The following is a 57,671-nucleotide window of genomic DNA, read 5'->3' as shown; positions in this document are numbered from 1 at the left end:
ACTGACTAAGCCACTGTCTAACATCACATTCACTGCCATATCCGGTTGTACTTGATTTAAATAAAACTCATCAAGGCGGACAACCAACTTGTATTCATTCGGAATGTCAATTTGGCCTAACCGTGCCCCTTTACTCTTTGACTCACCGATTTCAACATCCAGCTCACTCAAGTAACCCGATACCGGCGCTTTGATCAGTAGGTTTTCGAGATTTTGACGGGCAAATTGCAAGTTCTTCTGTAACATCTCAGCACTGTCTTCTAGCTGTTCTACTTGCACTTTACGAATTGAATTTTCCTGCGCTTGGCGCTCTAACGTCAGCTCCTTTCGGGCCTTGTAATACTGTAAATCGTCTTCGATTTCAGACAATCTGTCGGTTGCCAGCACACCTTTTTCAACGAGTGGCCTGGATTGCTTATAACGACGTTCCAAATGGCTAATTTGTAAGTCAATTTCCAGCAAGTCACGGCGTAAATTAAGGCGACTGGTTTCCATGGTCATTTGGGTGTTTCTTAGGAAGTTAAGCTGCTCTGTTACTTGTGCTTCGCGACTCATCACGTCTAGCTGTAAACTGGTATTGCTCAGTCTCACTAATGGCTGACCCGCTTCAACAAACTCACCCTGCTCCACCAAGCGCTCTTCCACTTGACCACCGGCGATGGTATCTAAGTAAATCGTGGTTTTTGGTACGACTTGACCACGTAAGCTTAGTGCGTCCACAAACGCCCCCTTGCTTACGGTACTCACCGTAAGGCTACTCAGTGCGAGATTTTGACTACGACCTGAAGAGGCAGTGTTATTGAATGCCAGTGCCGCTGCTGCAATGCTCAGTAATACACCACCTGCCACCGCTTTCTTAAGATGTTTTTGTAATCCTGAACGCTCTATTTTCTTATCCATAATCACGCCTCTTGTTGTTAGTCGGTTAAATCGTTTTATCGAATATGTATGACTAATATCAAGCACCGTGCCAAGCTTAATTTTATTAGCAATTACAAAATGTTAGGCATTTAGCATTATATTCTAAGAATAATAAGTGTCCGGAAATAGAACACATCAAAAATAACAAAGTGTCCATAAATGAACACTTTTCGTAGACGAGATCTAAACGATTGCGGTACGCTAAAAGAAAAATAAAGCGATCAGGATATGAAGCAGGAAGGCACCATATTAATTGTCGACGACAACAGCGATATATTAATTGCAGCAAAGCTTTTGCTAAAAAAGCATTACCAAACCATCATCACCACAGATAACCCCTTTGATATAGAAGCGCAGATTACATCGCAGCAAATAGATGTGATCTTGCTCGACATGAACTTCAGCCAAGATGCTATTAGTGGCAAAGAGGGCTTCTATTGGTTAAAGAAAATTGTCGAGCAAGACCCAAGCATCGTGGTGTTGTTAATGACCGCCTATGGTGACATTCAGCTTGCCGTTGACGCGATAAAAGCAGGCGCCGCCGACTTTATCGCTAAGCCTTGGCAAAACGACCAACTACTCGGTGCGGTTGCCGCCGCATTTGCGCATGCCAAAGACAAACAACAGGTTGGTAAGCTCACTCGTCAGACGCAAGGGTTAAATCAGGCACTCAATCAATCCAGTGGTAGCCATCAATTTGCTTTTTTAGGCCAAAGCTCGGCCATGCAAAAGGTATTTAGTACCATCGAACGCGCGGCACTCACCGATGCCAACATTTTGATCACCGGCGAAAGTGGCACGGGCAAAGAGCTTGCCGCCCACGCCATTCATCAGGCGAGTATGCGTCGCGACAATACCTTTATCAGCCTAGACATGGGTGCTATCTCCGAAAATTTGTTTGAAAGCGAATTGTTTGGTCATAAAAAAGGGGCGTTTACCGATGCGAAAAGCGATAAGGTCGGTCGCTTTGAACTCGCACACGAGGGGAGCTTGTTTTTGGACGAATTGGGCAACCTGCCGATGGGCCAACAAACAACGCTACTTGCAGCGCTACAAAATCGACAAGTCACTCCTGTAGGCGGCAATAAGCCTATTTCAGTGGACATACGCCTTATCTGTGCCACCAACGATAATCTGCAACAAGCGGTTGATGAAGGTCGTTTTAGGCAAGATTTATTATATCGGATCAATACCATAGAGATCCGTCTGCCACCGCTTCGCGAGCGTGTCGATGATATTCCACTGCTCGTAAACTACTACCTTGAACACTTTTGCCACAAGTATAAAAGGCAGCTTGAGGTAAATAGCAGCGACATGCAATGTCTACAAACCTACCCGTGGCCCGGTAATGTCAGAGAGCTCGCACATGCTATCGAACGTGCGGTGATCTTAAGTGAAACCGAGTTTTTGGATATCAGTACCGTGATTGGCACTAATCCCACGGCGGCACAAGCAAGTATGGAAGATACCTCGGACACCAATACACTCACTTTTGAAGGCACTTTCAACCTTGAAGAAATTGAACAACATACGGTGCGTGCAGCGCTCAAGCATTATCAAGGCAATGTCTCAAACGCAGCCAAAGCGCTCGGGTTAACCCGAGGGGCAATGTATCGTCGCTTAGAAAAGTACGATTTGTAGGAAGAAAAGAAATGACACGCGTTGCTCACCATCCCATCCTTGTTTTTTTCTTTACTATCATTGGTCTAGTAATTTCCAGTGGGCTCTCGCTATATTTGTATATACAAGGTGGCTTTTCGGCAACTTGGCTGTTGATCACCCTTATTACCATCACGTTTATTTCAACCTTATACTTTCAATTTAACAAGCAAAACAAGCACATGGGTTTTGTACTTAAGTCTTTAGCCAATGGCGATAGCTCCTTGGGACTAAGCCAACATCACCCAATGCGGCAACACTTAGAAGAGATCAAAACGCGGATCCAAAGCGCGCGGTTGAGCGCCGAGCAGCAAGCTCACTTTTTACAAACCTTGCTAGTGCATATCGACTTAGCGGTTTTGGTGTTCGACAGCGAAGGGAAGGTTATTGAATCAAACCCAGCGGTAACCCGCCTACTCGGTAAACCCATTAATCAAAGTCAAGACTTAGACCATCTTGCACCTTTGGTTAATGAATGCGATAAGAGCTTGAAAACGATAGCAAATTGGCAATATGGTGAGCAACAAGATAACTTGTCTATACAAATAACGTCAGCGCAGATCCAAGGGCAAATTCGTAAAATTGTCACCTTACAATCCATTCGTGATGCATTACAAAACAAAGAGCAGCAAGCCTATAAACGCCTCACCAAAGTGCTTACGCACGAGGTAGCTAACTCTATTACACCTCTGTCATCCATTGCACAAACCTGTGGGGGACTCTTGCCCGACACATTGAGTTTTGACGATGAAGAAGATAAACAAGACCTCGCCTTAGCGTTGCAAACACTGGCAAAACGCACTGAGTATCTGGGCGCTTTTATCGCCCGTTTTAGAACGGTGAGTAATTTACCCAGCCCAGCGCTGCAACCTGCCCAGCTTGCGCCGCTGGTAGAGGGCATCTATCAGTTACATCAACAAAGCTGTCATCAAGCGAACATAGACTTACAGCTTGATGTTAGCCACTCCCAACTGGTGATGTTAGACACGGCTCAAATTGAGCAAGTACTTATTAACTTAACCAAAAATGCCATAGAAGCGGTGCAGCAGCGCAATGCCGAAGATCAGCGAAACACCCGCCAAGTGGTATTAAAGACCGGAGCCAATAACGCAGGCCAGCACTATATAGAAATAAGCGATAATGGGCCCGGCATTGCCGAACATGTAGTCGACATGATTTTCGTGCCGTTTTTTACCACTAAACAACAAGGCTCGGGGATCGGCTTAAGCCTCTCGAGACAAATTATGATTAATCATGGCGGCGACTTAATTTATCTTAAGCGCGAGCAAGGCGCATGCTTCAGATGCGTATTTGGTTAACTCACTTGAGCTTTGCTTAAGGGCTTATCTTTAGTTAAAGGCAAATAAGACTACAGGCTAGGTCTAGCTTTGAGGATTTGTGAACTTATAAAAAGTCGGTAAACTAGAAGTATCTAATTTAGGGAAAAGTTCGTGCACACCGTATACAAACCTATTCTTACTATTACTGGAGTTGGCTGGACTGCCGTCATCATATTTTTAACCGCAATCGACTTGCTGCACGATTGGGTTGAGATAGAAAGTGAGCGGCTGAATAACCCTATCTGGTGGGCCTTGCAGGAATGGGGGCTTTGGTATATTTACACACCTATACTCTTCTTATGGCTAAATAAACTCAGCCAACAGAATGAGGTATGTTGGCGCAATTACCTCGTTTGCTGCTCGGTTTTATTCGTGCTGAGCATGTCTATACAAGCTGGATTCGACTATCTCGTTTATCGCGATGATATTCCCTATACCTTGTATTATTTTGCGCCATTACACCCGCTGGTGATCTACGTATGCTTTATGATTTGGCACAAGTTTATCCGTATTGAAAGCAACGAAGAAAACAATAGCACCGCGATAAATCAACGTTTGCTTGTGGATTTAGGCAGCGATAAGTCATTTGTACAGATCAAAGACATAGTGCATATAGTGGCTGCTAAAAACTATGTTGAAATTCACACCGAGTCGCACCAATACCTCAAGCGAGCAACCCTATCTCAGTTTGAAGCCATGCTGCCAACCGATATGTTTGTGCGCACCCACCGCTCTTATTTGGTTAACTTGACCTATGTTGAACGTATCATCACCAAAGCATCTGGCAATGCCATCATCAAGTTATCAACGGGCGCGCAAATTGGCTTGAGTAAAGGTTACAAGAAAGCACTAAAGTCACGCTTCGATACACTTTCTCAGGCCGCATAACACCAGCGGGCAACGTGAACCCGCTTACGGTTTCCCGTCGATCCGTCCCATAGAACCACCTTACGTACCTAATAATTTGTTTTATCTGCTTTTTTATTTTTAATAGCGCAATGGAGAGCTTTTTATTCAAAGAGGAACAATGACGCGATTTCATCCCTCCACGGCGGCCTATTACGCTTTAATGAGCGTCATAAGTAGCGGCGTTTACGCCAATATGGATAACGCTAAACCGAGTGTTTATGCTGGAAGTTCACTGCAACAGTTTGCAGCACAAGATGCACTTACAGCCATCGAGCGCTTACCGTCATTCACACTCATAGAACGAAGTGGTGAGCGCGGCCTCGGAGGCAGTTCTGCCAATATTTTATTAAATGGCATGGAGATCCGCGTAAAGTCTGGATCGGTCTCGAAGTATTTAAAACAACTTCCCGTTGACCAAATCGTTGCGCTAGAAGTGTACCTAAGTCACCACCCATTCCCTTCACTTAAGCAATATAATCAAGTTGTTAACATCATTCGTGATGAAAAAACCAATGCCTATAATTGGCAGCTAGGCAGTGCAATAAATGCCAGTGCCTCCACTGGCATAACAGCAATGGCGGGATTTGCATTACCTATAGAGCAATGGACACATAGCGGTCATATTCAAGTTCAAGATGAGCCGTATAAAAGCACCAGCCAAGGTCAGCTGTTCGCATCTAGTAATACTCTCGAAGAAAAGAGCGAAGAAACATTTAAAGAGCAAAGTGAGCGAATAACGCTCTCACTTACCAGCCACAAAACCATACAGGATGGTGCCCTAACGCTCAATGTTCAGGCTGTAAAAGACAACTTGCAATCGCAATACGAATGGCTGTACCGCACGCCAACTTCATCCAGCGATGTTGAATCTGCGTTTTCGCAAGAGCGCGATAAAACAAACACTAGCGAAATGTCTATCGATAGGCAGTGGCAAGGTCAGCGCTGGAGCACACAGCTTACAGGCTACTACTCAAAACAAAAGAATGAGTTACATATGCTTGATGGTCTCTCTGCGCAACTTTCAACACCGAGCTTTACACAGTATAAGCGTACTGACGAGCGAGTAATTCGCCTGATGGTAAACGACGCGGTCTCGGAGTACGGTCTTGAGGCCAGTATCAATCGCGTAAATGCCAACACACTATTGCCCGAGGAGCAGTTACACAGCACGATAAAAGAGCTAAGTTTTGAGCCCTTTGCTGCTTTTACTTGGTCGCTTTCACCGAAATGGCGGTTATACAGCAAACTGGCAGCCGAGCAGGCAACACTTTCGACCAATAGTAGTAAGAGTGAAGATATTCAGCATCTCATCGCCAAGCCGTTGGTGCGATTAAATTATGACGCGACAAAACACATTCAGCTTACGGCCACCTTAAAACATGAAGTGGAACAGCTCGATTTTTCACTTTTTTTACCAGAGCTCAACGCAGGATTTGGCCGCTTACAGTTTGGCAACCTAGAAATAGAGCCAATGCAGTACACTGAACTTGCGCTGCAAATTGATATTGAAGAAGGTGAAAGATGGCGTTTTAACGTTAAACCTTTTTATCAGTGGCAAAAAGATGTGCATGAATATCAGCAAGATAATCGAGGTGAAAGCATAGTTGCAAATGCCGGGGATGCCGCGCTTTGGGGGCTAGATGGTGCAGTTAATCTAGACTTATCAAGCTGGATCAACAACAGTCAGCTCAATCTTGATTATAGTTATCGAGACGCATCATACCGTGACGCGCTCACAGGAAAACGTGCGATTAATGGGACTGTTCCACATAGGGCTAGCGTGCAATTTCGACAAAGCTTTAATCGCTTTTCTTGGAGCGCAGAGATTTCCAGTGGGGATAGTTATCGCGAATATTATCCCGACGAGCAATTTATTGAAGCAGGCTCATTGCAATTGACTTTGCAAGCGCAGCTTCAAGTAAGCCAGCAAGTTAAGCTCAATCTAGAAGCTTCGCCACTCACGTCTAGATACGAATATCGACGCTTGTACTACAACACCTCACGGGCAGATAGCGTAAGCGCCGTGGAAACGATTCGTGAACGTGTACCACCTGAGTTTGCGTTCACGCTAAGCGGAAGTTGGTAGGCCGATACTAATTGTGCCTACCGACTTTAGTGTCCTGACTAGGGCCTGTTTATCTTTCAAGTTTGTTTTTGCAGCAGTTTGATTGGTATTTATACAAGGCAGAGCCGGCGTAGCATAGTTATTCTATGTGAGTCAGGCGATAACACAGTAGAAATGCCAATCAAGCGCTGCCTTTTGGGTTCACCTGAGTGCGCTTTGTTCATTGTTGATCAACTTTTGCCTAGATTACTAGGCGGCAAGTCGAGTGTCGCGACTAAAACACACTCAGGAGAACAAAAGTCAAACAGCAAAGGTCAACAGGCCCTAATATCGCTCTAAATGATTGAGAATATGTGGAAAAATATCTACATCAGCCTGACGCCCAAAGATACAATCTATGTGCGCGTAATTGGGGATCACCTTACGCGTAAACTGAGCATCACCAAAAGCAAGACAAAGGCGTTCATAGGTTTTTTTCGTGCTCTCAGGTAAATAGCATTCGTTATCTGCCCCGCTAATAAATAGCGTCGGCACGTTTAATCGGTTGATGTGTGGCATGTAAACGTCCTTGCCATCTGCATCAACCAGTTTTCCTGCGCGACAAATTGCAGCAAGGTGCTCTAGGGTTTGAATATTGGCTTCGGCAAATAGTTCATCAATATGCTCATGCAGCAAATCGGTTAACTGATCATGACGGTATAAGGAGGCGTACATAAAGGTCACGCGATGGCAGCTGTCATTGTTGCATCGCCCCTGTGCTTCAGCGAGCGCGTACAAGCCTAACGCCTTATCATACAAAGAGGCAAGCCCATTGCTCTGCTGTGGTACTCGCGCCGTTAGCGAGTCTACGCCCAGCCTTTCTAAAAATGAGGGGAGGTGTAAACCTGTTTTCATTTTTGTTGCCATCGGTACCACGACGTCCGCCGCAATTTGTGATGCAACAACACTGCGAACCCCTGAAAGGCCGCGAAGCATAGACATAAAGAAGGTCGTAGCACCATAACAATGCACCACCGCCTGAATACTATCTGCTCCCGTGATGGTTCGGATCTTGTTCACTGCAGCAGGGTAATCGTATTTCGCTACCTGATCGCCATTTGATTGCTTTGCGGCAGCAGGCAACAAAATACTGACTCGATAATCCAATAGCCACACGTCATATTGGTTAGCGACTAGGTACTCGACTAAGTTGGTATCAATCATGTCGGTGGAAAAGATACTCGAAGCAACTCCCAGACCATGCACTAACATAACTGGGCCCTTGTCACCGCCACGATAACGAGTCAGCGATAGCTGCACATGATCAGCTGTATCAAACAAGTATATTTCAGGTGTTGGAGCCCTTAGCGGCCGCTTTTTGCGCACCAATTCACCACTGTGCGTTTTTTCTTGGTAAAAAATACTGCCGTAACTTTGATATAGTGTGCCCGCAAAAAATTGCCCAAAGCGCGCGATGGCTTTTAAGCGAGCCGCTTTACTCTCGGCATGACTTACACGAATAGTGGCAAGCTGCGTCACAAAATCAATCGGCGCTATTTTCATAATACCGTGACCACATACGGCCCCTTGAGTATCTTCTCCTTCATGAATATCAACAAATAAGGTTGTAGTATCATCCCAAAGATCGAGAGAGTGAGGGTCGTCTTTGATTAACTTAAAGGCATTAAAGAAGTACTGCTTGCCATCCTCCGCCGTTAAATTCATTTTATAGATCATCTTCCGAGTATTTGGAGGAAAGGCCTGACGCTCAAACAAACGAAACTCACCATTGCGAACGGTCAGTGGTTTATCAGAAAGCAGATTGCACTCAACGCGACCCGAAATATGCGCTTTATGTTGTGGGTCGGTCAACATCACCTCTAGATCCGTCGAGGTGACCGTCAATACAAACGACAGCGTTTGGTTTGTTTCTTGACCCTGCTGATAGGCAGCCAAGTAGGTTTGTAAAGAGGTAATGCTTGGCTCTACCACGCGGCTAAAATAGCCCTGCATGCGCTCTGTAAACGCCAACCCTGTTGTAGTCGGCTCAGCGCTACGGGAGCGGCTTGATGGCAATTGATAGTCAATTTGCCAATCATGGTCCTTGGCGATAAGTGCACAGCAGCGCTCCGTCAATGCACTTATCGTAAGCAGCGGATTGACCGCAAGCGACGTTGGAATGATGGCACCATCTGACACATAGAGCGAGTCGTAGCAGGCATCACTCTCTCCTGTAAACACTTGCCCTTTATGATTCACCACCCCTTCGGAACCCGTCTCAGCAAGCCGACAGCCACCTAAAGGATGAACTGTAACCAAGCGATTATTCAACCACGGTGACCAAATTGGGTTTTTAACATAGGTGCCACCGAGCGCCGCTGTCGCTTGAAGCAGCTTTTCACTCGCATGATGAAAATTAGGCTGAGATCCTAACTCTGGCCAACGGATGTTCAACTTGTCTTGCTCTAAAGTTATGACACCTTGGCTATCGTCATGGCTCATTACTAAGTAGGTCTGAGTATGTTTTACCGCACCATGATAAGCGCCTCGCCATTGGCTTTGCCATACTCTCGCTTGCTCCTCCAAAGCGTCATAAAAACCATGATCCGTGTCGAGCCCAACTACACCCGCAGCACTTGCAAGCGCAGTTGGTAACACTCCCGCCATGGCGCCGGGTAAACTTCCCTCTTCAATAATCATTTGTTGCGCGCGTTCGCTCGCTTCACGAAGATCGATTGCACTAGTGATACAAGGCCCTGTAGGCGCTTTGTCTTCAGGCTCTAGGTTACCAACCCCAACACCATCAATTTCGCTGTCGCAGTTATAGCCAAAACCCAACATATCGCCATTACCAGTAAAATGCTGACCAAGTTGCGAAGAGATAGCCAAACCGCGACTTTGGCTACGCAATAAAATTTCATTACTGCCCAGCGTGCCTGCAGCCAAAATCACAAGATCCGCCTCAACAAATAACGGTTCAGCAGAAAAGCACTCTGCGCCGGTTCCCATGTCTTGGTAAAACACCCGCCAACCAGAGTCGATTTTCTCAAGGTAGCGCACACTGGCCTGGCAATAAATTTCTGCGCCATGATTCCAAGCATCCGGTAAGTAGTTCATTCGAGTGGTATTTTTGGCATTGAAATTACAACCAGACACACAGTCTCCGCAGTTATTACATGCTTGCTGCTCAACACCCACATGGTTGATGCCACCTTCTGGGGTCGCAAAACATACATTGATTGGTACTTTATTAAAGGGGGCTTCTAATGCATTTGCCGACTGCTGGTGAGCCTTAAGTTTATTCAAAGTTGGGTAATGTTCAGGGTATAAGGCAGGCTTCAGCATCTCTCGAGCCCGCGAGAATCCCTCTTCCAACAAACCATCCTCATCATCTCGGATCGCGTGTGGCCATACTGGATCTCTCAGTACTGCATCTACTGGGGACAAAGCAACATTGGCATTGATAAGAGAGGTACCACCTAAGCCACAACCGACGACGACATTCTGTTCACGGTGCATATGAATATCAAATAATCCCAAATGAGAGCCCTTGTGCCCTGTTTGGCTATTAAACTGCAACTCACCAGCGGCCTCCAACTCGGTATCCGGAAATTCTCCCGTTAAAAACTCGCGCCCTCGCTCAAGTAGGCAGACTGATTTTCCGGCTCTCGCCATGCGTGACGCAGCGATAGAGCCACCATAACCACTACCAATAACAAGTACATCGTAATGCGGCTGAATTGCCGCCAGAGGTGAAGAAATTGGTTTCATTTGCTTGATTCCCTCTTCTTATTTTCGCTCACCACCTTGACCGTGGCGATGCTATCCGTGAAGTATCCTCCATCGGAGGCATACTGACCCTAGCAATAAGAGTAGAGCATTTATTGCACAATGGTGCAGTACACTGGTTAAATAATCCGGAGGATCAGCGGCAACAATAACAAACACCCCACCCCCCAAAGAATTTTATTGTTTGTCAGCAAGGCTGCGCGATACCCCATCATCAACCCAAGGGAGCCCAGCTTTGGCACCAGCCAAAACAACAATCCAGAAAATAGCAGTGTTCCTGTGATCACCAACAGGCTCTCAGGCACACCACCGAGTTGATAACGGCTCAGCCAGAGCGCCAAGGCAATAATCACGCTTTGATGCCAGAGATAAATGGGAAACACCGCTTTATTGAGCCCCGTAAGCAGTGGATGAGGACGGTTAAGATAACGCGCCGCTAATGCTAATATCAACAACACTGCGCACACACGCTGTAACACCAACACAAGACTCCCACCCCAAGTAATGAAGGTAGTGCGCGTGTCTTGCTGCAACCAGTAAAAGTGATATAAAAGCAAAATAATCATGGCGTTGACTGCACAAACCCACAGCAGCACTTTACCTTGTCGAGCAAGCCAAGCCCAAAACCGATTATGCTTAGCAAGCAGATAACCTGCGAGCAGAAAAACAAACCCCTGAAATTCTCTTTTGCTATCACCTTCTAATGCCAACTGAGCCCAGAGTAAGCTTGCAAAAGCCAGCACGCTTAGTAGATAAGTTAACCAGCGCAAAGTGATACAATGCCGGAGCATTACTTGAAGCTTAGAATTAAAGACGATATGCAGTACAGCAAGGAGCAAAGTAAAACGCCATAATTCTCGCAAATACCACAAGTGATTGACATCGACATGGGGCCAAATACCGCTTTGATATTGACTAAATAAAGGGCTGTTAAAATCAATAAACTGTTTGTAAAAATCAACATACCCGAGCGTTAATCCAGCATTTTTCTGCATTTCTGCGTACAGTTGCACTGGCACAACAACCCATATGCTAAATAATAGTGGGAGCAATAACAAAGGAGTACGAAAGAGCATGGCTGTGCATGCTCCTTGTTTATCAAAAATATATCTAAGCGCAACTCCCGAGATAAACCAGATAAGCAACATACGCCATGGTGAGATCACTAACATCAGATATTCTAGCCAAACCGAAGTATAAGCACTTTTGTAGTGAAAACCCCAGTTAGGTACATATAACATAGCGGTGTGATAAAAAATGAGTATTGTAAATGCAATAACACGCAGCCAGTCTAGCTCTACTCGCCGATTTAAATGATCCATGTTATTTTCTTTTTGAAAGTAAACTTACCCCTACAGTGCGCCAATACAGCGTACAAACAAACGAAATTTGCTTAAATAACAATAGCTAGGGATAAACCGTGGAATAGAGGGATAAAATAAGTGACCGCTTTGCGTCCAGTTGCTAGAGTAAAAGAAAAACTCAAACCATGATGTTTTCACGTACCTTTATTCAGCAATACCACCCTTTGATGGCAATGGCATTACTCGCCCTCTTTCTGGCGATTAATAACACCTTAAATGCCATTACTCTGATCATGGATGCCAAGCGAGATGCGCTGCTAGATTTTGCGCTGTGGGAACCTTTCGTGTGGGAATATACCAGTGCAGCTGCCAGTCTAGCCTTAATTCCTGTCATATCTTGGTATTTAAACGCATTTCCTTGGCAGTGGCATAAACCTGTTAACGTCGCTTTTAGCTTTTTTATGGCCTCACTGTTATTTTGTTTTGGCCATGTTGGCATCATGGTGTTATTACGTGAAACGATTTATTTTAGTTTGCAACTAGATTACAACTTTCACCTTTCTTGGTTTGAACTTATCTATGAATATCAAAAAGATGCATGGAGTTTGGTGTTCTTTATTGCACTCATAAAAGGTTATCAATTTAGTGTCTCCCATATGCTTGGTGAAGCATCTCCGATAAAACAAGAAAGCGATGAAGGTGAAACACTCCACAAACCTATTCATCACTTATTGGTACGTAAGCTTGGTAAAGAATTTATCGTTAAAGTTGAAGAGGTTGAGTGGTTACAGTCGTCTGGAAATTACGTCAATCTACACGTAAATGGCCGCATTTATCCGCTACGCTCAACGCTTGCTACTTTATGTCAGCGCTTAGACCCCGTTGGCTTCGTGCGTATTCATCGCTCTTTTGCTATTAATGTGTCTAAAGTGGTGAGTATTACGCCGCTCGCCAGCGGTGACAGTGAAATCGCATTGCAAAGTGGGAAAGTATTAACGCTCTCGCGAACCTATAAAACACAATTTAAGCACCAACTAGGCCTTGAATAAATGGGCAATACACGATCAGTGAGCAATCGCGTGTTATTGCGTTAATCCCATTAATCAATGATAAATGCTGTAACGCTAAAGTTCATTTTGTATCCATTTCATCGCTCTACACTACACAGCCGCAACAGGTAAGGTGCCTATTTTTGCATTTGCACCGAATTTATATACAATCTTATGCGGTTCAGATGCCTCATTGGACTGCATAATAAAAGGATAATAAAAAAGGCTCTATGAAAAACCTCATCACTCCATTACTCGCAGCAATCCTGCTCCTAAATGGCTGTAGCCAAATACAGCAACCTCAACAGGATGAACCAACGCCAGATAACTCCGTGCAAACTGGTGTAAATAAGCCAAGAGAAACAGTTAAAAACGAAGCTAAAACGGTGGTTAAAACACCATATGATCCGCTCGCAACTGATGATTTATGGCTCCGCATTAAAGATCAGCTCAGCTTTGCCGATTCCGACGATAAGCGTGTAAAACAACGGATTGATTGGTATCTCAGGCATCCAAACTATATGGATACCATCAGTGAACGTGCAGCGCCGCTACTTTATTACTTAGTAGAAGAAGTCGAAAAGCGCGATATGCCAATAGAGCTTGCATTGATGCCGCTAATTGAAAGCGACTTTAATACCCAAGCCTACTCTCACAAGCATGCTTCGGGTTTGTGGCAACTCACACCGCTGATTGCAAAACATTATGATGCCAAGATCAACGCTTGGTATGACGGCCGCCAAGATATCGTAGACTCGACCCGTGTCGCATTGGACTTTTTGCAATACCTCCACAAACGTTTTGATGGTGATTGGTATCATGCCATTGCCGCCTATAACACAGGTGAAGGTAGAGTGCTTGCAGCCATTGAACGAAATAAAAAAGCAGGTAAACCAACTGACTTTTTCCATTTGAAGCTACCGCGCCAAACAAGTCACTACGTACCAAAGCTACTTGCGGCATCACAACTGCTAAAGCATGACTTAATGAAGTTTCCTAAGATCCCTAATCGTTCGTTAATCAGCGTTATTAAACTCGAACAACAAGCTATTTTATCTGATCTTAAAGGTTGGAAAGAAGTCGAGGTATTAAATCCAGGCTATGCACGTTTTCCTGCATTACTCGGCGGCCCTGAGCATATTGTCATCCCTACAGCGCGCGTGTCAGAGTGGCAAACCATGCTCACACACTTACCAAAAATGCCCGCGGATACATGGCAACATTATACTATTCGACGTGGAGACTCTCTTAGCACCATTGCAAAGCGCTACTCGCTAACTGTCGCCGAATTAAAAGCCTTTAATCAATTAAAGAGTGACCGTATTCGTGCAGGAAAAAAGCTAATTTTGCCCATTTTGGCAGACAAACAACTGGACTATCAGATCAAACACGGCGATAGTTTATGGCGCATTGCGAAACAATTTAATGTCAGTGTCGCTAAGCTAAAGCAATGGAATCAGCTTTCGACAGATAGACTGAAAATTGGCGATACGTTACTCGTATTTCTGTCGCCCTAGGGCGTAATATCAGTTGGATAAATATGTCAGAACATAATAATAACTCACACTCTGAAGATTTGACCGAAGAGAAACGCACTGAGCGCCTAAACCCATCTCCACATAATTCAAGACAAGCGAGAGGGACATTTAAACTCTCTCGCTCTAAAATGAACACCATTTTAGCCCTGTGTGCGATGTTTATTTCCGCAGCGTCGTTTTACGCCACCTACCTGCAAGCAAAGGCTGCTCAGGAGCAGGTTTCCGCAGCCGAAAAGCAGCTAAAAACTGAAACCTGGCCATGGCTACAATTCAGCTATAGCAACTTTGATTTAGACTCCACTCAAGCAACGATTAGAGTCGATATTCGCAATTCAGGAACCGGACCTGCCATAATCCACTACATTAAGTACGAGTTTGATGGCGAAAATTACTTTGATGTTACCGAACTGATGGACGCTTGTTGTAACCTTAACGCCTATCAAGCAGCGCTTAGTGATGCTCAAGACGAAGAATCAAATATCAATTATCTAAAAAAGTTTGGTTGGTATGTTTCCAGTGCACCACAGAAGATATTGCTGGCAGATGGCGACACCTTCAACATTTTCACCATGCCAAAAAGCAATTTTAATCGCGGGTTATGGGATAAAATCGATGCCCACAAATCAGTTTTTAAGGCAGAGGCCTGCTACTGTTCTATACTAAAACAGTGCTATACCACGAACGAAAAAGCAGTGATCACTGAGGTACCTAGTTGTTCAACGACACCGATAAATTCTACCAAAGAGTAATACAGCACTTATTGCAATTTGAGGGTGAGGTACTGCACTTGTACTTAGATGTGAATGCCAATCCGACGATTGGTGTTGGTTTTCATATGCAAAGTGTTGAACAATTTTGCCAATTACCGATGCGAGATAGACGTTCCAAACGCTCTGCCACCCTACAACAAAAGCGCGATGAATACCGTAATATTAAGGGCAAACCCAGCGGCTATAAAGCTTCTTGGTATGCGCAATATACCGAGCTTACCTTGCCACCAAAGGCATCTAAAAAATACCTTGTAGAGCAAATCAAAGAGTTTGAACAGTACCTCATTCATTTTCTCGCCAAACAAGAAACTGGCAGCATCCCTTATCAGCTATTACCAACACCCGCTAAGATTGCGCTGTTGGATATGGCTTATAACCTTGGTACCAGTAAGTTATTTTTGGCCTTTCCTAATTTAATTAAAGCCGTCAGCGCACAAGATTGGCACAACGCAAGTAAAGAGTGTAGCCGTCTACATATTAGCCCAGCACGAAACGAAGCCACCAAAAAGCTATTCCTCAAGTGCGAGAAATACAAACGCTATCAACTGACTTGGTTTGAAACTTTGGTTAAAAAGCTAAAGCGTTGGCTACATAGCTAACAAACAATTATAACGATTGGCAAACTGAGTTGTTATCCCTCTATAACATATAAACATAATGCACTAATATTATTGAATAAATTTTATTTTCTTGGTTTTTGAACTTGTGAGTTTTTATGCTAACTTGACCAAGTCGCATCTAGGATATGTTGGTTTATTGAGTGAGTCTCTGGCGAATACGGATGGCAGTCATAACTACACCTCTTGTATTTCCAGCAAGACCTCTCTGTCATGACGCTCTAGTCGCTACAGATACAGTTATAGTCTGGTAACAGACCAAGTTAATGGCGCTGGATTTGTAGCTGCCTTTCTAGTTGGCGCAGCTTTGGGTGGATTAGCGAAGAAGCTTTACAATAAATACGCTTCACCTATCGGTCAGCTCCGTGTTCTGGATCTGACCTACTTAGTAGGACACGAAATCATGTTTGAGTTTATTGAGTCTCTGTTACCTGTGTTTTTCGTTTTTATTTACGTAGTACTTCAAGAGAGATGGAAGGAAAAGTGCGACTTACCTTTAAAACAGCATATTTTAATTGTGCTCGCAAAGATAACAATATGCCTAGTTTCTGTTGTGTCATTGGTGTTTATTTTTGGCAGTTGGCTTGGTGCTAGTGAAATACAAATGCTACCAATTGTTGCTATCGGATTCGGCTGCGCCTATGGATTAGCCTGTTATCTACTCGAACCCTTTTACTCTAAGAAAAGCTAAGGCCTGCTACAAACGGGCATAACAGGGGATGTATCAAACATTAGTTCTCAATAAAGCTTTGAAGAATATAGGAACTAAACTGAATGAAGTACATTGCATTATTACTATTATTAGCAACTAACCTCTCGTTATATCTTTATAACGGCGTGCCAAATTATATCTTTGTCTTGCTATTTAGCTGTTTACTTAGCAGTACACTCTATTCTATTTGGAAAAAGCATTCAAAATAGACATTTCAGCTCAAGAAGAAAGACGCTATTGGCTCATAAATCAGGCCATTTTCATTGCGGTGAGAGTGGTATAAGTAGAACTTCTTTACCATCAGCGAGAAAGGCGTAATGGGCTTCGTAACACTAGGTTCTGGCTTACAATTTCGAAATAGCGTGATATGTGGTGAGAATGGATGCGGGTTGTGATAGAGGTCGCATTTTTCTCCAAAAGCACGCAATGGATTGGCTAAATCAAGCAAAGCTTGTGGTTTGTGTTCGGGCTTTAAGTAAAAAATGCCATTGTGCTGCCAGTAGCCATAGTCACCAAAGGTGAGTGTAAATTTAGGCACCGATAGAGCACTCGCAAAATCACAAAGCTCAGCTACTTGTGACTCCTCCACCATAGCAAGAAACGCCAGTGTAAGATGCCAATTATTCGGCTGAGTATTGGCTTTACTCGCGCTCACACTATCCACCAGCCATTGGCCAATATGCGCTCGAGTGTCGTCATCCATGCCAATACCAAAAAATAATCGTTTTTGCATCTTACACCTATATTGATAATCTAAGGTTTAACTAACCGCTTACCTACTAAAGTTAGCATAACCCCAGCGGAGAGACACAATAAGCCAATAAATTGCAGCCAGGCGTTTTCTACACGCTCACTAAATTTAGGGCCTTGAAAACGATAATGCCTTCTACCATCGGTTACTGATTCGGTATAAGCGCTCCCTTTATAGTCTGAAAAAAATACCGTTTTTTTATCTAAACGTTTCGCCATGGCAAGCTTAACTTGCTCCACAAATTCAATATCGCTATTCCTACTATGAGGGACAAGGAGAAAGCGCCATTTTCTATATAGTTCGACGGGTTCACCAGCTTGCAATACCCCCTGAGATTCATATTCAAACAGTTTTTCACTAAAAAATATCTGTTTGTAGCCACTCCAAAATAACCCAACACCGAGAGACACTAGCAAAATAGCTAATATCGCAAGTTGCTTATATTGCTTTTGTTTTGATTGTTGATGCTGCTTATACCAATACTCTATATCTGGAATTTGGCTTAATTCTTCACGCTTCCCTTGTGTTGAAAGGGTTTGCATACACTCATCTAAGGATAAATTCAGCGCCGTTAGTAACTTTCTAAATACCTCGTTAGAAGGCACGGATTTGTCGTTTTCTAGTTTAGATAAATAGCTTTGCTCAACACACATTTGCTCCGCTAACTGGGGTTGGCTCAAGCCTTTTTGTGTACGGATCTGTTTTATAAAGTGTCCTAGTGTCATCACGGTCATCCTCGTTTATTGTTGTTGCGACCCGGCACATTCTTGGCAATTCCTTGATAAATACCAAGTTGAATATTTAGGAATAAGCATGAATATCATAGCATTACGAAATATTCACGGTTTGAATTGAAGTTTTGATTAAAAAGCGCATAAACAGGCTCACGTCCAGATCAATACAATGCCTTTTGGTGCAGCCGTGCACGAAACTCACTGGGCGTACACGCCTTCAACGCTTGAAAACGACGATTAAAATTAGAAATATTATTAAAACCACATTGATCCGATATCACACTAATGGGAGAGGCAGAGCTAATTAATAGTTTACAGGCCTTGGCAATACGCAGCTGATTGATAAATTCCGTCACAGTACGCTCCGTACGCTTTTTAAAGAAACGGTGAAAGTGATTGGTGCTCATGTGCACTTGTTGTGCAAGCTCATCGGCGCTTAATTTGTCGGTGTAATTATCATAGATATAGGCAATAACCCGGTCGAACTTGTCTTTCGCGGGATCATGGCGGGCGTCAAAGCGAAAGCCGTTACTGGCTAAATGTTGATAGTTCGATGTCGTCATCCGCGTTAACATTTCGAGCAAAAGCACAAAGCGCATTAACGGCTCGGCATCCGCGATTTGCTCAAACCACTTTTTCGCTTGCCGTGCGACTTCCACAGGAAATTTGACGCCTCGGCGCGCTGCATTTAACAATTCAGATAAGCCATGTAATTCAGGATGCTGAGCCACTAAAGATTCCAACCAGTGCGCAGGTATTTGTGCAACATGGACAACGTGAGCGGAGTGATCCGGATTCGGTTTTGACTGCCAAGTATGTGGTAAGTCAGGGCCTAGGATAACCAAATCTAAGTCTTCGTAAGGGGCGATATGATCACCCACGTGACATACACCGACACTGTTGAGCGTCAAACAGATCTCATATTCCGGATGATAGTGCCAATTAAAGGGAATTTCGGGCAATTGATACAGGCAATAACGCCATGAACATCCAGGAGATGGTAGTACTTTCTCGTACATCGCGCGCATAGCAATTTCCTTTTACATTAATAAACTTATTTAAAATCGACATGTTATAAACTTTAAAACAACTACTCGTTACACCTCGTTGCATATCATGCAAATTCAATCACCAACCAATATTAATCTATCGAAATATAGCGACAGCCTGAAGTGCAGTGAAGTATTTTTGTCAAATTACGCTCATTTAAGCGTGAAAAGTATCATTAGTAGATAGAAATATACCGCTTAAAAAACACCCAAGGCGATACCCTAGCTTCTGCCAACAACAAATAGGAACAATGGGCAGAACAATGAAAACAACTAAGTTGAAGCAATTTAAATTGAATAAACTTGCCGCCATCGTGACAGCAAGTACCTTATCACCCCTTTTACTCACCGCTGCACCATCAGCATTAGCCGAAGAACAAAGCGCAACTGAAAAAGTCGAAGTAATTGAAGTAAGAGGCATTCGCCGCTCGCTTGAAGCTTCAATGAACACCAAGCGCTTTGCAGATGGTATTGTTGATGCTATCACCTCGGAAGATATTGGTAAGTTTCCCGACAAAAACATTGGTGATGCGCTACAGCGTATTTCAGGGGTCACGGTCGACCGTAAATATGGTGAAGTAAGTGGTGTTACTATCCGTGGTACCGCGCCCGAGCAATCGCGCATTCTATTAAATGGCCAATCCGTTGCCAGTACCGATTGGTATGATTTAGGTCCATCGACACGTACTTTTAACATGGAGCTGTTATCAGCAGAGCAAGTTTCGGCAGTGAACGTCTACAAAACGCCTGAAGCAAACCTTGAAGAAGGTGCGCTGGGTGGTACAGTGAATCTTGTCACGCGTAAACCACTGGACTTAGATGCACACACTTACATGGTGTCGGCAGAAATGGGCCGCTCTACCTTGTATGATGAAAATGACTTAAGCGGATCGTTTTTAGGTAGTTGGAAGAGTGACGATGAAAAATTTGGTGTGCTCGCAGCATATTCTGTTGAGAACCTGACTTCAGGCCGTCACGTTATTGAGTCCATTGGTGGCTACTATGAATATTTTGCGGCGGATCAAGATACGGGACAAGCATCTACAGTGGGCGCTTGGGCAATCGGCTCACAAGCATTTAGAGCTGAGCGCGAGCGCACCAGCGCGCAACTCACGGCGCAATTTGCGCCAAGCGATAACACCGAGTTTACAGTAGACTACTTTCGCTTTGAGTTTGACAATCCACATGTAAACCATAACTTCCTTACCGTAAGTGCCCGTGGTGCAGGTGCTGTTGATGTACAAAACAACGCAGCGGGCGGTACGCAGCGTGCGCGTATTTTGCCAGCTTACGCGAACATTATATACAACCCTACTGTTCGTAACGCCGTAAATATGGAAGTCGATGTCTTAAACTTCAGTGGTAAATACGTCGGTGATACTTTCGAGGTAAGCGGTGTTATTGGTCGATCTACATCTGATGGAGGTACACAGTTTGGTTCCTCAAGTTGGTGGATCCCAGCAACGGATGAAGGTGACAAAATTGGCGATCCAGCCTTCCCTAATGGTCAAAATAGTACTGATGGTGGCTTTACTTACGATGCCACAGGCCCTTATCAAATTTGGTTTGATTCGTTAGACCCAACCGATGCCTCACAGCTCAAATTTGCTCATGAATCAAACTTCCAAACTACGGTTCAAGAGCATGAAGTAAGTTATGCACAAGCCGATATCAAGTGGATGTTAGAACACGATTACTTCAAGAACATCAAAGCGGGTGTGAAAGTAAACAAAAACGAATTTTCACGTATCGCACTCCAAAGAAACCCAGCGGATGTTGTTGGTTTTGTCCCTGATGGTAATAGCTTAGCTAACTGGAGTGATGGTATTTTTACCAATCTTCATTCGCAAACGGGCGGACATATTCTTAATTCATACGCCAAGCTCGATGAAGATAAGTGGTGGGATTTTATCACTGGCAAGTATGAGGCGGGTGAATTAATCGAGCAGCAAGATTTTGGTAAAACCTACAATGTCGAAGAAGATATGCTCGCTATCTATGTGCAAAGTGACTTCAGCGGTGAAAACTTCCGCGGTAATATCGGCTTACGCTATGTGGATACAGAACAGCAGTCCAGCGGCTATGTTGATAACACGGTTTTCGATGAAACGGTTGACTACGACAACTGGCTACCGAGCATCAACTTCGCTTATGACTACAGCGACGATATTATCATCCGTGCGGCCGCCTCTAGCGTTATGTCTCGAGTTAACTACAACGACTTAAAACCAGGCCTAGCGATCGATGCCAACTTTGGTTCTGCCTCCGGTGGTAACCCGAACCTTAAACCTTATGAAGCAGATCAAGCAGATATTGGCGTTGAATATTACTTTACCGAAGCTTCCTTGCTCTCAGCAGCCGTTTTTGTGAAGAAAATTGACAACGTTGTCTTTTCTACCGAAGCGATTGAATATGTAGACGGATGCGGTACCGACCCTTCTAAGTATGATCAATGCCGAGTCACACGCCCACGTAGTAACGGAGACGGTGACGTAACAGGGATAGAACTGCAGCTTCAACATAGCTTTGATAATGGCTTTGGCTTTATTACTAACTACACCTACGTGGATAGTGAAACCACCACACCAGATAATGCAAAAGAAATGGTGCCGGGAGTATCTGAAAACTCATTTAACGGCTCGCTATTTTTCGAAAACGAGCAGTTCAGTGCACGTATCGCTTATAACTGGCGTAGTGAATGGATTGGCGTCGGTGCAGCACAAGCGGTGCGCAACGATAGCTACCAACAATGGGATGCATCTTTGGTGTGGCATGCAATGGAAAATCTGGATGTCAGCTTAGAGGGTGTAAACCTGACCAATGAGGTTATTCAATCTTACGACACCAACTACAACTTAACGCAGAACACCATTGAATTTGGTACGCGTTATTACCTTGGCGTCAGCTATAAGTTCTAACCTCGGAGCCCCAGTCGCTTGCGGCTGGGGTCATTTGCCTATGAAAACTCATTTGCCTATGAAAACTCATTTGCCTATGAAAACAATACAGTCACTCACCATCCTTGGTGGCGGTACCGCCGGTTGGATGTGCGCAGCCTACCTTGCTAAGCATCAACCCAATTTATCGGTCACGGTGATTGAGTCATCGAGTATTGGCAGAATTGGCGTTGGCGAAGGCTCAACGCCACATTTGCAGCTTTTTATGCAAAGCCTTGGTGTGAAAGAGCGCGATTGGATGCCCGCATGCCAAGCAAGCTATAAAACCGGGATCTATTTTGATAACTGGAATGGCGACAATGGCGGCTATTTCCATCCCTTCTTCTCTGAAATGGATGTAAAAACAGCGGAAGTCTACTTTGTCAACGCCAATGCCAGACGTCGTGGTAGCGAATATATAGATAAACCCGAACATTACTTCTTAGCTGCAGTGCTGGCCGACAAGCAACAAGCACCTCTGCCACAGCGTCCATTACCAAGGGCGCTTGAATACGGCTATCACTTTGATGCGCAAAAACTTGCGGATTGGTTAAGGGCATTTAGCCTAGCGCGAGGCGTAAAGCATATTCAAAGTACGGTGAGTAGCGTACAGCATCATGCCAAAGAAATTATTGCACTGACACTTGAGTCGGGTGAGCAGGTGAAAAGCGATTTTTACGTCGATGCCTCAGGGTTTAACGCCCTGCTGATAGAGAAAACGCTCGAAGTACCCTTTATTTCCTTTGCAGATCAGTTACTCAATGATTCTGCTGTCGCGATTGCCGGCGCTAAAATAAACCCGCTACCTTCAAGCACTTCTGCTATCGCGATGCCGTGCGGCTGGCGCTGGCAGATCCCGCTACAAGGCAGAACCGGATATGGTTACGTGTACAGCAGCGCACATACCACTCCCGAAGAGGCTGAGGCTCAACTGCGTCAAGCCGCGCAACTCGATAAAGGACAAGCCAAACATCTCACCATGAAAGTGGGCATGATGGCGCGCAGTATTGAAGGCAATGTGTTTGCTATTGGCCTCGCGCAGAGCTTTATTGAACCACTCGAAGCCACCGCGCTGATGGTCACAGGTTATAGCATTGAGTTATTGAATAAGCTGCTTTCGCAACAGCTCGAGACACTAGCCATCAATCAACAACTGTCGGATCTGGTGCTCGGTATTAAAGAGTATGTACTGGCACATTACGCCACCAGCAAGCGCGCAGATTCACCGTATTGGCAAGATGCAAAAGTCGCGGCACTGAGCTTAAACGAGCTCGATGAGCTGCTCACACACTGGCGTAGCGGTGGTGATTTTGATGCTTGGCTCAACCAACACAGGATGCACTCTCCCTATATTCGTCCCAGTTGGTATTGCTTACTTGGCGGCATGGATCATCGCGATAGCACCTGCCAAATGCCCTTTGATCAAGCACCACAGCATATCGAACAAGCGGCCAAGGCCTATCTAACGAAGCTTAGTGATGAGCATTTTACTGCCCATACAACAGCACTGGAACAATTACAGCGAGCACAAGCGTTTCGTGCATAACCCAATTGCGGGTGGTGGTGAGATTCCCCTTGATCTTTTTGTTTGTCTGCCCACAAGCGAGATCGCCACGCCATCACCCGCTCTCTAATGAAGGTGGAAATACAACATGAAAAAAAGCTACCTAGTGATTGCCTTAGTATTGGCAACCTTTTTTACGGTGTCCTTTATCACCAATATTTTAGGCGCGATTTTTCCAGCATTAATAGAAAGTTACAGCATAGGTCTAACGCTTGCGGGGTTTTTCCCGTTCGCCTTTTTTATCGCTTACGGTGTGATGTCTATTCCAGCGGGACTGCTAGTTCAGCGTTTTGGAGAAAAAGCCGTTATGCAGCTCGCATTTACCCTTGCTGCAATTGGTGCAACGACCTTTGTGCTAATGCCAACGTTTGCCATTGCCATGGTTGCGTTGTTTATGCTCGGCTGTGCCATGGCATTACTGCAAGTGGCTATCAATCCACTATTACGCGCTAGCGGTGGTTCAGAACACTTTGCCGTGCTTTCGGTGTTTGCACAGTTGATGTTTGGTGCTGCAGCAACACTCGCGCCTCTGGTGTATAGCAAACTACAGTCTCAAGTCACCACCGCAGAGGGATTTGGCGGAGCGCTGTCTGGTGTTATCCCAGCAGATAAAACCTGGCTAAGTATCTATGCGGTATTCGCTATCCTAAGCGTCGTGATGCTATTACTCTCGCAATTTACACCATTTAACGCGGTACCGGAGCAGAAAAAGCAGCAGCTGAGCTGGTCACAAAGCATCGGTTTTTTTAAAGATAGAACCGTATTGAAATTTTTTGCCGCTATCGCCGCTTATGTTGCGCTAGAACAAGGCGTCGCTAACCTTATTTCCGTGTTTTTGCAGCAATATCATGGCCTAGACCCAGCCACCGAAGGCGCAAAAGTGGTGAGCGAATTCTGGTTATGCCTAACCTTAGGCTGTTTACTTGGACTGGCACTACTTAAACTCATTGATGCGCAAAAGCTTTTGATTTTATTCAGCTCCGGCGCCGCTATCGCGCTCCTAAGTGCGTTATTCGGTAGCACTACGGTGGCGCTTATTGCTTTTCCAATTGTGGGATTTTTCCTCTCTATTATGTGGTCGGTCATCTTTGCTCTGGCATTAAATTCATTCAAAACCGGCCATGGCGCAATCACAGGGATTTTATGTACCGGGATCATTGGCGGTGCTTTTATGTCTCCCATCATAGGTTTTGCGGCTGAATTGAGTAACAACTTACAACTTGCTGCCCTGCTGTTACTACTGCCACTTAGCTATATTCTAAGTGTTGGTGTATGGGCTAATCCTTTGATTAAAAATAAAACTTTTGGCAATAGTCAAAAGACGCTGTCTCAACCTCTAAATGAAAATAGTTAAATTACGATGAATCACTCTTTGTTATGTATTGACTTGGGTGGCACCAAAGCGCTTGTGGCTTCGGTTGCCCACACTCAGGTCGAACAGGTACGCCAGTATGCGGTGCCTAGTCAGGCCAACTTAGACCAAGTTAATGCCTTTGTTATTCGTTTAATCGAAGAAAACCTAACGACCGAAACAACTGGTATTTCGATTGGCGTACCAAGCACACTGGATGTGTGCAGCGGCACCGTGCTGACAACACAAAATATTCCTCATTGGCAAAATGTGCCTCTGAAACGGTTGTTAGAACGCCACTTTTCATTGCCCGTTGTTGTCCATAATGACGCAAACTGCTTTGCATTTGGTGAATACTTATATGGTGGCCACCATGCCAACAACCTAATTGGCGTATGCCTTGGCACAGGCATTGGTGCCGGTTTTGTGTTTAACGGTAATTTATATACGGGTAACCATAGTGCTGCAGGAGAGCTAGGAAATTTAAGCTATCTTGATGGAATTATTGAAGATTATGCTTCAGGACAGTTCTTTGGGCGACAAGGAATTGAAGGGAGGTGGTTGGCCGAACAAGCACGCAGTGGCGACCCATTTGCACTACAACAATTTGAAACTTTTGGCAGTCATGTTGGTCATGCACTCGCGCAAATAGTCATGGTGCTGAATCCAGATGTCATTGTACTTGGCGGCTCCGTGACGCATTCATATGACTATTTTAACGCTGCACTTGAAGCCAAGATGCAGCAGTTGCTTGGCAATGCTCTATATCAATCCGTTCGTGTCATTCCAAGCACCTTAAATCACGCGCCACTTTTAGGGGCGTACGGATTGTTTCAACACAATAAAATTAACCATGATAACAAGGAACTAGCCAATGAAGTTTAATCGGCTTATGGCCCTACTTTTTGGGGTGTCGTCACCCCTTTATGCGCTCGACCAAACAGCAGTAAACTGGTTAGGCCAAAATCTTGATGTAAAGTACACCTTGCTTGATAGCAAGCCAAGCACCTGCCCCAAGGCACAGCAAAAGTGCTATTACTCAGAGCTGAGTTTTAGCGTAGCTACAGAAAATACCAAGGCAAATAATGACTTTGCTATCTTTTTTAGCCAACTGATGCCGATTTACCATGTTGAGGGCGATAACTTTGCCATCACCCATATCAATGGTGATATTCACAAAATCACGCCTGCAGCAGGGTTTAGTGGGTTTTCAAGTACTCCCACTACCGTGCGCTTTTATACCAAGGACTCTCAGGTTACACGCTCGGAGTTTATGCCAAATTATGTTGTAACGGACGCGCAGCTTAAGCTCACCCCACAAGTGATCAAAAGCACGCAAACCCAGCGCGATAACGACACAGGACTTGAGCTACAACCTTATCTGACGCCATTTGATACGCTCAACCAGCTGCAAACCAGCAGTAAAGATGACACCCCGTGGATGGGCAGCGAATACTTATATCAACATCAAGTGAAGCCAACACTTGATGTTGCAATTGGGCTGATACCAAAACCTAAACAACTGACAGTGCTGTCCGATAAACGACTCAATCTAGCAGCCGGAATTAATCTGCAACTTTCAGGTATTTCAGCTGATGCTATCGCCATGGCACAACAGCGACTCAATACCCTTGGGGTAAAAAGCACCAAGGACGGGCTTGTAGTTAATGTCGCTGTAAAGCCAAATAAGCAATCAAGTCCACATTATCAACTGACGGTCGCCGAAAATTATATCTCAATCCAAGCCAATAACAGCGCTGCTGCATTTTATGCGCTACAAAGCCTTGCAGGGCTGTTGGATATTAATGATTTAAGTATTCCCATAGTGGGTATTAATGATACACCAAGGTACGACTTTCGTGGTTTACACGTCGATGTTGCCCGCAACTTCCGCTCCAAAGCCTTTATTTTACAAACCATTGAACAGATGGCAGCGTATAAACTAAATAAATTGCACCTCCATTTAGCGGATGATGAAGGTTGGCGCTTAGCCATCGACGGTCTTGACGAACTCACCTCTGTCGGCGCTTATCGCTGCTTTGATTTGACCGAAACTCGCTGCCTATTGCCGCAATTAGGCGCTGGGAATGATAAAAACGCGCAAGTGAATGGCTTTTACTCTGCAGAGGATTATATTGAGATCCTGCGCTATGCCAAGGCGCATCATATCGAGGTGTTACCCTCATTAGATATGCCTGGTCACTCACGCGCTGCAATCATCGCCATGGAGGCGCGATATAAAAAGCTGATGGCACAAGGCAAACCAGAGGATGCGCAGCAATATCGATTAGTAGAAGCTGCTGACAAGACGCGTTACAGCTCCATTCAACATTATAACGACAACACGCTAAATGTCTGTATTGCAAACACTTATACCTTTATCGACAAAGTATTAAGCGAAGTAAAAGTACTGCATGACCGTGCAGGTGTACCACTCAACACTTACCATATAGGTGCAGATGAAACCGCAGGTGCTTGGCTAGAGTCGCCGGCTTGTGAAAAATTGCAGGCAAGCGTGAAAGATTTTACCAACTTTAACGGTTACTTCATTGAACGGATCGCAAAGTTACTAGATAAAAAAGGAATACAGGTTGCAGGGTGGAGCGACGGTTTAGGTGATGTACGTGCTGCAAATATGCCAGCAAACGTACAGAGCAATGCTTGGGCGACATTAAGCGAAAACGGGCACGCGGTCGCGCATCGCTTCGCCAATCAGGGCTGGCAGGTGGTCTTGTCTAGCCCTGATGTAACCTACTTTGACTTTCCATATCAATCTCACCCAGAAGAGCGTGGTAATCACTGGGCAAGCCGTGCTATCGAAAGCAAGAAGATGTTTGAATTTATGCCAGACAACCTTCCTGCACATGCAGAGATCTGGAAAAATACCAATAACCACGCCTACATAGCCAACGACAGCGACTCATCACTAAACAAAGGGGTTAAGTTTGCCGGGCTCCAAGGGCACTTATGGAGTGAAATGCTGCGCAGTGATGCACAAGCCGAATACATGCTTTATCCACGGCTATTGGCCCTTGCAGAGCGTGCATGGCACCATGCCGAGTGGGAATTACCCTACCAAGCCGGTCGTATATACAGCCAGTCTAGCGGATATTTTACTGCAAAGTTACAGGCGCAACGTGAGGCTGATTGGCAACGATTCGTGGCTATTTTGGGCCATCAAGAGCTACCTAAATTAGCACAAGCCGGAATTGAATTTCGCATTCCCGTCGTCGCCGCAAAACAGCTATCTGGAGCAAAGCTCGACGCTTTTACCGCCATTCCGGGTTTTGTTATCGAAGCACAGCTTGAAAACGGCAACTGGGTGCCCTTCAATACCTCACTAAGCAACGTACTTGCACTTAGGGCAGCTCGGTTAGGCTCCGAGCGCAAGGGAAGATCGCTAAGTTTAGACAAAAAGTAGGCCTAACTGGTTTTTAACGCTGAGTACTTTATTAGGTACTTGGCGTTTTCATTGTTGCCAAATATCCCATCATATAATCATTCGAAAGCAAAATGTTGAAAAAGTAAGCAATATGTTTTAGCTTGGCAATTGTGTTTCTTTTTTGTTCGAAAAAATCGAAACAAATTAGTTCGCGTTAATCCACTTTTGTAGCTCAATCTGAGCATCTAGTTTAGAAGGAATACTGAAATGAAATTATCGTTAAACAAAAAGAAAATCAAAGCCCTATCTGCTGACAAACAAACAGTACCTGCAGTAATGACTCCACAAGTTGCAGGCGGCGCGCTTCGCTTCAGCCAAGACAGGCTAACGCATTGTGTTGCCAATACGTGTGGTCGCCACACTTGCCCTGATATTTACTAATCAAGAGTAAATATCACAGTTCAGTGCCTCATTGGAGGCACTTTAAGGCTTACTTAAATTTAACCTCTTTCTCACTTTTCGTGTAAACACGCGACTCAGGTTGAGTCCACTCGCCGTTTTTCAAATATTGTGTCGACACCGTAAATTGACCACTCTCAAATTTACTGGTTGATTTCACCTTTGTAATGCCATCTTTGTTATTAATGACATCTTCGTATGCCACAAACTCGGTCTGGCTCAGGACTTCCATCGTTCCTTGGGTGTAAAACCCTGCCGTCGTAAAATAGTAAAACACTAGACTGTTTTTACTTTTATCCCAGAAAATTAATGACTCTCCGCCGTACATGCCATCGTTGATTGAATGTAAGGTACGAACAGCCGTGCCATTTAAAGCCCGCTCCCAGTGACTCACATCCTGCATCTTTGGCTTATCTGTAGCTACATCAAAGTCCGATTGCCAAGTACCGAGATAAGGTGTAAACACCGAGAGTTCTTCATTTAATTTTTCATTAGCCCAAGATAGCGTGCTGAATACCACCAATATGGCGAGCCCGAATTTTTTCATCATTTTTATTTCCGTTGATTGTGTCTCAATCAGTATAAATCTTCATGCACAAGTTGCGTACTTAAGGTGAACCAGTCATCCCACCATTGGTAAAAAAACATTGCAAATACACAATTAATACACATTTTAAAACAACAATTACACAACAAATTAATATCATAACTGCAATAGGGAAAGCGGGGAACCTTACCCTGTCTAGAGTAGTTGTTGCAGCACCAACACCAACAAGGAACAACAAACATGCTTGATTATCTTATTATTGGCGCAGGCCCTGCGGGGGTCCAAACTGCTTATCATCTAAAACAAAATGGCTTGTCCTACCTTATGTTGGAGTCAGGTCAGCGCGCAGGATGTTTTTTCGAAACATTCCCAATTCACCGAAAACTGATTTCAATTAATAAAGTATATACTGGTTCGACAAACCCTGAGTTCAACTTACGACACGACTGGAACTCAATTTTAACTGATGACTACAGCCTAAACTTTTCAAGCTTTGACCAAAACTTTTTCCCAAGTGCAGATAATTTAGTCAAATATCTCAATCATTATGTCGACCAAAATCAGCTAAATGTTGCTTATAACCAGCATGTTAAGTCCATCGAAAAAATTGCTGGGCACTTTGTAGTAACTACAACAAGTAATGATCAATATGAAGCGTCTCGCGTTATCGTTAGTACAGGCGTCCCTAAACCTTATATTCCAAAGATCGAGGGAATTGAGTTAGTGACGCAATACTCTGACTTAAATATTGATTTGGCCCCGTTTGCAAACAAGCGCGTACTTATTCTCGGTAAAGGAAACTCCGCTTTCGAAACGGCTGATCACCTTATTCCTGCTACAAGTCTAATCCATGTTTGTAGTCCAAATCCTTTAGATATGGCATGGAAGACGCACTATGTTGGCGACCTACGTGCCGTAAACAATAATATTTTAGATACTTATCAGCTTAAATCTCAAAATGCTATCTTAGACGCCGACATTAAGTTAATTGAGAAACGAGACGACCGCTTTATCGTGCACTTTAGTTATGCCCACGCAAATGGAGAGCAAGAAACCATAGAGTATGACGAGATCATTTGTTGTACAGGGTTTGCCATGGATAGCAGCGTTTTTGCCGATAGCGCAAAACCCGATTTAATGATTGAGGGCCGCTTCCCGTCTCTAGATTGCAGCTTTGAATCCATTAATGTGAAAGGTCTTTACTTTGCAGGCACACTCACTCAATCCACCAAATATCGTAAGTCAACTTCAGGCTTTATTCATGGTTTTAGATACAATAGCCGCGCTTTAGTCGAGATGTTAAAGCAAAAACATCACGATACCGCGCTTGCATGCGATCAACACCTTGGCACACCAGAAGCAATTAGCAGCGCAATCCTCAGCCGTATCAATGAGACTAGCGCGCTATGGCAGCAACATGGCTTTATGGTGGATGCCGTCACAGTATCTGAGACCGGTATGGCGCAGTATTACAAGCACCTACCGAGCCCATACCTCCATGCTCACCTAGGTGATCACTATCATTTGCAGATAGCATTAGACTTTGGTGCGCCAATTGAAGGTGACCCGTTCAACCAGGTTCGGGTGCATAAAGACAACGCGACTGACGCGGAATTAAGTAAATTCTTACACCCCATCATTGAACTTTGCTATCAAGGTGAGGTGATAGAAACTCATCATATTATTGAGGACTTAGAAGCGGATTGGACTGACATAGAAGCGCACGTTAAACCACTTCAACAATTCATTGAGCGAGTACTGCCACAGCTTGCTGGTGAAAAAATGCAAAATAAAGCATCAGCATAGCTCATAAATGAAAAAGGTTGGCAATCAAGCCAACCTTTTCATACTCTACAAGGCTTTAGATTCAGAAAAGTATTTTCGTCTCAACATATCATGAATAACAAATTCTTGCTCTCGACCATAGGCTTTAAACATACGGTTGTTATGCATGTGTAAAAGAGAGCCCAGCAATGATTGTGTACTCAGGTTAAGCGAACCTGACTTTTCTAACGTCAGAATTTCCTTCACCACTGGCTCAGCCTGCATTTGCCAACCTTCTAACAGTGCAAGTATAGCTTGCTGAGCCTCATCACATTGCGCTAGGTTCGAAATATTAAGCTTCGCAAAGTCATCATCGAGCTGTGTTTGATGGTCGCGATAACGATTGCCGAGCTGCTTTCTCAGCGCACTACTCTCATTAAATTCTTTACCAAACCCTGCGCGCAATGAAGAGATTAGCGATAGCTTTTGTTCAGCATCATAGCTAAATAACGTTAGCAATCGATTAGTAAAAGCTAACGCGACGCGCCAACGGACATCTTCACCAAACTCTGCGACAAGCTGGCAACTTTTTGCAATAAGCTCACTGTCAAACATAAATAAGCTTTCAATCAAAGCCATAGACTGCGGACCGCCGTAACGCTCAACCTCTCGCTCATAAGTCATTAATTCAACTTTATGTAGCTGAGAGCTCTCTATCATAGGTGACAACAGCTGATTAAGTTTCGGCAATAGCTCTCCACAAAGTACTTCTGGCTTGCCTTGGAAGCGTAAGCGTAGATGCCAGTCAGGATCGCCATAGCGAATAAAGAACCACTTATCGAATAATGCGCTATTTTCCTCAATAAGCGGCAATAACTGCTCATAAAGCAGCTGCTCAACAATAGTATTACCTGAATATATTTTTAAGCTAAGCCACTCGGAACCAGCACTAAAACGCCGAGAGATTGGTGTAGCCGTAATATTTTCTAACGGCTTTTCAATGTAGTGCGTGTGAGAAGCTGCACTCTCATTAAGTAAAGGAACAATGATTTCATTAGTATAATGACGACCCTGTGTATCTGTTACTCGTGGTGCAAATTGAGATGCCAACACTTCACTGAGCTCAACCGTATGACGGCCTTTGGTTTCCATCAACAAAACTTCTACCATCGCACTTTGGCTCAAACTCAAAGTTAGCACATTATCACCTGCAGCAAAGCTCACCCAATCGTCTAACAAATACTTATCTTTGAGTTGTTGAAGCTTATTTTCTTCGATGCTCTGATTAACCAGCAACGCCTCAAGCTCTTTGCGCTCAATACGCCATGTTTTCTCATGCAGAATCAGGTTATCTAACATGATACGTGGGACATAGGTTGCGTTTCTTAGGCTCGAGGGCAGTGAAAACTTGGGCGTTTCACTTTCTTGATGTTGCAACATACAAAGGAATTTATAAGCACTCAAGCTTCTGGCAGAGAAGTTATGCGCACTGGATAAGCGAGGAATAATGCGCTTATCTAACCGCTTACTCCAGAGTTTAACCTGCTGGCTTTCGACCCAAACGTATAAATCACTTAGCGGGATCTGGTATTCAGGGTCAAGTGAACTGTCCGCCATGAAGACGATTTCGTATTGTCGTAAATGTGGCCTCGCAATTACGTTACCGGGCCTTCCTTCGGGCATATGTACAATTTCAGCGAAGATAACGTCTTCACTGTGACTATGTTCTTGCTCTAAATGATGAATAACCGATTCTTTTAATGTTTCATCAAGGTGACAGAAGCGACCCAAAAGATTGGCCGCAGACGGCCCGTAACAACCGTTGAACTTAAATACGGGATTAGACTTTTCGTCCTCAAATAAACTCAACATTACAGCCATTGAACGTGGCAAGTTAAGTTCTACTTTATCCTTAACTCTTTGTTTCAACTCACTACTGGTAAGAGCCACACAGCTTGTACCTAAATTGCTTGGCAATGTAACTGCCTGCTCAATAATGTGATCCAGTTCAGTATATTCAGGGGAACTAGATTGACCGCGATTCGCTCGACCCAACTGCAAACCACCCACAAGAGGGGCATCATAACCAGTTTCTGTTGAGACACTGATACCCGATTCATCATCCAATACCATGTCCAAAGGCACAAATTGTCCTTCAAATCGCGCGTTAAACTTAGAAATAAAATTTTCAAGTGGATTCTGCTTAGTGCTGCGATTCAAACTCGCAATCAATTGCAGCTGCTTGTTCACTCTCGCAACTTCTTGTCGTGACATTTCGCAATGCAAAAACGCGCGATAAGTATCCGATTGAAACAGTTTGTTTTCTTGAACTTTTACTGGTAATTCAGAGAGGTAATTAAAAATGGTTTGATATTCTTCAGGCGTTGCATGTCCCTTTTCATCCATAATAGCAAGGTCATTAACTGCTTGCTCCACCTTAGTATAAATCTCTGCTGGCGCGATGGTTTTCAGTGCTTTAATTAGCGCGATGTCGGGGCTATCACCGGTAAGAGGTAGCGGAATATCAGGAATTAACACCCCTTCGCTAATGAGCTCTTCTAGATAGGCGCTAACTTCATCATATTCAGCTTCGTTATAGCGGTGACAAAATTGCTCAATTAGCTGAGAAAAGCTGAGCTTTTGCTTCGCAAGCTCCAACATAGTGATGAAGTATTCATCACTATCGACTGCACTTAGGCGATATTGCATCGAGTCATCAGAAAGGTAAGTTTCTATATAACGACACTGATCTGCTATGAAGTAATGGGAAGGATTTGGTAAATAGGACAAACTATCCGATTTTGCTTCCGTTTCGGCTAAATGAGAGCGAACGGCTGACAATAGAAACATATCTAAACGAGTTTTGCGGGAATCATGCTCTGCGTTATCACTCACAAGTCGAGTTTCTGAGCCAATTTTACCCGTGTGGATCCCCGAAAAAAGACCAAAAGGTGTAGGACGAGATGACATCCGAATTAAATATCTCAGCAGTGCTAAAGCAACTTTTTTACCTTGTTTAGAGTTTGGCTTTTCGCGCCACTGTTCCAAGCGTTCGAGCAACGAAGGACTTGCAACATAAAGGGCTTCCACCACACCAGGTGTGGCGAGCCAGGCACTCAGCATAGCATTAGTATCTTGTTGATTGAACAAGGTTTCAATCGGCAGCTTTGGTGTCCTTAATACAAAAAAGGAATCTGTTGATATTTTAGCTGACATAGTCACTCCTTAACTCATTAGCAAACAATCAACCCAATCTAGGTTGTCATCTAACACGCCAATTAAAGCAAGGCCGATACCAGAATAACCCATTAAAAAGCTATGGTCTTCCTGATGTGCCTTTTCCAGACCGTTATATGAATATAAGGCCTCTAATCCACGCTCTTGGTACTGATTTAAACCGTAGTCAAGCCAAGTTAAAGCGGCGCCCTGTAACTTAGGATGAGGCATGATTTGGTTGAGCAGTTGATAAATGGTGACTAACCCAAAAAATCCATGACAAAGTCCAGCATCGTTAATATGGCCTTGTGTTGCATCTCTATCGACGTTAAACAAAGCAATTTCCAATGCCTGCTCAACATACCTTGGCTTATCAAGCGCATGCCCAGCTCTTGCAAGTGTCAACGCAATAGTTAAGTCACCATAGCACCAACCTAACCGAGAATGGTGCTCGTCGCCTGCACATGAGCCAAAGCACGCCTTCTTATCCTCTGCATGACTTTGTTGTTCAAGCAGCCAATCACAACCTGCGATAACTAGCTTCTGCGCGCGCAATTTTACCTTTTGATCCTGAAGCGCGGGAAGAAGTGCGGCAATAATGCCAGGTACGCCATGCGCTAGTCCCAAATTAAACTCATGACTTTCCGTATCTTCTTTATCGAAACGATATACGGATTGTTTTGGCTGAGACCAAGCGATCTGCTGATCACTCAACTCTACAGCAACCGATTCATAACCCGTCACTAACCGATCAAATAATGTGCTTTGTTTAGTTCTCTTTGCGCGACGTGAGATATAGGGTGAATAACCAGCTAGGCCGAGCACCATTTCAATTTCTCCCGTCCAAGGAGTAAAATCAAGTGCCGTTGCAAAGAAGTGATCTATCTCCTCCAGCAGCTCAGGGTCATAATCTTCGTCGTCATACTGGTTAAAATATTCAAGCACCCACGCCTGCCCAGCTAACCCTGAACTCAGTTCCGGGGTTTGTTCCGCCAATTCGTTTTGGAGCTTATCTAGCGCCAGATGAAATTTTTCCTCATCGACCCAAGCATCATTAAAGTTCGCCGCTCGAAATAAAAACAATAAGTGCCCAGCAAGACCACTGAGCAAACCATTACGGTCTAGCATTTCTAGGTCTGACTCTACCTGCTTAGCCAGCTTTTCTACCATAGCCAGGATGAGTTCTTTTTTTTCTATATCTAATGGCATTAGCATACTTATCCTTGTTCAAATTCTGTTTTTAATTTTGTCTTCACTACAGGTAAGTTAACCTTTTGTTCAGTCAAACTCAAACTTTGACACACAAGAAATACAGATAAACACAAAACAAACAAAGAATTGACATTCACCCTAACTAGAACTAGTTTTTTTGTACGCCCTTTGAGTTTGGGGGGTTAAAAGGATTGAAATAAAGGATTGTTATTAACCGCAAAAGTAAGGAACAACAAATGAAATTAGCACTAAACAAAAAGTGTATAAAAGCGCTTTCCAACGACAGCAAATCTATTCCAGCGAATATGACACCTCAGATTGCTGGTGGTAAATCTCCTGCAACAGCCTTATTCACTGATCGCTACGGTGACTGTTGGACAGGTCGTAACCGCTCTTGCCGTGAGCACACCTGTCAGATCCCATAAAGATACATATCAAGCGAGCTCTATGCTCGCTTTATTTATTCTGAATCAGATGTTGACGTTTGCTCCTCACCCTCACTATGCATCGGCTTCTTAAGCTTGATTTCTCTGTCAGCCGAGGCGATAGTTTCTTTACGGTGCGCAATGATCACACGGGTAATTTTCAACCGCGATACCGCTTCATTGATATCTTCTTCCAGCCCCGTATCAAGGTGGCTTGTTGCTTCATCCATAAACAGAATCTTAGGGTCTTTATACAGAGCACGCGCCAAGATGATCCGCTGCTTTTGACCACCGGATAAGCTCGACCCCATATCACCAATCAGGCTGTCATAGCCCATTGGCATATCGCTAATATCATCATGGATAGCTGCTAATTGAGCACAATGCACCACTTTTTCCATATTGATTGGTGAATCAAAAAAGGCAATATTATCAGCCACAGTACCGGATAGGAGTTCATCGTCTTGCATCACCGCAGCTATCTGCTGACGATACTGTCTTGCACCAACTTGGCTAAGAGATATGCCATCCACCAAAACTTCACCACTGGATGGTTTATTTAGCCCCAGCATTAACTTAAGTAACGTCGACTTACCACAACCGGAAGGCCCTGTGATTGCTACTGACTCACCCGCATTGATTGTTAAGTTTAGTTTTTCAATAACATTTGGTGTTGCATCAGAATACGCAAAGGAAACATTCTTCACCTCTATTTTGCCTTCAATATTCAGTTTACGATATTGATCAGGTTGCAACTCTTCTTTGTCTGTTAAAGCAATATCGGCAATGCGGTCAAAATGTAGTCCCAGCATTTTAAACTCTATGAGTTTCTCGATTAGGTTAGCGGTTTTATCCATAAATTGACGCTTGTAAGACATAAAAGCAAACAGCATCCCAGTGCTAAATCCACCAGCAATAACGAGATGTGCAGCTAAATAAACGACGATGATATTCTCGACACCAAACAGTGCTCGGTTAATCGCGTCATAACCAATTTTAAAATTGCCCAAGCGGATATTGTGGTTAATCGCACTAGCGTAGCGATTTTGCCACTGCCCTTCTCGCTTAACCTCTGAACCAAACAATTTAATCGTCTGAATTCCGCGTACCGTTTCCATAAAGTTGGAGTTTTCTTCAGCGCGCGCCATAATTTCCTGCTCACTGATATTGCGAAATGGTTTATACATAGCAATTCGGATAATCGCGTAAGCAATAACGGCGATAACTACGACGGCAGATAGCATGGGGCTATAGAAGAAGATCATCGCTAGAGTGATTATCGCCATTAAACCGTCAATGATGGCTTCGATTACTCCTGTTGTAAGTAGCTGCTTTACTTGCTGAAGAGAGCCAAACCGTGAAACAACATCCCCCATATGGCGCTTTTCAAAATAGGTAATGGGTAGGCGTACTAAATGGTGAAAGAGATTAGCTCCCAACTGAATATTCATTTGATTGCCAAAATGCAGTAACGTAAAGCCCCGCAGTGCATTGGTAGCTATCTCAAACAATAGTACTAAAAAGAATCCAACCGCAAGCACAGTAAGTAATGAGGTATCCCCGGTTAGTATGACATCGTCTATCACCAATTGGATATAATATGGTGCAGCAAGCGTAAACACTTGCAGCAAAATAGAAAGCATAAAAATAAGCAGTAACGAACGTTTTAAGCCAGTGATACGGCTCCAGAAGTCAGCAAATCTAAGACTCGCTTTTTGCTCTTTCTTTTCGAACTCCTTTGTTGGAGTCAGCTCCAGTGCCACTCCTGTAAAGTGTTTAGAAGCTTCTTCCATCGTATAGGTTTTTTCACCACTGGCTGGATCATGGATCACAATACGTTTTTCGTTGGCCTTTTTCAGTACCACAAAGTGATTCATGTTCCAATGTAAAATAGCCGGAGCTTGCAGTGCATCAAGATCTTCAAGTTCAATCCGAAGTGGTCTTGAGGTTAAATGAAGTTTTTCAGCAAAGTGCATAATATCGAGCAGCGTACAACCCTCGATTGAAATACTAAAGCGCTGTCTCAGACGCGTTAAGTCAGTATGGTAACCGTGATATCCAGCAACCATAGCAAGGCTCGCAAGACCACACTCAGCAGCCTCCGATTGAATGATCACAGGTAAAGATTTCCGTGACCAAAACTCTAACTTGCTGGCCGCGCCTTCGTGTTCCATTTCCATATCAACCCTTTTTACTTCTTATAACTGACCTTTAATGCTAAATACTGGGTCAAATAACCAGCGCAACAAGGACCTTTCTTCGACCACAATATCGGCATCCAAAGTCATACCAGCCCGCAAAGCTGTGTCTTTACCATATGCTTTGACAGCTTGTTCGTCTAACTCAACCACGACTCGATAAGCGGGCTCTTGAATAATACCAGGCATATTGGTTTCTTCGGGCAAAATAACGCTGTTACTAAGCTCCACAATTTTCCCTTTGTAAATACCAAACTTTTCGTAGGGAAACGCATGATAGCGCAATTTAGTTTCCTGACCTTCTTTGATAAAACCAAAAGCTGAAGTTGGTATATAAACAATAGCTTGCATATCACTATGCTCAGGGATAAGGGTCAGTAAATGCTGTCCCATGGAAACATTTTTACCAAGCTTAGCAAGCAATCCAGTGACTATACCTGATTGGGTAGCACGGACTTCACCAAGTCGTTCCTGCTCAATGGACGAGATTTGGATCAGTAGATCGGCTTGTTGTGATTGCAGCTGAGAAATTCGGTTTTGGTGTTCAATTGGCAATTTAGCTAATTGATTTTTGATGTTTTTAAGCTGCGATTCTAGCGCTATACGCTCTGAGCGAATTGAAGAAGCTTGCTGCTTTAGTGAAAGCAAAGTGTCTTTTTGGCGCTGTAATTCAAGTTCAGAAATATACCCAGTGCCTTTTAAGGTTGCAATTTGTGATACCAAATCTTGATTGAGTAGCAGCCGCTCTTGGAACGTGGCCGCTTGGCTCTCAAGCTCTTTTAGCTTTTCTCTTGCGGTGGTTTCTTGTTGCTGCAGCTCTTCTATATCAAGTTGGTACTGTCCACGCAGTTGCTCTATCTGCTGTAGTAAGTTCTTTTGTTGAAAGCGATATTGATTCAATAATGCTTGATTTAACTCAGTGGCTTCGGTGCTATGTTTTGCGGATGCAATACGCAGTAAAGGTTGTCCTGCAGCGACCTGCTCCCCTTCTTTGACCAACACTTCGGACACCACACCTTGTTGCATTGCAGCAACGCGCAGTAGCCCACCACTGGGTTCAATAACGCCAGATACTCTTTCCTTTCTGGTATAGCTACCACTTGATAGAAACACGATGCTTAAAATCACAACCGTTAAAATGAGTAACCCCAGTGTTTTAAATACAGGTGGTTGGATTAAGCTAATTGTGCCCTCTAAGCGATGCTGCTTATGCTCAAACACCTCACGGCGAAATAAATTTTCCATAGCACTTATTGGGTAATATTATTGTTAATATTTTTTTATTGAAAATACAATGTACCACGGGCGGTAACAGAAAGGAATGAAATAAGGCAAGTCATAACTTGCCCTACTAAAAGTTAGAGAAATTTAAACCTATCTCTATGAAAGTAATAATGAAATAACATTACTACTTTTTAATTGGGCGTTGCCAGCCATCTAAGTTGCGCTGCTTTCCACGCGCTACTGCTAGCTGCTCATCTTTTACAGTTGACGTAATAACAGAGCCCGCACCAATCGTTGCCGTGCTACCGATCTCAACAGGTGCAACTAGTGATGAATTTGAGCCGATAAAAGCATTGTCTCCAATGATGGTTTTTGACTTATTAACGCCATCGTAATTACAAGTAATGGTACCAGCACCAATATTCACTTTTTCACCTATTTCGGCATCACCGAGGTAAGTTAAGTGATTAGCTTTTGATCCTTTACCTAGGCGCGACTTCTTCATCTCTACAAAGTTACCAATATGAGAGTCTTCTTCCATTATCGCCCCAGGACGCAGGCGTGCAAATGGACCTAAAGTGCATTTATCAGCGACCAGTGCATCTTCGATAAGGGTATTGGCTTTAATTACAACACCATTACCGATTTTACAGTTTTTAAGTACGCAGTTTGGGCCAATGACGACATCATCGCCAATTTCAACATGACCTTCAAATATCACGTTAACATCAATCTGAACATCTTCGCCGGTCGTTACTTGACCACGGACATCAATACGAGCAGGATCCGCTAGACTTGCACCGTTAACCATCAAAGCTTCTGCTTGCCAAGCCTGATAGGCACGCTCTAAAGCAGCAAGCTGCACACGGTTGTTCGCACCTTCAACTTCCATTTCGTCATCAGGCTGTGCAGAAGTAATCTCTATCCCTTCACTGTGCGCCATAGCAACGATGTCAGTGAGATAGTATTCACCTTGTGCATTATTATTAGATAACTGTCCAAGCCATTTCTTTAGTAGCCCACCATTTGCCGCCATTATGCCTGTATTGATTTCGGTAATAGCACGTTGCTCAGCAGACGCGTCTTTTTGCTCCACAATACCAACTAATTTGCCGTTTTCACGTAACATACGGCCGTAGCCCGTTGGATTTGCTAAATCAACAGTGAGTACAGCAAGGCCATTATCTGGCGTCACATTTAGTAAACGCTGTAACGTGCTCTTTTTTGTCAGTGGAACATCACCATAGAGGATTAAAACTTTATCTTCATCTCCAATATGCTCTTTCGCAACCGCAACCGCGTGACCAGTACCTAATTGCTCAGCTTGATGAACCCAATTTACTTCGTTATGTGCCAAAGCAGTTTTTAATTGCTGCGCACCATGTCCGAATACTAAATTGGTCGATTGCGCCCCAAGAGACACCGCATTATCGATGACATGCTGCACCATTGGCTTTCCTGCAATAGGGTGAAGTACTTTTGGCAGTTTTGAGCGCATGCGGGTACCTTTACCCGCAGCCAGAATAATTGTATTTAATGGCATGAACACAGGATCCTTTTTCTTGTGTCAGTTAAACAGGTGTACTTTTCTATACTTACGCCTTTAACGCCATCACTTCTATGTGCATCGCGATACCTAAAATTAGCAGGCAGATAAGTACTTACTCAGTACAAATTTTGCAATATTGTAGCGGGGATTGTTCAGAAACGTAAGAGAGTATCCGGCTGAAAAAGAAACTATTGATAATGAGAGTGTTTATCCGCACACAGCTTTTTATCCGGTATCGAGAGCGTTCCTTTCAATGGGCAGCGAACAGCCATCAACCTACACCAGCCACATATAGATGAATCTCAAACACTGTGCGCCAATTATAGTGATCCCATGATATGCATGACAACTAAGCTGACGGAAACACTGAAGATAATGAAAGAGCTCAAAAATAGCTATACAACGGTTTCGTAGGTAGAGTTACCAAAAGCATAGAGCTAATACATTGCCGGATAAGATAAACTTCACAACTCAACGGCAATTTTAGTTTTTGTAAATCTCAGGTTCGTTAAAAACAATTAACTCACTCATCTTCGGATGAAAAAACAACTATCGAGAATAGAATACCAAAACTGCCAAAAATTGAGACATAAAAGTCAAAGTCTCTTTCAAAGAAAAGAGTAAAAAGTAAGTAGAAAACATTAAAAGAGACCACAGAAAATATAATCTTTAATAAATAACTCGAGTTCAATATCTAACCCCTCGTGTTATAAAGACAGCAAAACTATCGCTGTCCTTGTTGTTATCATTAGCTATTACATACAGGTTACTTGCTCAACTTCACCATCACCAGAGTTTGTATAAGCTGTATAACACTCCTGATCACCGCCATAGCCATCATCATGAGCATCTCCTAGGGATTTGTCGTCAGATGATTGCTGGTCTTGGTCATGGTCTCAATCACCAGAATTTCCACTTTTAGAATGACTTGGGTTTTTATTTTGCTGCGCCACAACAGTAATTTATTGATTTATATAAACTTTACCATTTTTAGTCACGCTAACTACGGTTTCATTTAAAAATCCAAAAAATAATAGTTTTAAAGACTGCTTACTTAAAAAGTATAAAAAAAGAGCCAAAGCGTACACTCTGGCTCTTTTTTAATTACATATCTTTAAAGAAATCAGGTGGAATGATACCGCCACCTTCAACACAACCAGCAGGCTGCGTCTCTTTCTTCAGATCTTTAATAGGTAAACCACCGTTTACTTTCTTTTGCTGCGCTTTATTTAATGAAAATGGATGCATAGTTTTCTCCTTATTACATCTACAAGTAAGTTTTGATACGAGAGGGCCGCCACCCGATTTATACCAAAACAGTTAAAATTATTTATTTTTACTTTCTGTCATCGCATCTATCAGCCATTTTGTGATTGGCACTTCAGTGCGCTCTTCTACACCGAGAAACATCGGTGAGGGATTAGCTTCAAGGAAATAGTACTCACCAGTCGCCGTTCGTCTCCAGTCAATCGCGGTCCAGTTAAGTTGCAACGCTTTCGTTACGGCGATCGCTTGGCTCTTTATACTTAAAGGCGTATTGACCAATCGCATACTTGCAAGATCATCTTCTCTAAAATCAACACTGTTGCTGTCAATTGCAACTGAAGCAACTCTGCCATCAACCACAAATGTACGTACATTTGTGCCTTCAATATACTCTTGCACAGTGATGGGTGACTTTTGCAGAGCAACGAGAGCATGCTCTGGGTCAATATGCTGAGCAGTTAGCCATTCCGTATATGCACCGCCATAAACTGGTTTGAATATCGCTTTATCAAAAGCCTTATATGCCGCTTGGATCGCTTGAAGCTCATTACCAATATAAGTACTAGGCACCAGGCAGCCGAGCTCTTTTACTCTGGCCAACTGCCTCGGTTTCTCCAAATGATATTGATATGCCGCCCAGCTATTAAACCAGCGAGTATTATTGTTTAACTGCATCCAAGTGCGGATAGTAGCCATGCTGTCCTGTGCTGCTAAGCTATCCAAACTGCCCACATTCTCACGTGTCGATTCATCACTCACCCCAGAAAAATTTCGCCAGTACACAGCCTCAATATCATCAAGAGAAATCTGTGTTCCACAGGCAAGGCTTATCGAATGTTTATTATCTACGAAATCAAAACTCAACTGACACTTTGACGGAAAATCATGTGATTGAAAATGGTATACCTCATCTCGACAGCGCTTTAACTGTTGAAACATATGCTGGGTATGAGCATCTTCAACTTGTCCCATAACAATAATTGCCATTTTTACTCTAAGCCTCGCAATACTGGCCTGCGTTACAGCAGAATTTATTCTTCAAATTCAAAGTATTCACTATTAGAATTCGGGCCTTTAATTTGAAGCAATTGCACTTCACCCTGATAGTCAATTAATAATTGCTGATAGGCTTGAATAATTTGTGACTTATTCACACGCTTCAGATAATGTATCAGCTCATCTCGAGAACTAAAATCGAGCCTACCACTCAACCAATCTTCGAAGTAACGCTGAGATTCAATAAATACATTTTCAGGCTGCTTTTCTAAACTGACAAGCAATCCATCTTTAACAACCTCAAACTCCTTCTCATCCATTTTTTCAAGTCCTTGATAAAATGACATAATGAAATTATCAAACTCGGACTTAATCTTTGGTAACGAGGTATTTGCACTTTCAATAAATAAACTGAAAGCAGGATAATCATGTACCTTAAACGCTTTACTCCCTACCGCATAAGCCATTTGCTTTTCAGTTCTCAAAGTATTGAATATTGAGCTATTAAAAAACTGGTTCAACACCATAAGCGCAGCATACGTGGGCGCGGATTTTTCGGCGTAAATATAACTCTCTCTATAATAAACGTTATCCAGTGAAGAGCGCTGTTTATCATTCGTCATATAACCTTTTTGAGGAGCATATTTGGTTGTAATCTGTGGCTTTTGGGTCTGGGATGTTGGACCAAAAGTTTCTCTTACTTTATACGCAAGACTTTGCACATCAGCTTGGTCATAACCACCAAATGCAAATATATCGATGTAAGTGTTACTTACTAACTTATTGTGAAAACTAGCTAATTCCTTGGTATTAACTTGCTTAAGTTGTGCGATAACCTGCTCTGTTGTCCACAACATCGCTTCAGTCTTAACTTGTCGACCAAAATGCAGTTCCGACTGGTACGCAAGCGGCAATTTATCTAGATTTTCTAAAGATTCTAAATACAACTTTTTCGCAGCTTCAAGTCTAGATTCCGAAATTTCCATGCCGGTAATTTCTTTAAAAAGCTGCTCTGCATAATAATCTTGCTTTCCTGTTTTCCCTGAGAGAGTGATCGCTAAATTTCCTTGCGCATTCTGCATCGCCATCAGGTTTATCTGATGCCTTTGTTGAGCACGAGTCCCCAACCTTTGCAGCTCTCTTATCATCATCACATTTAACAAGTTCAGCATTGTGTGATTTTTCACATCTTGATTAAGTACTGCACTTTCAATGGATATACCTAAAACGCCCTGACGCTGTGTAAAATGTTCACTATTTTTCAACCAAGCACTAATACCCTTTGATGCAACAACTTGGCTAGGTAGCTCGTTACTTTGCTTAACAAGCTGTGTAGCAACCTCTTCTTCTACAGAAGGCGAATGCAACTTAAAGTTCAACCCTGAATCTGCATAACTTTTTTTCGCCGAATCGGACAAAGGAGCAACATGGTAGCTACCTTGTGCATATTGCAAAGAAGTGCCCGTTTTTTCATCGTCGCTAATGTGCCATATTCTGGCTTTCTCTAAGGTGAGATTAGATAAACTTTCGCGAATGACTGCTGAATTAAAACCTTTAAAATAAGTATCAAAATGAAGGATATCGCGAGCAGGTACAGTTTGCATCATACGACTAAACTGCATTGCCAAATGAAGCGCGGGAGGCTTTTGGTAGCTCTCAAATTGACCATTAAGCATTTGTTTAAGCTCAGCGGCATATCCTTCAGTTATCCCAGTTTCCTTAATGAGTTCAACGTAATCAAAAAATGCTGCGACTATTTTTTCCTGATGAATCTTGCCTTTTTCAGTCAACATAAATTGTACCAGCGCAGTACCCTCAACGCCGTAGCTATTGGGTATCAACATAGGTAGCATCATTTCAATTAACCCTTGCTCAGTCAGCGTAGCAGCCAAGGACCCCGGTTCTTGAGAAGCCAATAACATTTGAATGTACGCATTTGGCTTAAATTGCCAGTTAGCAAAGTTTGAAGGCAATGGAAACTGTAATAGTAATAGATCGGTAGCAACTTTGGTTTGGAGCTTGATTTCTTGGCCTAGTGTAGCTTCTGTAAATACCGGTGTTGAGATAATTGGGGGTTCAACCTGTAAGTTTTTTATTTTTGCAAAGTGCTTTTTTGCTAACGATTTTAATTCGCCAGTCGACTCCCCTCCCACTAGCGTCACTGTCATTAAGTTTGCAGAGTAATACTGCTTGTAAAAGTTAGCCATCGCTGCATAGAGGTCATTCTTATTTGATTTACTCTTTAATGAAGCTTTATTGCCTGCACCGAACTTTCTAATTGGATGCTCTGGATTAACGGTTACGGCGGCCGTACGGTTAATCACGAAGCTATCTTGTTGCCTCAATCGTTGCCACTCTTGATCTACTGCATTGATTTCATTATCAATATTTTCTTTATCAAAAAGAGGATTAACGATTGCATCACTAAGCATCGTCAATGCAGTATCAAATTTATCTTGCGGTAAACTAAAGAAGTAACTCGTCATTTGCAATTCAGTGGCGGCATTATATTGTCCGCCATGCTTGCTAATAAAATCCTTCAATGCATTTGGCTTAGGGTAAGCCTTAGATCCCTGAAAGATCATATGTTCCAGAAAGTGCGCCAGCCCTTGATAAGATTCAGGGTCATGATATTGGCCAACACCAACCGTCAGACTTACAGCAGCTTCTGAAATACTGGGGTCTGAGACAACCACAACTCGTAGGCCATTTTCCAATACGAGCTCATCATAACTTCTGTCATCTTGCACACTTTTGATAAATTGAGACTGTGCAATATCAGATGGTACAGCAGAAGTCAGTTGCGTTATCGTAGTATTTTTTTGTGCTGTAGCATTAAGAGAAAGTAATGCCAAAGCGACTAAAGACAATCTGTTGTTAAACATAACTCACATACCTCTAAAATTTATCGGTGTTATAATTACTTAGGCTGGCACAGCGCTAGACATCAGTGCTTCTCGTTGGGTTTTATCGAACCAAGGAGATTCCTCTTTAGGTACAATACCTGAGTCAACGTATTGCTTCATAACAAGGCCCCTTTCAGTAAACAAACGCCTGACCAAATTGGGGTCCGCTTCAAGCCAATTTTCAGGAAATTGCGCCTGTGCTAAGCTGAATACAGAAGTATCCTGTGGATCTAAAGGTTTGAAATCTTCAACAACTAAATCAAATACCCCATGATCAAATGGGTCTCCAGACGCTTTTTCTCGAATGAAAAACCTTTCTTGTTTACCTCTTACTGCCATCTTTACAGCTCGGTGGTGGCAATATGGGTTATTTCCACGCTTGCCAAAGAATACATGAGAGGTCCAGTTACAACCGCCACGACAAACCTTTGCAAATTCGCAGGTTGCACACTCTCCCCAAAGGTGTTTGGTCGCATCTTCAGGTTTATTAATATCGTTGAATCTAAGCTCATCAGTATTTTCATAGATATCGCGTAGTGAACGCTCTCTAATGTTACCGCCAGTGTATGCATTTGTTGGTAATGAAGGACAGCCCTTAATGCTCCCATCAGCTTCTATACCGAGTGTATTCTGGCCGGCTCCACAACCTCTATAAAAAGCCCATTCAGAATGAGTGGATTTATTATCTCGAAGCTGACGTTCATAAGGTCCAAAATAACCAATGTTATTACCTGCTTGCACAGCTAAGCCATCACGCCTACCTCTAACAGATAGAAAGTTAATTAGAGGGAAAACGTCAAGTAATTCATTCGGCTGTAATAGCATTTCATCATTATCTGCAGCATTACCCATAGGTACTGTTAGCTGCAATTGCCATGCTCTAGCCCCCACATCTACAAGTTTCTGGTAAAGCAAAGGCAGTTGCTTTGCCGAATAACGATTTATCTGAGTATTACAACCAACATTAATTCCTACGTTGGTCAATCGTTCAATTGTCAGGAAACATTGCTTCCAAGCTCCAACTTTTCCTCGGAGCAAATCATGTTCTTTTTCTAATCCATCAATAGAAACAGAAACTGTTGAAATACCAGCCTGCTTCATACGTTTAGCTGTTCCTTCAGAAATACCAAAGCCGCCAGTTGTCATTGAAGCTTTCATACCCAAGCGGGTAATTTCAGCAGCTATCATCAACCAGTCTGGGCGCATAAAGGCTTCACCACCAATCAGTGAAACTTCCTTAATGCCTAGGTCAGCCATTTGATGGACCAAATCTAATGCTTCTGTTGTGGAGAGTTCATTTACTCTGCTGTCTCCTGCTCGCGAGCCACAATGACTACACGCTAAATTACATTTCAACGTAATTTCCCATACTGCATAAGTTTGGCGTGCTTCTTTTTTTATTTTTATTCCTGCACTATCCATATTGACTGACATATTTTTAACCCCTAGTAGCTCAAGTCTTATTGGTGGCGCATAACGCGCCACCAACACAATCACGATCTATTCGAAACGTTCTTAGAACTTTTCAAATGGAGGATCGATGATTACGCCGTATAACGGCTGAGGGCAAACCCACCAGTCACAAGGTGGTAATTTGTCATCACCAGGGAATTTGATAGGTGATAGACCACCTTCTACTTTTACAAGTAGTTCTTTTGCTTCGGTAACATCTTGCATATTTTGATGTAAGTCTTTCATTTTATTATCCTAATTTATTTTTAAAAAATAACATGTAGTTTGATTACCAAGTTTGAAGCTTCAAATGGAAGGCATCGCTAGATCTTCCAACCAACACAGAACCACTGTCCTTTTGTGGCGCTGAGATTGATACTATCTCGCTTTTTTTGGTAATCGATTTTCAGACAAAGTGGAGAAGTAGAGTTGAGTACAGCCACCTGCCAGACCGACTTAAAGTTGCAAAGTGTGAAAGGTAAATAACACATCTCTTCAATTCGGTATGGCTCAATATTGTTGCTAAAAAAGTTTTAAATCAAACAAAGGAAAAAAACAACTTAACTATAATTATCATAATCTTAAGCACCAATATTATGGCCAAATAAGAGTATATTATTGGTTTGATATTGATATTCAGCTAATGTAAAAATCAAACTAAACACTTTGACAGATGAGAGACAGTTGATGAGCCCCCATTAATCATTCAGTGTCTATAACATGAGCGTACGGCCTAGAGAGATAAAATGATGATGGCCATTCAAAAGTATGACCTACTAAGATCAACAGTCGTGTGATGCGAAAGGAGTTTGGAAAAGTTTATGAATAATCTCGTAAGAGTGATGCTTACTATGTTTGGTACACTTCAATCCCAAGGCGAAACTCCGAGATCTAATCGGTGTTTTTTAATCACTTGAAGAAATGCTGCCAATTGCGATTCTGCTAGTCTCCAACATATACCCTTACTTAGATATTTATCCCTGCGTTGGTCTTTGTCCTGGCAATGTAAGCCAAATAAAGATGGCTCATGTTCATCTTGAAACACCAATAAGCTATCAAGGCTTTCAAAATCGATCGTTTTGTCTCGCAAAAACAGATAAGAAATCACAATCGTGCAATTCTTGACATCTAAAACCAACTTATTTTGAATCGTAACCAACAAATAAAATCCAGCCGAGACCATAAAAGTGACACAGTATAAGCTAAACCAAAAAAGTATTTTAGGGTTACTGAGAAGTTCAGACTTAAACGCCGACGCTGCGCTCTGCGGTGAGTATATCCCCTCCGACATCCAAGCTGATATGCCGAAAAAAACGGCTAATGCAAATAATAGACGAGATACTTTAATTGAAAAGTAAAATTGCGTAGTGTTTACTTCATCTACCAGTGTAGACTCCCCTCGGGGAGAGGTTTGTATGTGATCGTCCACGATTGATGTTCCCTTTACTGCTATTTTTAAGTTGATATTACTGCAAACTATGGAAAATATGCAGCCACAAAATAACTAGCATTCCGTGGCTGCTTGCCGATTACTGCTTACTCTTAATTAGTCCTACCGGACCGCTATGAGTTGTCGCTGTAAATTGTAAGCTTGGAGTTTCTAAATGGATTACCAACCCTAAACTAGCGGCAGAGATAGATTCATCCGAATTGACTCGACCATCCGCGTTAAGATCTTGCCAAACCATTAGACGGTCAAAATTGCTATCTAATGCGTCTATCTTCAAGTCGCGATTGCTATCTAATAGCAATAAAGTATCCAACTGAGTATCTGCATGACCAAAATGCACTTCATTAACACTGTCGAGCTCGCCGCTTCCGTTAAAGTCTATGAATAACATTCCGTCACTTTGACCTAAGGAAATCTCTCTGTCTGCTTGCGCGGACTGCCAGCGAACACCATTGTTATCTAGATCAAGCATAACAATGTACGTGTTATCAAGCAGATCGATGCTTCTCAGATGCTCTCGACATAACATATCGGGCCTAGTTACCCGCTGATAACCGCAGCGCATGTCATTGAGTATTTCATTTCCTTTATTCACGACTTTTTGATAATAGCTAGCAGCAGTCATCGCATCCTTGACATACGTATCGTAAACAAAATTTTCAACAGCTGTTTCAACACTATTACCAGCCGCGTAGCTGAACCCAACAGAGACTGCAGCCTTGCCAACAGCAACTACAGGGTTTTTACCTAACATTCGACCAACAGCATCGATCGTTTTACCAGTTTTAACGGCAACCACAAATGCAAGTGCCTCAGCTAACGCTTCTTGACCCTCACCATTCCAAGCGTGACTAAAGCCTTGTACGCCACTGTTGAGCCTATCGGCGAGTTTACCTAAGTTTTGAAGCATTCCATTGACTTGTTTATAGGCTGAACTATTTGGGTCTAGGCCATTTAATATTTGCTTTAGCTTCAACTGGAATTGCGCGACAACGTTAGTAATATCGCCTGCATCTTCTTTAAATTGTTTAGCTTCTTTCTCTTTTTGACTATTTTGATTACTTGATGATGAGCCGCCTCCTCCGCCTCCGCCGTCAGAAAAACCTGAACCACCACCATAACCCCAGCTAATGAAGCCACCAAATCCGCCACCAGAATTACCTCCACCACAAGCTAGTGTGTAGCTTTCACATGAATAAACCACTGTGATTCGTTCTATTTCTGATAACTGGTAACCAGAACTGGCATAGTCACTATCGAAGTCTGCGGTATAACTAGGTTGAGTTTTATCGCACTCACCGATATAGCTCCACGCTTCATAATCACCATCGGAGAATAAAGGGTTTTGATTTTTTGACCAATAGCTCGCTTCATAAACAAAGCGGCCAAAAGCAACACGCTCCCCTTGTGTATACGCGCGATTACTATACCAAGAAGCAGGACAGTGATTTACACCTTGCTCCGGTAACTCAATCTCGCCATTTAATACTTGGTTTGCTTTATAAAAGTCGACTAATCCAAAACCAAATTTACCATCTCTACCCTGTTGTCCCAGGTCTTCGGCACTGCCAAATAACGCTTGAATTAGCGTTTCTCTATCCACATTAGGGTTAGCTGATTTGAGTTTGGCTATACCAGCACTTACAATGGCTGCTGCCTGTGATGTGCCGGATAAAACAGCATACTCAGACTGATTTACATCAACCTGTAAATCGAATGTCTCTGAACTTCCGTGTGTTAACGTCAAGTTTGGAATAAGTAGAGTCGGGAAGCTTGTACTAAAATCGATCTTGCTAATGGTAGTATCTGCAATACCAACATCATAAGTAAATACTATCCCACTACCGTTAGCATCAGCGCATGTGTCTGTAGCATCTTTTAACCACTGCTTGCTTTCAGGGGATAGAGCATATTGTGTATCATGCTCATCCAATAGCGTTTTAGGCAGCGCTACCAAGCAATTTTCCACTAAGCTCAATTCATTTGGAAAGTCCTGAGTACCATTATCAATCTGAACAAAGTGCAGTTTATTTCCTACCTTATTGCTCACCGCAGTCACTCGATTACGATTTGTCATTGTCGAACGAATATTCACACCGGGCGCAACTAGATCAATACTGGCATTCTCAGCGGAAAAATATGCAAGATCCGTATTTTCATCGATCGCGCCAACGGCGATCACATTTCGATAAGCCGCTGGAAACGCTAGGTAGTCACCTTTATCTGATTGAGGTATCCCGTGATTTCCCGCAGCAGCAACAAAAATAATGTCTCTGTCATAGGCAAGTCTATCGATCACATCTCGAGTAGCAGATGAAAAGTATGGACTACTAAGCGACATATTAATCACTTGAGCACCTGAATTTGCACATTGCTCTATGGCACTAATTAGGTCTGAATCGCGGATAATAGAATTCTCACCATTAGCCGATCGTAGTAATTTTCGTACTTCAACGGATATTTCACCGTTCGCAAAAACAGGATCGGTAAGTAGTCCAGCGAGGTGAGTTCCGTGCCCAATCGCATCTTGATACCAGAAGCCTGCATACTCACTACTCAGCCCTGAAAATAACTGTGAGCTCAATTGGGAATGATTAAGTTGAACACCTGAATCGATCAGACACACTTTCGTTGTACCAACGGTCTGAACCTCCAGTTTAGAAAGCTTTGTTAACTGTTGCCAGTTAAGCTGATTTTGCGATTTATCACCCGCATTATGAGAAAGTAATTGAGGGAAATGATACCTATGATTTCCCTCAATCCGCAGTAAACCACCTTGATTAAGTGATTCTACAAGTAGAGAGTCAAGTTCATTCTGGGTAACGGTGAGAGAAGCATAAGTACGGATACCATCTGAAGATAACAGCGTTGACCGCGCAACAAATGCTGAGGGTAAATTTCCCTGAGTGTAGCTCACAACAATAGGTGTTGTATTCTCATCGGCTCCAGATGCATATATGTGCCCTACGGGCAAAAGTGCCAATAATAAACTTTGTGCAAGTTTACTAAATTTCATCTTCTATTCCTTTTTTATTATCTTTTTCAAAGTATTGAAGGGTTTATTCTATTTCCTATTCCACCATATGAAGTATTCAGCTAATAATTGAGAGACGCTTATTGGACAGTCGCTTGTTAAGTAGTCGTTGTGATTAAATCAAAAGACTAGAGCGCACGATTTGTCCAGAGCACTATCAACTAGTTAAGAAAGCCTAATGCTATTGCTGATGAAAATTTGTGACCCTAGTAAACAGTTGGGGTATGAGGTAACAAAGAGGCAAAAGAAATCTCTTCCGCCCCTTAAGCATTGCTTATTTCAAAGAGTACTTAGCTAAATCATATGGTGGGATCCAGATACCGTAAGACATTTGAAACGGAGGCTTTACTGGGTCAATAGGGTCTGGAATAACACGAGGAAAATCCCAAGGAACAGGTGTTAAGCCATTATCATGCAGTGTGCCACCTTCGACTAACTCAAGTAACTCGGCTGCATTATTCAGCTCTTGCATATCGTAGTTTTTATTTCTCATTTTATTTTCCTTATTACATTTATTGATAGAGCTTGTACTCTCGAGAGTATACTTTGCGGTAAACCGCTAAGTTTTGGTGCCTCTATCATTTACACCTAGAAGTCTGCCGCCACAGACTTTTATTCACTCACACAGCTTTAGCTAAACCTAACGCTCTGTATTGATGAATTGCATTTAATTTCTCGCTATTTAATCGCTCTCTCAGATTAGAGTCTGTCGCCAACCAAGAAGGAGGAAAATTTATACCCTGAATAGTGAAGCGATTTACGTTGTCATTAGATGTCGCAGAGATTGATTCTTCATAGATTTCAAATACACCGTGATCAAACGGGATACCTGAAGCCGCAACGCGCTGCTGAAAGCGCTCACGTAAACCGCTGGCGGCTAAAGTTAATGCTCGATGATGGCAATAAGGATTATTTCCTCGCTTTCCAAAAAATACATGAGCAGTCCAATTGCAACCAGCTCGGCACAGTTTCGCGTATTTACATCCCTTACAATTACCCCACAAATGTGCAATCGACGCATCGTCCATTTCTTGACTATTAAAATTCAGTTCTGGTGCATTTTCATAAATATCCTTCAATGTACGTTCCCTGATGTTACCCCCTGTATATTCTTCGCTCGGCAATGATGGACATCCCTTGATCTTGCCATCAGCTTCAATGCCGATAGCTCCTTGTCCTGCAACGCAACCGGTATAAAACGAGTACTTACTCTCTTGCATAAAAGTCCCTCTAAGCAAACGTTCATAAGGACCAAAATAACCAACATTATTACCAGGTTGAATTATGAGATCGTCTTTTCTGCCACGAACTGACAGCAACCCCAATAATGGATACAGATCGAGTAATTCATAAGGCTGCATCAACATCTCATTATTATCAGCCGCATTCCCCATTGGCACGGCCAATTGGATTCGCCAGTTTTTGACGCCGACATCAATTAATTTTTCGTACAATAAAGGAAGGTCCTTTGCGCTTTTTCTTGTTACTGTAGTATTTACTCCAGTATGTACTCCCAAATCTTTAAATTGAGATAATGTGGTGAAGCATTGGCTCCACGAATCAGACTTGCCACGAATACTATTATGCTCATCTTCAAGACCATCAATAGAAACTGAGACTGCTTCAATGCCCGCTTGAGCCATGCGCTTTGCGGTTCCTCTGGAAATGCCGTAACCTCCAGTCGTCATGGTGACTCTCATACCTTTATTTTTTATTTCTGACGCAATCATCAACCAATCAGGACGTAGATAAGCTTCGCCACCTATTAAGGTCACTTCCTTTACGCCTAGATCAGCCATCTGTTTGATTAAATCAAACGCTTCCGTAGTCGACAGCTCATCAGCTCGTTTATCACCCGCACGAGAACCACAATGACTACAGGCTAAGTTACACTTTAAGGTAATTTCCCACACAGCATAGGTGCTCCGATCATACTCTCGAACCTTCACACCAGCGTTTTCTAATGTATTTGTCATGCCTTATGCCCCATTTCAAACACGCCAAATGTCATAGCGTCTCAAACTTAGGTCCAATCATGTCAGTCAAAAATTTGTAAGGCAAATTACAACAAATAAATTTATTGTTTAAAAACAAAAAGATAAAAATAGCTTCTCAAAAAATAAGAGTTTGATAAAAATTAGCGGGATTTTTAGCTCTGTTTTCATTAAGTAATAATGAAGCAGGTTAACGCTTGAGAGATTAAGCACTCGAATTCAGATGATGGTATACGACCTCTGATGAAGCGGTTAAAAAGCAAACTGCTTACAGGTAATCCCACGGTGGGATCACATCATCTTTCAACAATGCATTGAGTAAAAGCGATTTGTCAGAAAGCAAGCAACAAAATAATGGGTGCAGCCGTGAATAAGTGCATATTACTTATGCATTAAGCGCTGATAAATTACTAAAGAAACCAAACAGAAATGGCAAGAGCTTGCTGACTTAGTTGCAATTGATGGGCAAACAACAAGAATTGATACACACTTTTATCTATCCCCGTCCCTGAAGATGCGCAAATAATGCAACAAGAAGAAATTCTCCACCATTGGTACATAGAAAGTCAGCAACATTAGGTGCTAGGCTTGACGACGAATTCAGAGAGAAACTCTTCTAGAGTTAGTTTTGTTAAAAAAATATGCTCTCACCTCAAGTAATCAATGCTAGAGAAGCGTTCTAACAATGTATCAACTTGCATAAATAGTCTGCCTACCTCAAGAACATCCTCAAAATCAAAACCTTACATGAAGACAGGTTCTTAATCTTGTCCAGTGTCTAAATAAAACTCTTTGCTTATGCGCCATTCCTCTTTTTTGTTTATTCTAATGAAACGACACAGATTGCTAAACAACATCTTACTAGATGCTTATAGAATATTACTTTTTGATATTTTTTCCTCTAAACCAATGAATTTATTACTTTCATTTAATTTCTTAAAATTTGATTTTTTATTTTTTTATTGTTTTTATAATTTTCGGAGGCGAGCTGAACTCCCTCTAGAACAAGTCATCTTCTTTGGCGGAAGTGATGATAAATTAATAACTAACTTTGACGTGAGAAACAAAGATGAAAGAACTGAATTTAAATCAAGTTCAAGAAGTAAATGGTGCCGCTTGGACATCCGATCATTTAATTGCTGGTGGCCTTGATGGTGGACTGACTGGTGCAGGTGCTGCTGCTATTTATGTTGGTCTGGCAAGCAACCCTATTGGTTGGGTTACTGCTGGCATCATTGGCGTAGGTGCTGCGGGTGGCGCACTTTACTATGCTTTGGCTAAATAAGGAGTTAAGAACATGAGAGAATTGAAAAAAAATGAAGTTATACTAGTTGATGGTGCCGTTTCTGTATCAGGTCTTTGGGAAGCTGGTATTAAAGGTGCTATTGGCGGAGCTGGGTTTGGTGCTACAGTCGGATTTACACTCGGTACTGCGTCTACAGGAATTGGCGGTGCACCTGCTGGTGCTGTACTGGGGCTTATGGGTGGCGGTATTGGCTTTATAAGCGGCACTGTTAGTTACGCATTAATGCAGTAACTTTATTCAATTGGGGTGGTTTTATCACCCCAAATCAAGGGTGAAAATGAAAAGAAGCTTTTATAATTCAGCACTTGTTTTTTTTATCTTTTATGTACCTATTTTTTTATTTTGGGGTGATTTTTATGTTTTTTTGTTAGCTTCGTTGTTTTATGTTGCTCTAACATTTAGACGTTTATTTTATTTCGAAAAAAATGAAGCCTTTTGTTGTTTCTGTCCTTTTTTGCCTGCTGTTAAAATTAACTCTATTGAGTTAGTTGATGGAAAACTTTTTATCAACGGTTCTTCAAGGGTGTTGTATATGTTGGAGTCTAAAAAGAACATTGAAAAAATGGCTAAAGAAATTGCTATTTTTTTAAATAGTCGCCCCTGAAACCAATTTAATTCATTGAATTACTTGAAGATCTAAACGATCTTACTACCCTCTAATTGCAGCTTTTTTGAATCACACAACCAAAACATTGCAATTTGAGTGTAAAAATAAAACCAAAACCAACCGCGCAAACACCACAAAAGCACCTGTTTCAAATCGAGCTTATTGATATTGTTTCACCCCGTCATGAGCTAGTGAAGCTAGCAAAACTCATTGACTGGCAGCGTCTAGAGGTCGAGTTCAAACAGCATTATGGCGATAAAGGCGCTGGCGCCAAGCCTATTCGTCTGCTTGCGGGCCTCGAATACCTGAAACAAATTCACAAATTGTCTGACGAAAATACGGTAGCCATGTGGTGTGACCACCCATATTGGCGAAAATGGGGTTGAATTAATGCTGTCACTCACGGTAGATGCGGGCCTTAAAAGTAATATTATTAAGCCTTCAAGCTTACGGGAAGTAGTCTTAGACAGCACCATCATGGAGAAAAATATCACCCATCCAACCGACAATAAACTACTAGAAAAATGCCGTGATAAACTGGTTGGTTTCGCTAAGCAAGCCGGTATTCGGCTTAGACAAAGTCATGAACGAGTTGGCCCTAAGACCGCACAAAAAGTAGCGCGCTATGCCCATGCCAAGCAATTTAAACGCATGAAGAAGCTCAAAAGCCACACATTGCGATCGATGGTAAAGTGCTTCGAGGTTGTTGGAAAGACAATGTGTACAATGCGCTAAATGTGGTTAGTGCATTTGATGAGGCTGAATTTGGCCTCATTTTTCTAGATAACGTAGTAGAGAGAATAGAATGAATAACATCCTAGAAAAGCCATATAAGTTTTCATTATCTATATTATTACTTATATTAATCCCTTTTTTATTTCATCTTAAATTAGATGCTGCCAGCATCCTAGCATTACTTAGCTTCATATCAAGTTTTCTCATTATAAATTCAATATTTATGAACCGCATTGTGAATTTTAAGATCGCAGAAGGGATAATTTACATCATGGTCTCATTATTTTATTTACCTATGATGGATAAGTTTCCTGCATTTTTTATTTTTTGCATTGTTGTTTCTATCTATATCCTAAAAGTAGCTATATCAAAAATAAATGACGAAGAAGGGTGAATCTCTAATTTTATAATGATCAATTCCAACTACGCACTTTCCATTTATAATTTTCAAACTTGTTGGACTGATAATGTACCCATACGACCTCACTGCGAGATTATACCAAGACGATATCATGAAAGTTTTATTATGTTCATCCTTAAACCAATTGAATTACTTGAAGATCTAAATGTTCTTACTACTCTCAAATTACAGATTTTTTGAATCACGCAACCAAAACATCGCAATTTGAGTGTAAAAATGACACCAGAATCAACTAGGCACACACCACAAAAACACCCGTTTTAATTCAAGCTTCTTGATATCGTTTCATCGCATCATGAGCTGGTGAAACTAGCAAAGCTCATTGATTAGCAGTGCTTAGAGAGCGGATTTAAACAGCGCTATGGCGATAAAGGCGCTGGCGCGAAGCCTGTCTGTCACCTTCCCATAAAATGAGACATGCATAATTGGAGTTTTCTGCAATCATTAAAGCAGGAGACTAACTATGAAAAAATCACGTTTTACCGAATCAC

Annotated in this window: 43 protein-coding genes (1 of these 43 running past the window's edge); 22 read left to right on the top strand and 21 right to left on the bottom strand. The window is 42.8% G+C overall.

The window, feature by feature from the left end; genetic code table 11:
* A protein-coding gene (locus tag MHN32_RS12835; protein ID WP_174170176.1) for an efflux RND transporter periplasmic adaptor subunit crosses the window boundary here: on the bottom strand, positions 1–900 show its 5' portion. 354 nt of this gene lie to the left of the window's left edge; only the first 900 of its 1,254 coding nucleotides appear in the window; it begins with the start codon at positions 898–900; its stop codon lies off the left edge, out of view.
* Positions 901–1,149: 249 nt separating this feature from the next.
* On the opposite strand from MHN32_RS12835, the gene MHN32_RS12830 reads away from it, so the two are divergent.
* The 4 genes from MHN32_RS12830 (at position 1,150) to MHN32_RS12815 (ending at position 6,915) form a co-directional block, all read left to right on the top strand.
* Complete coding sequence (locus MHN32_RS12830; protein ID WP_174170175.1) at positions 1,150–2,562, top strand: sigma-54 dependent transcriptional regulator; 1,413 nt, start codon at positions 1,150–1,152, stop codon at positions 2,560–2,562.
* An 11-nt stretch (positions 2,563–2,573) separates the two neighbouring features.
* Positions 2,574–3,899, top strand: a complete 1,326-nt coding sequence (locus MHN32_RS12825; RefSeq protein WP_239421894.1) for an ATP-binding protein — start codon at positions 2,574–2,576, stop codon at positions 3,897–3,899.
* A gap of 132 nt (positions 3,900–4,031) precedes the next feature.
* Positions 4,032–4,808 (top strand): LytTR family DNA-binding domain-containing protein, encoded by a 777-nt coding sequence (locus MHN32_RS23855; protein WP_239421892.1) that lies wholly within the window; start codon positions 4,032–4,034, stop codon positions 4,806–4,808.
* Between the two features lie 139 nt (positions 4,809–4,947).
* Positions 4,948–6,915, top strand: coding sequence for a TonB-dependent receptor (locus MHN32_RS12815; RefSeq protein WP_239421890.1), 1,968 nt, complete (start codon positions 4,948–4,950; stop codon positions 6,913–6,915).
* Between the two features lie 303 nt (positions 6,916–7,218).
* Here MHN32_RS12815 and MHN32_RS12810 read toward each other — a convergent pair whose 3' ends face one another.
* Together MHN32_RS12810 and MHN32_RS12805 are read right to left on the bottom strand one after the other, a co-directional pair.
* Positions 7,219–10,644 carry a GMC oxidoreductase gene (locus MHN32_RS12810; RefSeq protein ID WP_239421888.1) on the bottom strand — a complete coding sequence of 1,142 codons (3,426 nt, stop codon included), beginning with the start codon at positions 10,642–10,644 and terminating at the stop codon, positions 7,219–7,221.
* Between the two features lie 137 nt (positions 10,645–10,781).
* The gene (locus MHN32_RS12805; protein WP_239421886.1) at positions 10,782–11,984 is read right to left on the bottom strand and encodes an acyltransferase; all 1,203 of its coding nucleotides are present in this window, start codon (positions 11,982–11,984) and stop codon (positions 10,782–10,784) included.
* A 167-nt stretch (positions 11,985–12,151) separates the two neighbouring features.
* Here MHN32_RS12805 and MHN32_RS12800 point away from each other — a divergent pair, with 167 nt between their 5' ends.
* From MHN32_RS12800 to MHN32_RS12780, 5 genes are all read left to right on the top strand, one after another.
* Complete coding sequence (locus tag MHN32_RS12800; protein WP_174170171.1) at positions 12,152–13,015, top strand: LytTR family DNA-binding domain-containing protein; 864 nt, start codon at positions 12,152–12,154, stop codon at positions 13,013–13,015.
* Between the two features lie 230 nt (positions 13,016–13,245).
* Positions 13,246–14,532: a LysM peptidoglycan-binding domain-containing protein gene (locus MHN32_RS12795; protein WP_174170170.1), complete on the top strand. Its 1,287-nt coding sequence runs from the start codon at positions 13,246–13,248 to the stop codon at positions 14,530–14,532.
* A gap of 23 nt (positions 14,533–14,555) precedes the next feature.
* Positions 14,556–15,302, top strand: coding sequence for a hypothetical protein (locus tag MHN32_RS12790; protein ID WP_010606979.1), 747 nt, complete (start codon positions 14,556–14,558; stop codon positions 15,300–15,302).
* A complete protein-coding gene (locus MHN32_RS12785) occupies positions 15,266–15,922 on the top strand; it encodes a hypothetical protein (protein ID WP_199539668.1) in 657 nt (218 codons plus the stop codon). Before MHN32_RS12790 ends, MHN32_RS12785 begins: the two co-directional genes overlap by 37 nt.
* 421 nt (positions 15,923–16,343) lie before the next feature.
* The gene (locus MHN32_RS12780; RefSeq protein ID WP_174170167.1) at positions 16,344–16,631 is read left to right on the top strand and encodes a hypothetical protein; all 288 of its coding nucleotides are present in this window, start codon (positions 16,344–16,346) and stop codon (positions 16,629–16,631) included.
* Positions 16,632–16,866: 235 nt separating this feature from the next.
* On the opposite strand, the gene thpR is transcribed toward MHN32_RS12780, so the two are convergent.
* From thpR to MHN32_RS12765, 3 genes are all read right to left on the bottom strand, one after another.
* Positions 16,867–17,385 (bottom strand): RNA 2',3'-cyclic phosphodiesterase, encoded by a 519-nt coding sequence (gene thpR / locus MHN32_RS12775; RefSeq protein ID WP_174170166.1) that lies wholly within the window; start codon positions 17,383–17,385, stop codon positions 16,867–16,869.
* A gap of 20 nt (positions 17,386–17,405) precedes the next feature.
* A complete protein-coding gene (locus MHN32_RS12770; protein WP_010606983.1) occupies positions 17,406–18,128 on the bottom strand; it encodes a helix-turn-helix domain-containing protein in 723 nt (240 codons plus the stop codon).
* A gap of 170 nt (positions 18,129–18,298) precedes the next feature.
* Positions 18,299–19,165, bottom strand: a complete 867-nt coding sequence (locus tag MHN32_RS12765) for an AraC family transcriptional regulator (protein ID WP_010606984.1) — start codon at positions 19,163–19,165, stop codon at positions 18,299–18,301.
* 284 nt (positions 19,166–19,449) lie between these two features.
* Between MHN32_RS12765 and MHN32_RS12760 the strand changes: the two genes are divergently transcribed.
* The 6 genes from MHN32_RS12760 (at position 19,450) to MHN32_RS12735 (ending at position 28,860) form a co-directional block, all read left to right on the top strand.
* Positions 19,450–22,104 carry a TonB-dependent receptor gene (locus tag MHN32_RS12760; protein ID WP_174170165.1) on the top strand — a complete coding sequence of 885 codons (2,655 nt, stop codon included), beginning with the start codon at positions 19,450–19,452 and terminating at the stop codon, positions 22,102–22,104.
* Positions 22,105–22,180: 76 nt separating this feature from the next.
* Positions 22,181–23,668, top strand: coding sequence for a tryptophan halogenase family protein (locus MHN32_RS12755; protein ID WP_239421884.1), 1,488 nt, complete (start codon positions 22,181–22,183; stop codon positions 23,666–23,668).
* A 106-nt stretch (positions 23,669–23,774) separates the two neighbouring features.
* Positions 23,775–25,040 (top strand): MFS transporter, encoded by a 1,266-nt coding sequence (locus MHN32_RS12750; protein WP_239421882.1) that lies wholly within the window; start codon positions 23,775–23,777, stop codon positions 25,038–25,040.
* A gap of 6 nt (positions 25,041–25,046) precedes the next feature.
* Positions 25,047–25,922: an ROK family protein gene (locus MHN32_RS12745; protein ID WP_239421880.1), complete on the top strand. Its 876-nt coding sequence runs from the start codon at positions 25,047–25,049 to the stop codon at positions 25,920–25,922.
* Positions 25,912–28,458, top strand: a complete 2,547-nt coding sequence (locus MHN32_RS12740) for a family 20 glycosylhydrolase (RefSeq protein WP_239421878.1) — start codon at positions 25,912–25,914, stop codon at positions 28,456–28,458. The genes MHN32_RS12745 and MHN32_RS12740 overlap by 11 nt, the downstream gene beginning before the upstream one ends.
* A gap of 228 nt (positions 28,459–28,686) precedes the next feature.
* Positions 28,687–28,860 carry a hypothetical protein gene (locus tag MHN32_RS12735; protein WP_017218574.1) on the top strand — a complete coding sequence of 58 codons (174 nt, stop codon included), beginning with the start codon at positions 28,687–28,689 and terminating at the stop codon, positions 28,858–28,860.
* A 49-nt stretch (positions 28,861–28,909) separates the two neighbouring features.
* Here the strand turns inward: MHN32_RS12735 and MHN32_RS12730 are convergent, their stop codons facing one another.
* Complete coding sequence (locus tag MHN32_RS12730; RefSeq protein WP_206473555.1) at positions 28,910–29,428, bottom strand: hypothetical protein; 519 nt, start codon at positions 29,426–29,428, stop codon at positions 28,910–28,912.
* A 237-nt stretch (positions 29,429–29,665) separates the two neighbouring features.
* Between MHN32_RS12730 and MHN32_RS12725 the strand changes: the two genes are divergently transcribed.
* Positions 29,666–31,231: an NAD(P)-binding domain-containing protein gene (locus MHN32_RS12725; RefSeq protein ID WP_239421876.1), complete on the top strand. Its 1,566-nt coding sequence runs from the start codon at positions 29,666–29,668 to the stop codon at positions 31,229–31,231.
* A 45-nt stretch (positions 31,232–31,276) separates the two neighbouring features.
* Here the strand turns inward: MHN32_RS12725 and MHN32_RS12720 are convergent, their stop codons facing one another.
* The gene (locus MHN32_RS12720; RefSeq protein ID WP_235368524.1) at positions 31,277–34,405 is read right to left on the bottom strand and encodes a lantibiotic dehydratase; all 3,129 of its coding nucleotides are present in this window, start codon (positions 34,403–34,405) and stop codon (positions 31,277–31,279) included.
* 9 nt (positions 34,406–34,414) lie between these two features.
* Positions 34,415–35,620, bottom strand: a complete 1,206-nt coding sequence (locus MHN32_RS12715) for a lanthionine synthetase C family protein (RefSeq protein WP_029215890.1) — start codon at positions 35,618–35,620, stop codon at positions 34,415–34,417.
* 233 nt (positions 35,621–35,853) lie between these two features.
* Between MHN32_RS12715 and MHN32_RS12710 the strand changes: the two genes are divergently transcribed.
* Positions 35,854–36,042, top strand: coding sequence for a hypothetical protein (locus MHN32_RS12710; RefSeq protein WP_239421874.1), 189 nt, complete (start codon positions 35,854–35,856; stop codon positions 36,040–36,042).
* A 35-nt stretch (positions 36,043–36,077) separates the two neighbouring features.
* On the opposite strand, the gene MHN32_RS12705 is transcribed toward MHN32_RS12710, so the two are convergent.
* The 12 genes from MHN32_RS12705 to MHN32_RS12650 all read right to left on the bottom strand — a co-directional run bounded on the left by MHN32_RS12705 (position 36,078) and on the right by MHN32_RS12650 (position 54,093).
* Positions 36,078–38,222: a peptidase domain-containing ABC transporter gene (locus MHN32_RS12705; protein WP_239421872.1), complete on the bottom strand. Its 2,145-nt coding sequence runs from the start codon at positions 38,220–38,222 to the stop codon at positions 36,078–36,080.
* A gap of 18 nt (positions 38,223–38,240) precedes the next feature.
* Complete coding sequence (locus MHN32_RS12700; protein WP_010607022.1) at positions 38,241–39,485, bottom strand: HlyD family efflux transporter periplasmic adaptor subunit; 1,245 nt, start codon at positions 39,483–39,485, stop codon at positions 38,241–38,243.
* A 163-nt stretch (positions 39,486–39,648) separates the two neighbouring features.
* Complete coding sequence (gene glmU / locus MHN32_RS12695) at positions 39,649–41,007, bottom strand: bifunctional UDP-N-acetylglucosamine diphosphorylase/glucosamine-1-phosphate N-acetyltransferase GlmU (protein ID WP_239421870.1); 1,359 nt, start codon at positions 41,005–41,007, stop codon at positions 39,649–39,651.
* A 1,110-nt stretch (positions 41,008–42,117) separates the two neighbouring features.
* Positions 42,118–42,261 carry a hypothetical protein gene (locus tag MHN32_RS12690; protein ID WP_157757260.1) on the bottom strand — a complete coding sequence of 48 codons (144 nt, stop codon included), beginning with the start codon at positions 42,259–42,261 and terminating at the stop codon, positions 42,118–42,120.
* Positions 42,262–42,339: 78 nt separating this feature from the next.
* A complete protein-coding gene (locus MHN32_RS12685) occupies positions 42,340–43,266 on the bottom strand; it encodes an MvdC/MvdD family ATP grasp protein (RefSeq protein WP_010607025.1) in 927 nt (308 codons plus the stop codon).
* Positions 43,267–43,310: 44 nt separating this feature from the next.
* The gene (locus MHN32_RS12680) at positions 43,311–46,160 is read right to left on the bottom strand and encodes an insulinase family protein (protein WP_239421868.1); all 2,850 of its coding nucleotides are present in this window, start codon (positions 46,158–46,160) and stop codon (positions 43,311–43,313) included.
* Positions 46,161–46,199: 39 nt separating this feature from the next.
* Complete coding sequence (locus MHN32_RS12675; protein WP_100215558.1) at positions 46,200–47,615, bottom strand: radical SAM protein; 1,416 nt, start codon at positions 47,613–47,615, stop codon at positions 46,200–46,202.
* An 81-nt stretch (positions 47,616–47,696) separates the two neighbouring features.
* Positions 47,697–47,879 carry a hypothetical protein gene (locus tag MHN32_RS12670; RefSeq protein WP_010607028.1) on the bottom strand — a complete coding sequence of 61 codons (183 nt, stop codon included), beginning with the start codon at positions 47,877–47,879 and terminating at the stop codon, positions 47,697–47,699.
* A 619-nt stretch (positions 47,880–48,498) separates the two neighbouring features.
* Entirely contained in the window at positions 48,499–49,062 is a 564-nt protein-coding gene (locus tag MHN32_RS12665; RefSeq protein ID WP_010607029.1) for a hypothetical protein, read from the bottom strand.
* 100 nt (positions 49,063–49,162) lie between these two features.
* Complete coding sequence (locus MHN32_RS12660; RefSeq protein WP_102057810.1) at positions 49,163–52,099, bottom strand: S8 family serine peptidase; 2,937 nt, start codon at positions 52,097–52,099, stop codon at positions 49,163–49,165.
* A 292-nt stretch (positions 52,100–52,391) separates the two neighbouring features.
* Complete coding sequence (locus tag MHN32_RS12655) at positions 52,392–52,610, bottom strand: hypothetical protein (protein WP_010607031.1); 219 nt, start codon at positions 52,608–52,610, stop codon at positions 52,392–52,394.
* 127 nt (positions 52,611–52,737) lie between these two features.
* Positions 52,738–54,093 carry a radical SAM protein gene (locus MHN32_RS12650; protein ID WP_010607032.1) on the bottom strand — a complete coding sequence of 452 codons (1,356 nt, stop codon included), beginning with the start codon at positions 54,091–54,093 and terminating at the stop codon, positions 52,738–52,740.
* A 1,087-nt stretch (positions 54,094–55,180) separates the two neighbouring features.
* On the opposite strand from MHN32_RS12650, the gene MHN32_RS12645 reads away from it, so the two are divergent.
* The 5 genes from MHN32_RS12645 (at position 55,181) to MHN32_RS12625 (ending at position 56,759) form a co-directional block, all read left to right on the top strand.
* Complete coding sequence (locus MHN32_RS12645) at positions 55,181–55,396, top strand: hypothetical protein (RefSeq protein WP_010607033.1); 216 nt, start codon at positions 55,181–55,183, stop codon at positions 55,394–55,396.
* 12 nt (positions 55,397–55,408) lie between these two features.
* Entirely contained in the window at positions 55,409–55,648 is a 240-nt protein-coding gene (locus MHN32_RS12640) for a hypothetical protein (protein ID WP_010607034.1), read from the top strand.
* Positions 55,649–55,694: 46 nt separating this feature from the next.
* Positions 55,695–56,021 carry a hypothetical protein gene (locus MHN32_RS12635; protein ID WP_174170137.1) on the top strand — a complete coding sequence of 109 codons (327 nt, stop codon included), beginning with the start codon at positions 55,695–55,697 and terminating at the stop codon, positions 56,019–56,021.
* Between the two features lie 95 nt (positions 56,022–56,116).
* On the top strand, positions 56,117–56,410 hold the full coding sequence (locus tag MHN32_RS12630) for a hypothetical protein (protein WP_174170136.1): 294 nt from the start codon (positions 56,117–56,119) through the stop codon (positions 56,408–56,410).
* Positions 56,379–56,759 (top strand): hypothetical protein, encoded by a 381-nt coding sequence (locus MHN32_RS12625; RefSeq protein WP_235368516.1) that lies wholly within the window; start codon positions 56,379–56,381, stop codon positions 56,757–56,759. Before MHN32_RS12630 ends, MHN32_RS12625 begins: the two co-directional genes overlap by 32 nt.
* The last annotated feature ends 912 nt before the right edge of the window (positions 56,760–57,671 follow it).

The organism is Pseudoalteromonas sp. Of11M-6, from assembly GCF_022347905.1.
In the GTDB taxonomy this organism is placed as follows: domain Bacteria; phylum Pseudomonadota; class Gammaproteobacteria; order Enterobacterales; family Alteromonadaceae; genus Pseudoalteromonas.
This window is presented reverse-complemented; position numbering and strand designations above follow the sequence as displayed.

Coding starts and splice junctions, on each gene's coding strand:
- MHN32_RS12810 (WP_239421888.1), bottom strand. CDS start 10,644: ATGAAACCAATTTCTTCACCTCTGGCGGCAATTCAGCCGCATTACGAT.
- MHN32_RS12755 (WP_239421884.1), top strand. CDS start 22,181: ATGAAAACAATACAGTCACTCACCATCCTTGGTGGCGGTACCGCCGGT.
- MHN32_RS12790 (WP_010606979.1), top strand. CDS start 14,556: ATGTCAGAACATAATAATAACTCACACTCTGAAGATTTGACCGAAGAG.
- MHN32_RS12780 (WP_174170167.1), top strand. CDS start 16,344: ATGTTTGAGTTTATTGAGTCTCTGTTACCTGTGTTTTTCGTTTTTATT.
- MHN32_RS12765 (WP_010606984.1), bottom strand. CDS start 19,165: ATGCGCGCGATGTACGAGAAAGTACTACCATCTCCTGGATGTTCATGG.
- MHN32_RS12750 (WP_239421882.1), top strand. CDS start 23,775: ATGAAAAAAAGCTACCTAGTGATTGCCTTAGTATTGGCAACCTTTTTT.
- MHN32_RS12650 (WP_010607032.1), bottom strand. CDS start 54,093: ATGACAAATACATTAGAAAACGCTGGTGTGAAGGTTCGAGAGTATGAT.
- MHN32_RS12730 (WP_206473555.1), bottom strand. CDS start 29,428: ATGATGAAAAAATTCGGGCTCGCCATATTGGTGGTATTCAGCACGCTA.
- MHN32_RS12685 (WP_010607025.1), bottom strand. CDS start 43,266: ATGGCAATTATTGTTATGGGACAAGTTGAAGATGCTCATACCCAGCAT.
- thpR (WP_174170166.1), bottom strand. CDS start 17,385: ATGCAAAAACGATTATTTTTTGGTATTGGCATGGATGACGACACTCGA.
- MHN32_RS12815 (WP_239421890.1), top strand. CDS start 4,948: ATGACGCGATTTCATCCCTCCACGGCGGCCTATTACGCTTTAATGAGC.
- MHN32_RS12715 (WP_029215890.1), bottom strand. CDS start 35,620: ATGCTAATGCCATTAGATATAGAAAAAAAAGAACTCATCCTGGCTATG.
- MHN32_RS12740 (WP_239421878.1), top strand. CDS start 25,912: ATGAAGTTTAATCGGCTTATGGCCCTACTTTTTGGGGTGTCGTCACCC.
- MHN32_RS12830 (WP_174170175.1), top strand. CDS start 1,150: ATGAAGCAGGAAGGCACCATATTAATTGTCGACGACAACAGCGATATA.
- MHN32_RS12760 (WP_174170165.1), top strand. CDS start 19,450: ATGAAAACAACTAAGTTGAAGCAATTTAAATTGAATAAACTTGCCGCC.
- MHN32_RS12680 (WP_239421868.1), bottom strand. CDS start 46,160: ATGTTTAACAACAGATTGTCTTTAGTCGCTTTGGCATTACTTTCTCTT.
- MHN32_RS12640 (WP_010607034.1), top strand. CDS start 55,409: ATGAGAGAATTGAAAAAAAATGAAGTTATACTAGTTGATGGTGCCGTT.
- MHN32_RS12725 (WP_239421876.1), top strand. CDS start 29,666: ATGCTTGATTATCTTATTATTGGCGCAGGCCCTGCGGGGGTCCAAACT.
- MHN32_RS12675 (WP_100215558.1), bottom strand. CDS start 47,615: ATGTCAGTCAATATGGATAGTGCAGGAATAAAAATAAAAAAAGAAGCA.
- MHN32_RS12710 (WP_239421874.1), top strand. CDS start 35,854: ATGAAATTAGCACTAAACAAAAAGTGTATAAAAGCGCTTTCCAACGAC.
- MHN32_RS12795 (WP_174170170.1), top strand. CDS start 13,246: ATGAAAAACCTCATCACTCCATTACTCGCAGCAATCCTGCTCCTAAAT.
- MHN32_RS12660 (WP_102057810.1), bottom strand. CDS start 52,099: ATGAAATTTAGTAAACTTGCACAAAGTTTATTATTGGCACTTTTGCCC.
- MHN32_RS12645 (WP_010607033.1), top strand. CDS start 55,181: ATGAAAGAACTGAATTTAAATCAAGTTCAAGAAGTAAATGGTGCCGCT.
- MHN32_RS12770 (WP_010606983.1), bottom strand. CDS start 18,128: ATGACACTAGGACACTTTATAAAACAGATCCGTACACAAAAAGGCTTG.
- glmU (WP_239421870.1), bottom strand. CDS start 41,007: ATGCCATTAAATACAATTATTCTGGCTGCGGGTAAAGGTACCCGCATG.
- MHN32_RS12705 (WP_239421872.1), bottom strand. CDS start 38,222: ATGGAAATGGAACACGAAGGCGCGGCCAGCAAGTTAGAGTTTTGGTCA.
- MHN32_RS12655 (WP_010607031.1), bottom strand. CDS start 52,610: ATGAGAAATAAAAACTACGATATGCAAGAGCTGAATAATGCAGCCGAG.
- MHN32_RS12735 (WP_017218574.1), top strand. CDS start 28,687: ATGAAATTATCGTTAAACAAAAAGAAAATCAAAGCCCTATCTGCTGAC.
- MHN32_RS12670 (WP_010607028.1), bottom strand. CDS start 47,879: ATGAAAGACTTACATCAAAATATGCAAGATGTTACCGAAGCAAAAGAA.
- MHN32_RS12805 (WP_239421886.1), bottom strand. CDS start 11,984: ATGGATCATTTAAATCGGCGAGTAGAGCTAGACTGGCTGCGTGTTATT.
- MHN32_RS12720 (WP_235368524.1), bottom strand. CDS start 34,405: ATGTCAGCTAAAATATCAACAGATTCCTTTTTTGTATTAAGGACACCA.
- MHN32_RS12700 (WP_010607022.1), bottom strand. CDS start 39,485: ATGGAAAATTTATTTCGCCGTGAGGTGTTTGAGCATAAGCAGCATCGC.
- MHN32_RS12690 (WP_157757260.1), bottom strand. CDS start 42,261: ATGCATCCATTTTCATTAAATAAAGCGCAGCAAAAGAAAGTAAACGGT.
- MHN32_RS12745 (WP_239421880.1), top strand. CDS start 25,047: ATGAATCACTCTTTGTTATGTATTGACTTGGGTGGCACCAAAGCGCTT.
- MHN32_RS12825 (WP_239421894.1), top strand. CDS start 2,574: ATGACACGCGTTGCTCACCATCCCATCCTTGTTTTTTTCTTTACTATC.
- MHN32_RS12800 (WP_174170171.1), top strand. CDS start 12,152: ATGATGTTTTCACGTACCTTTATTCAGCAATACCACCCTTTGATGGCA.
- MHN32_RS12635 (WP_174170137.1), top strand. CDS start 55,695: ATGAAAAGAAGCTTTTATAATTCAGCACTTGTTTTTTTTATCTTTTAT.